Origin of the sequence: Lebetimonas sp. JS032 (assembly GCF_000523315.1) — a bacterium.
GTDB lineage: Bacteria > Campylobacterota > Campylobacteria > Campylobacterales > Nautiliaceae > Lebetimonas.
In genome coordinates, this window is sequence record NZ_ATHS01000001.1 from 323,860 (window position 1) to 381,530 (window position 57,671).

Annotated in this window: 62 protein-coding genes (2 of these 62 only partly in view); 20 read left to right on the forward strand and 42 right to left on the reverse strand. The window is 32.2% G+C overall.

Annotated elements, in window-relative coordinates; translation table 11 throughout:
* The 3 genes in view from DZ65_RS0101735 to ligA are tightly spaced (each overlapping or abutting the next) and all read right to left on the reverse strand, a layout consistent with a single transcriptional unit that may run on beyond the window.
* On the reverse strand, positions 1-750 hold the start of the coding sequence (locus DZ65_RS0101735; protein WP_024790581.1) for an AAA family ATPase. It extends 1,404 nt beyond the left edge of the window; the window shows 750 of its 2,154 coding nt (coding positions 1-750); the start codon lies at positions 748-750; its stop codon lies beyond the left edge, outside the window.
* Positions 751-1,044 (reverse strand): ATP-dependent Clp protease adaptor ClpS, encoded by a 294-nt coding sequence (locus DZ65_RS0101740; protein WP_024786976.1) that lies wholly within the window; start codon positions 1,042-1,044, stop codon positions 751-753. It lies immediately after the preceding gene.
* Positions 1,034-3,076 (reverse strand): NAD-dependent DNA ligase LigA, encoded by a 2,043-nt coding sequence (gene ligA, locus DZ65_RS0101745; protein ID WP_024791132.1) that lies wholly within the window; start codon positions 3,074-3,076, stop codon positions 1,034-1,036. The genes DZ65_RS0101740 and ligA overlap by 11 nt, the downstream gene beginning before the upstream one ends.
* A 140-nt stretch (positions 3,077-3,216) precedes the next feature.
* Between ligA and DZ65_RS0101750 the strand changes: the two genes are divergently transcribed.
* Positions 3,217-3,552: a hypothetical protein gene (locus DZ65_RS0101750; protein WP_024789209.1), complete on the forward strand. Its 336-nt coding sequence runs from the start codon at positions 3,217-3,219 to the stop codon at positions 3,550-3,552.
* A gap of 9 nt (positions 3,553-3,561) precedes the next feature.
* Here the strand turns inward: DZ65_RS0101750 and DZ65_RS0101755 are convergent, their stop codons facing one another.
* Positions 3,562-4,578: a GNAT family N-acetyltransferase gene (locus DZ65_RS0101755; protein ID WP_024791133.1), complete on the reverse strand. Its 1,017-nt coding sequence runs from the start codon at positions 4,576-4,578 to the stop codon at positions 3,562-3,564.
* Complete coding sequence (locus DZ65_RS0101760) at positions 4,568-5,743, reverse strand: amidohydrolase (protein ID WP_024791134.1); 1,176 nt, start codon at positions 5,741-5,743, stop codon at positions 4,568-4,570. The genes DZ65_RS0101755 and DZ65_RS0101760 overlap by 11 nt, the downstream gene beginning before the upstream one ends.
* Before the next feature lie 145 nt (positions 5,744-5,888).
* Here DZ65_RS0101760 and dapE point away from each other — a divergent pair, with 145 nt between their 5' ends.
* Both dapE and DZ65_RS0101770 read left to right on the forward strand, forming a co-directional pair.
* Positions 5,889-6,986, forward strand: a complete 1,098-nt coding sequence (dapE, locus tag DZ65_RS0101765; protein ID WP_024791135.1) for a succinyl-diaminopimelate desuccinylase — start codon at positions 5,889-5,891, stop codon at positions 6,984-6,986.
* The gene (locus tag DZ65_RS0101770; protein WP_035907007.1) at positions 6,977-7,201 is read left to right on the forward strand and encodes a hypothetical protein; all 225 of its coding nucleotides are present in this window, start codon (positions 6,977-6,979) and stop codon (positions 7,199-7,201) included. The genes dapE and DZ65_RS0101770 overlap by 10 nt, the downstream gene beginning before the upstream one ends.
* Here DZ65_RS0101770 and DZ65_RS0101775 read toward each other — a convergent pair.
* Both DZ65_RS0101775 and DZ65_RS0101780 read right to left on the reverse strand, forming a co-directional pair.
* Positions 7,188-7,925, reverse strand: a complete 738-nt coding sequence (locus DZ65_RS0101775) for a hypothetical protein (protein ID WP_024790586.1) — start codon at positions 7,923-7,925, stop codon at positions 7,188-7,190. The genes DZ65_RS0101770 and DZ65_RS0101775 overlap by 14 nt on opposite strands.
* Positions 7,926-7,945: 20 nt before the next feature.
* Positions 7,946-8,707 (reverse strand): ABC transporter ATP-binding protein, encoded by a 762-nt coding sequence (locus tag DZ65_RS0101780; RefSeq protein ID WP_024790587.1) that lies wholly within the window; start codon positions 8,705-8,707, stop codon positions 7,946-7,948.
* Positions 8,708-8,775: 68 nt separating this feature from the next.
* Here DZ65_RS0101780 and DZ65_RS0101785 point away from each other — a divergent pair, with 68 nt between their 5' ends.
* The 8 genes from DZ65_RS0101785 (at position 8,776) to DZ65_RS0101820 (ending at position 15,380) form a co-directional block, all read left to right on the forward strand.
* Positions 8,776-9,474, forward strand: coding sequence for a flagellin (locus DZ65_RS0101785; protein WP_024790588.1), 699 nt, complete (start codon positions 8,776-8,778; stop codon positions 9,472-9,474).
* A gap of 172 nt (positions 9,475-9,646) precedes the next feature.
* On the forward strand, positions 9,647-10,429 hold the full coding sequence (locus DZ65_RS0101790) for a transporter substrate-binding domain-containing protein (RefSeq protein ID WP_024790589.1): 783 nt from the start codon (positions 9,647-9,649) through the stop codon (positions 10,427-10,429).
* A 30-nt stretch (positions 10,430-10,459) separates the two neighbouring features.
* Entirely contained in the window at positions 10,460-11,173 is a 714-nt protein-coding gene (locus DZ65_RS0101795; RefSeq protein ID WP_024790590.1) for an amino acid ABC transporter permease, read from the forward strand.
* Positions 11,166-11,984: an amino acid ABC transporter permease gene (locus DZ65_RS0101800; protein ID WP_024790591.1), complete on the forward strand. Its 819-nt coding sequence runs from the start codon at positions 11,166-11,168 to the stop codon at positions 11,982-11,984. The genes DZ65_RS0101795 and DZ65_RS0101800 overlap by 8 nt, the downstream gene beginning before the upstream one ends.
* Before the next feature lie 8 nt (positions 11,985-11,992).
* Positions 11,993-12,736 carry an amino acid ABC transporter ATP-binding protein gene (locus tag DZ65_RS0101805; RefSeq protein ID WP_024790592.1) on the forward strand — a complete coding sequence of 248 codons (744 nt, stop codon included), beginning with the start codon at positions 11,993-11,995 and terminating at the stop codon, positions 12,734-12,736.
* A gap of 12 nt (positions 12,737-12,748) precedes the next feature.
* Positions 12,749-13,549, forward strand: coding sequence for a transporter substrate-binding domain-containing protein (locus tag DZ65_RS0101810; RefSeq protein WP_024790593.1), 801 nt, complete (start codon positions 12,749-12,751; stop codon positions 13,547-13,549).
* Positions 13,546-14,502: an amino acid ABC transporter permease gene (locus DZ65_RS0101815; protein WP_024790594.1), complete on the forward strand. Its 957-nt coding sequence runs from the start codon at positions 13,546-13,548 to the stop codon at positions 14,500-14,502. The genes DZ65_RS0101810 and DZ65_RS0101815 overlap by 4 nt, the downstream gene beginning before the upstream one ends.
* Complete coding sequence (locus DZ65_RS0101820; RefSeq protein ID WP_024790595.1) at positions 14,502-15,380, forward strand: DMT family transporter; 879 nt, start codon at positions 14,502-14,504, stop codon at positions 15,378-15,380. The genes DZ65_RS0101815 and DZ65_RS0101820 overlap by 1 nt, the downstream gene beginning before the upstream one ends.
* Here the strand turns inward: DZ65_RS0101820 and DZ65_RS0101825 are convergent.
* The 14 genes from DZ65_RS0101825 to DZ65_RS0101890 form a co-directional block, all read right to left on the reverse strand.
* Complete coding sequence (locus DZ65_RS0101825; protein ID WP_024786993.1) at positions 15,377-15,670, reverse strand: hypothetical protein; 294 nt, start codon at positions 15,668-15,670, stop codon at positions 15,377-15,379. The two genes, DZ65_RS0101820 and DZ65_RS0101825, sit on opposite strands and share 4 nt — an antisense overlap.
* Positions 15,671-15,680: 10 nt before the next feature.
* Positions 15,681-16,232 (reverse strand): DJ-1 family glyoxalase III, encoded by a 552-nt coding sequence (locus tag DZ65_RS0101830; RefSeq protein WP_024790596.1) that lies wholly within the window; start codon positions 16,230-16,232, stop codon positions 15,681-15,683.
* Positions 16,233-16,234: 2 nt separating this feature from the next.
* Positions 16,235-16,756: a Uma2 family endonuclease gene (locus DZ65_RS0101835; protein WP_024790597.1), complete on the reverse strand. Its 522-nt coding sequence runs from the start codon at positions 16,754-16,756 to the stop codon at positions 16,235-16,237.
* A 21-nt stretch (positions 16,757-16,777) separates the two neighbouring features.
* A complete protein-coding gene (locus DZ65_RS0101840) occupies positions 16,778-17,485 on the reverse strand; it encodes a hypothetical protein (RefSeq protein ID WP_024790598.1) in 708 nt (235 codons plus the stop codon).
* A gap of 16 nt (positions 17,486-17,501) precedes the next feature.
* The gene (gene hemN / locus DZ65_RS0101845; protein WP_035908013.1) at positions 17,502-18,866 is read right to left on the reverse strand and encodes an oxygen-independent coproporphyrinogen III oxidase; all 1,365 of its coding nucleotides are present in this window, start codon (positions 18,864-18,866) and stop codon (positions 17,502-17,504) included.
* A 77-nt stretch (positions 18,867-18,943) separates the two neighbouring features.
* Positions 18,944-19,819, reverse strand: coding sequence for a hydroxymethylbilane synthase (gene hemC / locus DZ65_RS0101850; protein ID WP_024790600.1), 876 nt, complete (start codon positions 19,817-19,819; stop codon positions 18,944-18,946).
* Positions 19,820-19,881: 62 nt separating this feature from the next.
* Positions 19,882-20,865: a porphobilinogen synthase gene (hemB, locus tag DZ65_RS0101855; RefSeq protein WP_024790601.1), complete on the reverse strand. Its 984-nt coding sequence runs from the start codon at positions 20,863-20,865 to the stop codon at positions 19,882-19,884.
* 56 nt (positions 20,866-20,921) lie between these two features.
* Complete coding sequence (gene hemE, locus DZ65_RS0101860; protein ID WP_024790602.1) at positions 20,922-21,947, reverse strand: uroporphyrinogen decarboxylase; 1,026 nt, start codon at positions 21,945-21,947, stop codon at positions 20,922-20,924.
* 51 nt (positions 21,948-21,998) lie between these two features.
* A complete protein-coding gene (hemA, locus tag DZ65_RS0101865) occupies positions 21,999-23,258 on the reverse strand; it encodes a glutamyl-tRNA reductase (RefSeq protein ID WP_024790603.1) in 1,260 nt (419 codons plus the stop codon).
* A 1-nt stretch (position 23,259) separates the two neighbouring features.
* Positions 23,260-25,698, reverse strand: coding sequence for a cytochrome c biogenesis protein CcsA (gene ccsA, locus DZ65_RS0101870; RefSeq protein WP_024791136.1), 2,439 nt, complete (start codon positions 25,696-25,698; stop codon positions 23,260-23,262).
* On the reverse strand, positions 25,695-26,114 hold the full coding sequence (locus tag DZ65_RS0101875; RefSeq protein ID WP_024790605.1) for a thioredoxin family protein: 420 nt from the start codon (positions 26,112-26,114) through the stop codon (positions 25,695-25,697). The genes ccsA and DZ65_RS0101875 overlap by 4 nt, the downstream gene beginning before the upstream one ends.
* Before the next feature lie 70 nt (positions 26,115-26,184).
* Positions 26,185-26,757, reverse strand: a complete 573-nt coding sequence (locus DZ65_RS0101880) for a NapC/NirT family cytochrome c (RefSeq protein WP_024790606.1) — start codon at positions 26,755-26,757, stop codon at positions 26,185-26,187.
* A gap of 56 nt (positions 26,758-26,813) precedes the next feature.
* On the reverse strand, positions 26,814-28,382 hold the full coding sequence (locus DZ65_RS0101885; protein WP_024790607.1) for a sensor histidine kinase: 1,569 nt from the start codon (positions 28,380-28,382) through the stop codon (positions 26,814-26,816).
* Positions 28,366-29,016, reverse strand: coding sequence for a response regulator transcription factor (locus DZ65_RS0101890; RefSeq protein ID WP_024790608.1), 651 nt, complete (start codon positions 29,014-29,016; stop codon positions 28,366-28,368). Before DZ65_RS0101890 ends, DZ65_RS0101885 begins: the two co-directional genes overlap by 17 nt.
* Positions 29,017-29,183: 167 nt before the next feature.
* Between DZ65_RS0101890 and napA the strand changes: the two genes are divergently transcribed.
* The 8 genes from napA (at position 29,184) to DZ65_RS0101930 (ending at position 37,541) form a co-directional block, all read left to right on the forward strand.
* Positions 29,184-32,018 (forward strand): nitrate reductase catalytic subunit NapA, encoded by a 2,835-nt coding sequence (gene napA / locus DZ65_RS0101895; protein ID WP_024790609.1) that lies wholly within the window; start codon positions 29,184-29,186, stop codon positions 32,016-32,018.
* A 9-nt stretch (positions 32,019-32,027) separates the two neighbouring features.
* The gene (gene napG, locus DZ65_RS0101900) at positions 32,028-32,843 is read left to right on the forward strand and encodes a ferredoxin-type protein NapG (RefSeq protein WP_024790610.1); all 816 of its coding nucleotides are present in this window, start codon (positions 32,028-32,030) and stop codon (positions 32,841-32,843) included.
* On the forward strand, positions 32,831-33,670 hold the full coding sequence (gene napH, locus DZ65_RS0101905) for a quinol dehydrogenase ferredoxin subunit NapH (RefSeq protein WP_024790611.1): 840 nt from the start codon (positions 32,831-32,833) through the stop codon (positions 33,668-33,670). Before napG ends, napH begins: the two co-directional genes overlap by 13 nt.
* Positions 33,651-34,151 carry a nitrate reductase cytochrome c-type subunit gene (locus tag DZ65_RS0101910; RefSeq protein ID WP_024790612.1) on the forward strand — a complete coding sequence of 167 codons (501 nt, stop codon included), beginning with the start codon at positions 33,651-33,653 and terminating at the stop codon, positions 34,149-34,151. The genes napH and DZ65_RS0101910 overlap by 20 nt, the downstream gene beginning before the upstream one ends.
* Positions 34,148-34,618: a 4Fe-4S binding protein gene (locus DZ65_RS0101915; RefSeq protein ID WP_024790613.1), complete on the forward strand. Its 471-nt coding sequence runs from the start codon at positions 34,148-34,150 to the stop codon at positions 34,616-34,618. The genes DZ65_RS0101910 and DZ65_RS0101915 overlap by 4 nt, the downstream gene beginning before the upstream one ends.
* 9 nt (positions 34,619-34,627) lie before the next feature.
* A complete protein-coding gene (locus tag DZ65_RS0101920; RefSeq protein ID WP_024790614.1) occupies positions 34,628-35,572 on the forward strand; it encodes a nitrate reductase in 945 nt (314 codons plus the stop codon).
* Positions 35,569-35,913, forward strand: a complete 345-nt coding sequence (locus tag DZ65_RS0101925; protein ID WP_024790615.1) for a chaperone NapD — start codon at positions 35,569-35,571, stop codon at positions 35,911-35,913. The genes DZ65_RS0101920 and DZ65_RS0101925 overlap by 4 nt, the downstream gene beginning before the upstream one ends.
* An 86-nt stretch (positions 35,914-35,999) precedes the next feature.
* On the forward strand, positions 36,000-37,541 hold the full coding sequence (locus DZ65_RS0101930; RefSeq protein WP_024790616.1) for a multiheme c-type cytochrome: 1,542 nt from the start codon (positions 36,000-36,002) through the stop codon (positions 37,539-37,541).
* 154 nt (positions 37,542-37,695) lie between these two features.
* On the opposite strand, the gene DZ65_RS0101935 is transcribed toward DZ65_RS0101930, so the two are convergent.
* The 17 genes from DZ65_RS0101935 to aroQ form a co-directional block, all read right to left on the reverse strand.
* Positions 37,696-37,932 (reverse strand): cytochrome c553, encoded by a 237-nt coding sequence (locus DZ65_RS0101935; RefSeq protein ID WP_024790617.1) that lies wholly within the window; start codon positions 37,930-37,932, stop codon positions 37,696-37,698.
* Positions 37,933-38,035: 103 nt separating this feature from the next.
* Positions 38,036-38,221, reverse strand: a complete 186-nt coding sequence (locus DZ65_RS0101940) for a hypothetical protein (RefSeq protein WP_024790618.1) — start codon at positions 38,219-38,221, stop codon at positions 38,036-38,038.
* Between the two features lie 18 nt (positions 38,222-38,239).
* The gene (locus tag DZ65_RS0101945) at positions 38,240-38,932 is read right to left on the reverse strand and encodes a cytochrome c biogenesis CcdA family protein (RefSeq protein WP_035908026.1); all 693 of its coding nucleotides are present in this window, start codon (positions 38,930-38,932) and stop codon (positions 38,240-38,242) included.
* The gene (locus tag DZ65_RS0101950) at positions 38,932-39,342 is read right to left on the reverse strand and encodes a DUF255 domain-containing protein (protein WP_024790620.1); all 411 of its coding nucleotides are present in this window, start codon (positions 39,340-39,342) and stop codon (positions 38,932-38,934) included. Before DZ65_RS0101950 ends, DZ65_RS0101945 begins: the two co-directional genes overlap by 1 nt.
* Positions 39,339-40,565: a protoporphyrinogen oxidase gene (gene hemG, locus DZ65_RS0101955; protein WP_024790621.1), complete on the reverse strand. Its 1,227-nt coding sequence runs from the start codon at positions 40,563-40,565 to the stop codon at positions 39,339-39,341. Before hemG ends, DZ65_RS0101950 begins: the two co-directional genes overlap by 4 nt.
* Positions 40,553-41,377, reverse strand: coding sequence for a prolipoprotein diacylglyceryl transferase (gene lgt, locus DZ65_RS0101960; protein WP_201767784.1), 825 nt, complete (start codon positions 41,375-41,377; stop codon positions 40,553-40,555). The genes hemG and lgt overlap by 13 nt, the downstream gene beginning before the upstream one ends.
* Before the next feature lie 22 nt (positions 41,378-41,399).
* Entirely contained in the window at positions 41,400-42,683 is a 1,284-nt protein-coding gene (locus DZ65_RS0101965) for a (Fe-S)-binding protein (RefSeq protein ID WP_024790623.1), read from the reverse strand.
* Between the two features lie 78 nt (positions 42,684-42,761).
* Positions 42,762-43,565: a flagellar motor switch protein FliY gene (gene fliY / locus DZ65_RS0101970; RefSeq protein WP_024790624.1), complete on the reverse strand. Its 804-nt coding sequence runs from the start codon at positions 43,563-43,565 to the stop codon at positions 42,762-42,764.
* Positions 43,558-44,631: a flagellar motor switch protein FliM gene (gene fliM, locus DZ65_RS0101975; protein ID WP_024790625.1), complete on the reverse strand. Its 1,074-nt coding sequence runs from the start codon at positions 44,629-44,631 to the stop codon at positions 43,558-43,560. The genes fliY and fliM overlap by 8 nt, the downstream gene beginning before the upstream one ends.
* A complete protein-coding gene (locus tag DZ65_RS0101980) occupies positions 44,624-45,301 on the reverse strand; it encodes an RNA polymerase sigma factor FliA (RefSeq protein WP_024790626.1) in 678 nt (225 codons plus the stop codon). The genes fliM and DZ65_RS0101980 overlap by 8 nt, the downstream gene beginning before the upstream one ends.
* A complete protein-coding gene (locus DZ65_RS0101985; RefSeq protein WP_024789251.1) occupies positions 45,294-45,632 on the reverse strand; it encodes a hypothetical protein in 339 nt (112 codons plus the stop codon). Before DZ65_RS0101985 ends, DZ65_RS0101980 begins: the two co-directional genes overlap by 8 nt.
* Before the next feature lie 9 nt (positions 45,633-45,641).
* Positions 45,642-46,508 (reverse strand): MinD/ParA family protein, encoded by an 867-nt coding sequence (locus tag DZ65_RS0101990; protein WP_024790627.1) that lies wholly within the window; start codon positions 46,506-46,508, stop codon positions 45,642-45,644.
* Positions 46,505-47,725: a flagellar biosynthesis protein FlhF gene (gene flhF / locus DZ65_RS0101995; RefSeq protein WP_024790628.1), complete on the reverse strand. Its 1,221-nt coding sequence runs from the start codon at positions 47,723-47,725 to the stop codon at positions 46,505-46,507. The genes DZ65_RS0101990 and flhF overlap by 4 nt, the downstream gene beginning before the upstream one ends.
* A gap of 1 nt (position 47,726) precedes the next feature.
* The gene (folK, locus tag DZ65_RS0102000) at positions 47,727-48,209 is read right to left on the reverse strand and encodes a 2-amino-4-hydroxy-6-hydroxymethyldihydropteridine diphosphokinase (protein WP_024790629.1); all 483 of its coding nucleotides are present in this window, start codon (positions 48,207-48,209) and stop codon (positions 47,727-47,729) included.
* A gap of 126 nt (positions 48,210-48,335) precedes the next feature.
* A complete protein-coding gene (locus tag DZ65_RS10810; RefSeq protein WP_173391318.1) occupies positions 48,336-48,500 on the reverse strand; it encodes a hypothetical protein in 165 nt (54 codons plus the stop codon).
* Between the two features lie 38 nt (positions 48,501-48,538).
* Entirely contained in the window at positions 48,539-49,555 is a 1,017-nt protein-coding gene (locus DZ65_RS0102010) for a M24 family metallopeptidase (protein WP_024790630.1), read from the reverse strand.
* Positions 49,556-49,567: 12 nt separating this feature from the next.
* On the reverse strand, positions 49,568-50,065 hold the full coding sequence (gene aroQ, locus DZ65_RS0102015) for a type II 3-dehydroquinate dehydratase (protein WP_024790631.1): 498 nt from the start codon (positions 50,063-50,065) through the stop codon (positions 49,568-49,570).
* Positions 50,066-50,140: 75 nt separating this feature from the next.
* Between aroQ and DZ65_RS0102020 the strand changes: the two genes are divergently transcribed.
* Positions 50,141-51,355 (forward strand): metal-dependent hydrolase, encoded by a 1,215-nt coding sequence (locus DZ65_RS0102020; RefSeq protein ID WP_024790632.1) that lies wholly within the window; start codon positions 50,141-50,143, stop codon positions 51,353-51,355.
* Here DZ65_RS0102020 and DZ65_RS0102025 read toward each other — a convergent pair.
* The 4 genes from DZ65_RS0102025 to cobA all read right to left on the reverse strand — a co-directional run.
* The gene (locus DZ65_RS0102025; RefSeq protein WP_024790633.1) at positions 51,345-51,968 is read right to left on the reverse strand and encodes an OmpA family protein; all 624 of its coding nucleotides are present in this window, start codon (positions 51,966-51,968) and stop codon (positions 51,345-51,347) included. The two genes, DZ65_RS0102020 and DZ65_RS0102025, sit on opposite strands and share 11 nt — an antisense overlap.
* 1 nt (position 51,969) lies before the next feature.
* The gene (locus DZ65_RS0102030) at positions 51,970-54,189 is read right to left on the reverse strand and encodes a DNA translocase FtsK (RefSeq protein WP_024790634.1); all 2,220 of its coding nucleotides are present in this window, start codon (positions 54,187-54,189) and stop codon (positions 51,970-51,972) included.
* 23 nt (positions 54,190-54,212) lie between these two features.
* Positions 54,213-56,801 (reverse strand): flagellar hook-associated protein FlgL, encoded by a 2,589-nt coding sequence (gene flgL, locus DZ65_RS0102035; RefSeq protein WP_024791137.1) that lies wholly within the window; start codon positions 56,799-56,801, stop codon positions 54,213-54,215.
* 84 nt (positions 56,802-56,885) lie between these two features.
* Positions 56,886-57,671, reverse strand: partial view of a uroporphyrinogen-III C-methyltransferase gene (gene cobA / locus DZ65_RS10530; RefSeq protein WP_024790636.1) — the 3' portion only. The gene runs 345 nt beyond the window's last position; 786 of the gene's 1,131 nt are visible here — the last part of the coding sequence; its start codon lies off the right edge, out of view; it ends in the stop codon at positions 56,886-56,888.

The following is a 57,671-nucleotide window of genomic DNA, read 5'->3' on the forward strand; positions in this document are numbered from 1 at the left end:
GTTTAAAATAAGTTTCATTCTTTTTTCAAATTCACCTCTGTATTTGGTACCCGCTATCAAACTCCCCATATCGAGAGAATAAATTTTTTTATTTTTAAGCTCTTTTGGAACCTGGTTAAAAGCTATCTTTTTGGCGAGACCTTCAACAATTGCAGTTTTACCCACTCCGGGTTCTCCTACTAAAACAGGATTATTTTTTTTACGTCTAACTAAGATTTGCATAATCCTGTTTATTTCTTTTTCCCTGCCTATTACATCATCAAATTCTTTGGCTTCTTTTACAAGTTCGGTTGTAAATTCCCCCAATACTTTTGGCTCATTCTTTTCCTCTTTTGTTTCTGTTACATATTCGACTATTTCGACTCTTTCTATTCCAAATTCTTTTAAAAGCTGATTTGCATAACTTGTTTCATCTTCAAGAAGTGCAATAAAAAAGTCGATTTCATCGGCAACGGTTTTTTTAATTCCCTGAATATGCTTTATCATTCTTTCGGTTGCTTTGTGAAAAGAAAGGGTTTCTGTGGGCGTTACAACCACAGGGGCTTTTTCAATATATCTGTCAAGATAATAATCAAGCCCCCTTCTTATATAATCAACATCAACCCCTACATCTTCAAGTAAATTTCTTATGTTTTTATCTTTCAATAAAATATAAAAAGCATGGTCTATTGTTATATATTCGTTTTGTCTTCTTTTAGCTTCATTTATTATTTCGTTAAATATATTTTTTAAATTTTCAGTTATCTGCATTTATACCTCCTCTATTTTTGCCCTCAATGGATAGCCGGATGAACGCGCAAGGGTATGAACTTTATCTACTTTCATCTGGGCTATCTCATAAGGATAAATACCCACAACAGCGCTGCCTTCCCTATCCACTTTGAGCGTAATGTTTATAGCTTCGTCTTCACTTTTATTAAAAACTGAACGTAATATTTCTATTACAAAATCAAAAGTTGTGTAATCGTCATTAAGCAATATAACTTTATAAAGTTTTGGGGTAATAATCTCCAAATCATCTTCTACCAAAACTTTAGTCGGCATTTTGCTCTCCTATCATTTTCCACATTTCATCTTCGGGAAGAAGGGTAACGCCAAGTTTTTTAGCCTTATCAAATTTACTCCCCGCATCTTCGCCGTAAATTACATAATCTGTTCTTTTGCTTACACTGCTGCTTACATGTGCCCCAAGAGATTCAAAAAGTTCTTTTATCTCATTTCTCGGTTTTTTCATAGCTCCTGTTAAAACTACTGTTTTGCCAAGAAAAGGAGATTCTTTAATCTCTTTAGCTTCGGGGCTTTTAGGCTGAATTAATTCTATAAGCTCTTCAATTTTTTCTTTATTTACTTTTACATATTCTTCAATAGATTTTACCATCTCAGGCCCAAAACCATCTATATGCATAAATTCTAAAGGGTCGTGTTTATAAAAACCGACCCCGAATTTTTCGCAAATTTTTTTGCTTGCAACTTCTCCTATATGTTCAATTCCGAGAGCATTTACAAATCTCCAGCATTCAGTCCCTTTTGTTTTTTTAATTGCGTTTATCAAATTCTCGGCTTTTTTTCTTGCAAAACCAGGGAGCCTTTCAAGTTCTTCAACTTTAAGTTTATATAAATCCCTTATATCTTTTACAAGCCCTTTTTCATATAAAAGTTTTGCTACGCTCTCTCCCAGCCCCTCTATGTCCATACAGTTTTTACTCGCAAAATAAATTATAGTATTCACAACCCTTGCCGGGCAGGAAAGATTTTGACATTTAATCAGAGCCCCTTCATCAAGTACCTCGCTTCCGCATACGGGACAATGTGTGGGTCTACTTATTTTCTTTTCATTTCCGCTTCTTTTCCATGCCAAAACTTTGGTAATTTTAGGGATAACATCCCCGCTTCTGATTACTATTACATGATCACCTATTCTGATATCCATTCTTTCAATTTCATCAAAATTATGAAGAGTGGCCCTCTCTACTATAACCCCGCCTATTTCAACAGGTTCCAAAACGGCAACCGGGGTTAAAACGCCGGTTCTTCCGACCTGAATAACAACATCTTTTAAAATTGTCTCTTTTTCAACGGCAGGAAACTTATATGCGACCATCCATCTTGGATATTTTTGGGTGTAACCTAATTTTTCAAGTAAATTAAGCTCATTCACTTTAACAACCATACCATCAAGCATTACAGGCAAATCATCCCTGATTTTAACAAATTTGTTATATTTTTTCTGAATGCATTCAATTTCGTCTTTTTTGCACTCCCCCCTTTTAGGGGGTTCCCTAAATCCGAGGGAATAAACAAAATCCATTAAATTTTTATATGTTTTAAATTTATCAAAAAACATTTTTTTATCGTTTTCATACCTGTCGTTTTCCACCTCCGTGGAATTTAATATTTCAACAGGATATCCCACACCCCAGGGTTGAAACAACAGATGTCTGCTTGCCGTAATTTTAGGGTCAAGCTGTCTTAGACTTCCTGCCGCCGCATTTCTCGGATTTGCAAAAGTGCTTTCGCCTTTTTTAACTCTCTCTTCATTTAATTTATCAAAATCCTCTTTTTTTATTAAAACTTCCCCCCGTATTTCAATAAGTCCTTTATAATTTATCTTTAAAGGTATGGAGTTTATAGTTTTTGCATTTAACGTGACATTCTCCCCGATATCACCATCGCCTCTTGTTTCTGCTCTAACCAATTCCCCGTTATTATAAACCAGATTTAAACTGGCTCCGTCAAATTTTGGTTCTATGTATAAAGTATAATACTCATCAATTAATTTATTCACCCTGTTTAACCAGTCTTTAAATTCAGATTCACTGAACACATCTTCCATAGACCACATTCTTGTTATATGTTTGGCCTTTTCAAATCCCTCAAGTACCACATCGCCGACCCTTTGTGTAGGAGAAGCCGGGTCTGTTTCATCAGGGTGCGCTTTTTCGTATTTTTCAACTTCATGGTATAATTTATCATATTCTTCATCTGTAACTAAAGGATTATCCAAAACATAATAATAATATGAATATTTTTTTAAAAGCTGGACAGCTTTTTTATATTCCTCATAATTTTTAATCATCCATCCTCTTTTTGTGTTTATTGTATCATATTTTGCATTATGTATACTGATTATATCAAAATTTATTTTAAATTTCAAGTTTCTTTAGTTTATATCACTAAACTTATAATATGCTATAATTTTTAAAAAAAAGGATTTCAATGAAAAAAATATTAGGATTTTTTTTAATTTTGATAATTTCAGGATGCACCCAGGAACAGCAAAATAAATTGGGACATTCCATTCAAAATTTTACAGGAGTAAACGGTGTTGTGGATATTTATTCCGGAGGCAGGGTCGTAATGAGATTTTTAAAAGTGGACAAACTTACAACTGCTCACGGGACTGATGACAACAAACCAAGACCTTACAGGTTCGGATACGGATATCTTGATAAAAATTTTAATTATAAAGTTGACCCCAACGAAAAGAAAAAATTATATTTTGAAATAACAAATTACGAGACATATGTTTATTACGAAAACCCTGTTGATTAAAAAACTTAATCAATTTAATTTATTTACCCTTTTTTTATCTTTTAAAATAAATTTTGTCAGTTTTTTACAATATTTAGAATAACAGACATTTAATTTCTCTTCTATTTTATGCCTGTTTTCAAACTGAAGTCTTAAATAATCCATTCCATCGTACCTATAAAAAAGTATACCGCTATAAAAAAATCCCTTTTTACTTGCAAATTCAACTATTTTTTCTACATAATGGGAATGAAGATTAATATCAAGATATATCATATCCGCTTTTATTTTTGCTTTTGAAAAAATAAAATTAAATTTTTTTTCAAAATTTTTAACCCGACTGTCTGCTCTGATAATTGCAATTTTTAATATTTTTTTTACTTTTAACTCAAGTTTCGGTTTTATTCTTTTAATTTTTGTTTTTGTAACGGTAATTTTTAATTTTTTGATTCTCTCAAGCATTATTTTTTTATAAATTTCGGGAAGATAATAATTTCTTTTTTCTTTTTTAAATAAAAGATAAGAAATCAAAACACCGCTTCTTTTTTCAAATTTAAATTCTTTTTGAGATATCCAATGAGCGACTTCCCCAAAATGAAGGGCCGTTTCAACCATTGAGTGGGATAAATTCGCCTTTTGTGAGAAAGGATGAAACATAATGGCCTCGCCGTATATTGCATAAAGTTTTATACTTTTTGCTTTTTTAATCAAATAATCAAACATCTGATTCATAATACCTCTTCCTTTAAAATCAGGGTGAACTACGGCAATACCGATTTCCGCATTGTATTTGTCATTGAGTATTAAAGAAAACTGACCTACTATTTTTCCCTGATATTCGGCAATTATAGGGATTAATCTTTTTTCATTGTATGCTTTTATCCACATATTGGCATCATAAAAACCTTTTCTATAATAAGTGTCTGCGTAATTTTTTCTAATTAATTCAACTATCCCGTTTGCATCTTCTTTTTTAAAATCCCTTATATTGACAAAAAGTTTTTCCTGTTTTACAAATAAAGGTGAAAATATATTACTAACTCTCATTTTTAAATTCTTTCACTAAATTTGCCATAACCTTTGCCCCTAACGGCAATGAATCTTCGTCTATATCAAATTTTGGATGATGTTGCGGAACACATCCTATATTTTTTTCCCTACTGCAGCATCCGAGTCTGAAAAATGCCCCCTTAACAATTTTTAAATAATTGGCAAAATCTTCCCCTCCCATTACCGGCTGTTTCAAATCAAACGGTTTTGCACCTGTTTCTTTTGCAGATTTTATGACAATATCTACCATTTTATCATCGTTTATAAGTTCGGGATTTCCAAAAAAATAATGAAACTTATAATCAGCCCCCATCGCAAAACAAATTCCCTTAATCGCATCTTCCATCATCTTTTTTATGGAATTTCTAACTTTATCGTTAAGGGTTCTAACCGTTCCGGTCATTTTCACATAATCACATATCACATTCGGAGCTTTTCCACCTTTAACAGTACCCATGGAAATAACAGCGGGATGGAGAGGATCGATTCTTCTTGAAATAATATGGTTTATTGAATTGATAGCAAGTGCACCGGTTAAAAGCACATCAACCCCTTCATGAGGTCTTGCCCCATGTGAGCTTTTCCCAAAAATTTCAATCTCAAACGTATCGGCACTTGCCATCATTTCCCCATATTTATAACCAATTTCACCTGTATTTAAATATGGATACATATGAAGCCCAAATATTGCCTTTACATTTTCCAATGCCCCGTCTCGTATCAAATCTTCACTACCTCCCTCGGTATCTTCTTCACTGTGCTGAAATATTCCTCTTATATTTATAGGGAGTTTATCTTTATGTCTGTTTAAAGCAATAAGTAATCCTGCCAAAACTGCACTGTGCCCGTCATGTCCACAGGCATGCATAATACCGTCTTTTCTTGATTTATAAGAAACATCATTTGCTTCTTGTATAGGAAGAGCGTCCATATCCGCCCTGAATGCCAAAAAAGGCCTGTTTTCATCGACAACAATATCACAAACCATTCCATAGTGGTCTTTAAAAGTTTTACATTTAATTCCTTTACTTTCTAAAATACCTTTAATATAATCACGTGTCGGTTTTTCTTTGTGTGAAAGGTCGGGATACATATGAAGGTGGCGTCTGATGTCGATTATTTTCTTTTTTAGAGAGTCAATTTCTTTTAATATTTCTTTCACACCCTCTCCTTTTAATACTGGTTTAATATATTATAACACATATTTAATAAATCTTTATATAAGTTTTATCTAAAAATTTTTAATCATTTGATTTAGTTTATTTTTTACACAAAATTTGCTATTATTAAAACAAAAAGGAAAAAAAGTGGATGTAACAGAACTATTTAAAAAACTTTTAAGTTTTAAATCAATAACTCCAAATGACGACAGTGCAATGGAGTTTATAAAAAATTATTTAAATGATTTTGAAGTGATTGAGAATGAAAAAGAGGGGGTTAAAAATCTCTTTTTATATAAAAAATTCACAGAGGGAGACCATCTATGTTTTGCAGGGCATATTGATGTAGTGCCTCCGGGTGATGGTTGGAATACAGACCCGTTTACTCCGACTGAAAAAGACGGCTATATTTTTGCAAGAGGCGCACAGGATATGAAAAGCGGTGTTGCGGCTTTTCTTTGGGCGCTTAAAAATGTCAAAAATTTTAACGGCACATTAAGCGCACTGATTACAAGCGACGAAGAAGGCGATGCCATCTGGGGCACAAAATATATGCTTGAAATATTAAAAGAAAAAAATTTAATTCCAGATTATGCTATAGTGGCTGAGCCAACCTGTGAAAAAGAATTCGGAGATGCCATAAAAATAGGAAGAAGGGGAAGTATTAACGGGGTTTTAAAAAAAACAGGGCTTCAGGGGCATGCGGCTTATCCGGAAAAATCAGTCAATCCGATTCATAAAGTCGCACAGGTGCTTCATAAAATCGCCGGGGCCGATTTAGACAGCGGAGATGAATTTTTTATTCCGAGTAAATTTGTTGTAACGGATATCAGAGCCGGTATGGAAGTTACAAACGTAACTCCGGGTAAGCTTAAAATGATGTTTAACGTAAGAAACAATACCCATACCACAAAAGAAGATGTTAAAAATTTTATTCATAAATATTTTAAAGATATGAATTACACCCTGGAGCTCAAACAAAGCGCTGAGCCTTTTATAACCGACCCTAATACAAAAGTTGTGAAAAATCTGGATAAATCCATTCAAAAAATTACAGGACTCACTCCAAAACACTCTACCGCAGGCGGAACAAGCGATGCAAGATTTTTTGCCAAAAATGGGGTAAAAACAGTAGAATTTGGAGTAAAAAACGATACAATCCATGCACCAAATGAAAGAACAGGTAAAAATGAAGTTATAAAACTATCACGTGTTTTTGAAAATGTAATCAAGGAATGGAATTGAGAAAAGTTTATGAACTTAAAAAGGGAATATTAATTAAAACAGTAGAAAACGAAATTTTAGAATTCGATGAAATAAGGGGGGATAAAGCTGTTTTTTATAACGATTTCGGAATAGAAGTAGAATATCCGGATTATCTGGATATAGATGAGATAGGAGAAATAATAGATTCAGACAGTCTGAAAAATCCGGATACACATTCCCCTACTCTTTTTTAAATTCGACATCCACAATATCTCCGAATTTTAAACCTTTTCCAACTAATTCTACTTTATAGCTCGTTACAAATTTTTCATCCGGCACATGCCAGATTTTAGTAATTTTAAAACTGCTTAATTTATTGTTAATATAAATTCTTTTAGTTTTTATCGAATTTATTTTATCAACAGGCACATAAATATAAAGTTTTTCCCTGCTTGTATCATACACTTTTGCCACCAGTCTTCCGGGTGTAAGATAATCACCCCTGTTTACATAAATTTCGTAGACATATCCGTTTGCTTTGATGTTTTTTTTATTAATTAAATCCTCTGTTTTTTTAAGATTTGCCATATCGCTGCTTAAGCTTAATTTTAAATTGATAAGCTGATTATATGTGTTTATATAATCATAAAACTTTAAATCTTTTTCTATTTGGGATTTTGTTTTAAGATCTTTATATTTTAAATAGGTTTTTTCTTTTCTTTTTAAAGCTTCTTTGGTTTTTTTTATTTCATTTTTTAACAATTTAATTTGGGTTTTTAAATTGGTTTTATTAACTTTTTCCTGATAATCGTCCAATTTTACAATTGTTTTGTTATTTACGTTTTCGGCTTCAAAATTTTTGTCTGCAAATATCACCTCCCCGCTTACACTTGCTTTTATATCAAATTCATCAAAAGGCAGAACTTTTGCATCATAAGCCAAAAGTATACTTGCTAAAAAAATAAGCATCTTTTTCATTTGTTTCCTTTTTTATTTAATTAAATTCCATCCGCCATTGTTTCGTATTTTTCACTATCACCTTCTATAAAAGCCTGTACAACCGGATTTTTTGAATTTTTAAATTCCTCTACATCGCCGAATTCAATAATCTCACCGTTAAAAAGCAATGCTATAAAATCGGCACTTTTAAAAGTTTCTTTTAAATCATGTGAAATAACAACACTGGTCATATTATGTTTTCTTGTAAGACTTTCTATCATTCTTGTAATTTTATCACTGATAATTGGATCAAGCCCGCTTGTAGGTTCATCATAAAGAATATACTTGGGCTCCATTATAATTGCTCTTGCCGTAGCCGCTCTTTTTCTCATTCCCCCGCTTAGTTCGTGTGGATATAAATATGCAACCCTTTTTGCTTCAAGTCCAACCATTTCGAGTGTTTGAAATACCTTTTTTTCTATCTCTTTTTTGGATAATTTTGTGTGTTCAACCAAAGGAAAAGCCACATTGTCAAAAATATTCATACTGTCAAAAAGTGCACCTTCCTGAAAAGTAAAACCGACCTTTTTTCTTATTTCATACAGTGTTTTTATATCCGCTTTTGCCACATCCACTCCATCTACTAAAATTTCTCCGCCTGTTGGTTTAAGAAGCCCCACTATATGCTTGATAATGGTGGATTTTCCCTGACCGGACATTCCCAAAATATATGTAATTTTCCCTTCAGCTATATCAAGGTTTATATCTTTTAATACCTCTTTTTTGCCAAATGTTTTTTTCAAATGACGAATCTCAATCATTTATATCCTTTAAAATTATTTAACATTTTATCAAAAATATGATATAATCAATTATAAAGGAGTGGGAAATGAAAGTTCAAAACCTAACACAAAACCATATAAACAACCATTTACAAAAAATTCAAAAAGATTTAGATAAAATATCCAATCCAAATGTAGAAGAAACAGTAAACAAATTTGTAAATGATGTATTCCAAAACGATATTGATTCCAATTTACAGGAAATTAATAATTATAATGAGGCGATTGGTTTTACACAAATTGCAAACGGGGCTTTAAATTCAATCAGGGATAATTTACACGATATAAAAACACTTCAGGCTGCATTAAACAATGCCGCACTCAGTAATGATAATTTAAACATAATCGATTCCCAAATTCAAAAATATACCAAAAATATAAATAATACTTTAGAAAATACAACATATAACAATAAAAATGTTTTTGGAAGTTTTCAGTTTAACGAAATTAATATAAATACTTCCATGCCAAATTTTGATGTTGACAATCTCGATGAATTTGAAAAATCATTAAACAGTGCATTTTCAAGTATCGGAGCGGCCCAAAATGCTTTGAGAGACAAAGTCAATAATCTGTCACAAAATATAGTATCAGAATCTGCAGCTAAAGCTCAAAATGAACCGGATATGGCCAAAAAAGTTATGGATATGCAAAATGAAAAAATAAAATTAAATGCCTCTGTTTTAGCGCAGGTTCATCAAAACAGTCTAAATATAGAATATATTACATCTTTATTAAGAGATTAAAATTTTTCTTTTTTTACCGTTTAATATTTTAACACACTTCTTTTTAATTACCCGGCCTTAATTATAAATACTTATATAAACAATAATTGATTAAAATATATGCAAAAAAATTTCTTTTATTTGTCATTGTTTTGTTATAATGATTTGAAAAAAAAATTCAAAGGAGCAAAAAATGAAAAAAATACTTGCCCTGTTTGTACTTTTAGGAGTAATTTTTAGCGGTTTAAATGCTGATTTACTCCAAGATGTTCAAAAAAGAGGTGTATTAAAAGCAGGAGTGAAATATGACTTTCCACCGTTTGGTTATGTAAACGAAAAAGGTCAGGTTGTAGGTTTTGATATAGATTTGGTTAAATACATTGCAAAAAAACTCGGTGTGAAACCTGTATTTACACAGGTTACTTCAAAAACAAGAATTCCAATGGTTCAAAGCGGGACTGTAGATATTGCAGCTGCCAGTATGACCCACAAAGTAAAAAGAGATTTACCGATAGATTTTACAATCAGTTATTATTTTGACGGTCAGTCAATTATGGTTAGAAAAGATTCCACAATTAAAAACTATCATGATTTAAGCGGTAAAAAAGTCGGGGTAATTCAGGGGGCTACAAGCGGAGACAATTTAAAAAGAGTAAATCCAAAAGTTAAACTTGTATATTTCCAGGAATATCCTCAGGCTGTTATGGCATTAAAAAGAGGAAAAGTCGATGCGGTTTCAACAGATTATACATGGTGTGTAACCCAGGCTAAAAATTCACACGGTGCATTCAAAGTTGTAGGCGGAACATTTACTTTCGAACCTTACGGAATGGGAGTCAGAGAAAATGAATCAAACTTCAGAGATGCGGTAAATTTTGCAATCCAAGATGCTGTAAGGGACGGAACTTATCAAAAACTTTATATAAAATGGTTCGGAACAAAACCAAACAGACTTCCTGAAGTTTGGCCTAAATAATTTCTCCCTTTTTCGGGATAAAGGTAAATAATGGGTTATGAATTTGACTGGCATGTGTTAATTGAATATAAGCAGCTGCTAATAAATGGATTAATTACTACAATAAAACTTTCGGTTTTAGGAATTTTTTTCAGCTTTATAATTGGTTCTATCGTAGGAATCGGAAGAGCTTCCAAAAGCTTTTGGCTGAGTCTTATTTCAAGTTATTATGTTGAAAGTTTCAGGAACATTCCTTTAATTGTACAAATGTTTTTTATATATTTTACTTTCACTCTTTCACAAATTTTTCCGTTTTTAAATACATGGGGGGATTTTTTACATATAAATGACGTGGATGCATTTTTTTCAGCCCTTTTAGCGCTTATTTTATATACGGGCGCTTATATAGCGGAAGTGGTAAAAGCGGGGATACGTTCCATTCCAAAAGGGCAGTTTGAAGCTGCAAGATCTCTTGGAATGAACAGATTTCAGGTAATGTGGTATGTAATATATCCTCAGGCTGTCAGAATTATCATTCCACCTCTTACAAGCCAGTTTTTAAATTTAATAAAAAATTCTTCTTTAGCTATGACAATAGGTGTGGCGGAGCTTACTTTTTCAACGCAACAAATAGATGCTGAAACTTTTAGAGGCTTTGAAGCGGCGACAGCAGTTACAATCCTTTATATTATTTTAACTTTGAGCACTTCGTTTATAATGAATCTCATAGAAATAAAATTTTCAAAAGGCGTAAAAAATGCTTAAAAACATAGAAAATTATTTCAAAACACATAAAATAGTATTTTGGATTTTCAATATTATTGTAATTGCTGCGCTGCTTAAAATTTTTCAAATGCTTGCATACCCTGAGACCCATTACGAAGAACTTTTTACAAAAGATAACTTAAGATTTCTGTTTTTTGGAAGACCTGGGGAAATTGGAGGACTTGCCTTAACTTTTATTTTGGCTATTGTTTCAATAATTTTAAGCTTTATACTTGGTTCAATTTTTGGAATCGCGAGATGGTCTAGTATTAAATTAATTAAAATACCATCGATTTTATATATTGAAATAGTAAGGGCAACCCCGCTGCTTATGGTTATATTCTGGGTATTTTTTGCAATACCGGTATTTTCAATGAGCTTTTTTCACACTCAGGCACATGTGTCACCTACCGTTGCGGCGATAATTGCATTTACCATATTTACAAGTGCTTATGTTGCCGAAATAGTAAGAGCCGGTATAAATTCCATCCCAAAAGGACAGTTTGAAGCTGCAAAATCTCTTGGAATGAATAATTTTCAGACATTTTTTTATATAATTCTACCTCAGGCATACAGAAAAATGATACCGGCGTTTGTATCACAGTTTGTTGCACTTTTTAAAGATACGTCTCTTGCTTATACAATAGGCGTAATTGAATTTTTCAGGGCTGCAACAATTATCAATAACAGACTTTATATCAGTTTTGAAGTATTTTCTTTTGTAGCGTTGGTATATTTCAGTATAGCATTCAGTATGAGTAAATTTTCTCATCATTTAGAAAAAAAAGTTGAAAAACAGCTTAACGCATAGGAGCATAGATGGATAATGACAAAATCATTCAGATGAAAGATATTGAAAAATATTATGGAAATTTCCACGCCCTAAAGGGTGTAAATTTCGACGTAAAAAAAGGAGAAGTTGTAGTAGTCTGCGGACCGAGCGGAAGCGGAAAATCTACACTTATCAGATGTATAAACAGACTAGAAGATATTGACAGCGGAAAAATAATTATTGACGGAAAAGATTTATATCACAAAAAAACAAATATAAACAAACTCCGTCAGGAAGTTGGAATGGTTTTTCAGCATTTTAATCTTTTTCCGCATTTGACAATACTCGAAAATATTACTTTGGCTCCGGTTAAAGTAAAAAAAATGCAAAAAAAAGAAGCCGAAGAACTTGCTATGAGCCTGCTTGAGAGGGTTAAAATTCCTCATCAGGCAAACAAATACCCAAGTGAACTTAGCGGAGGTCAGAAACAAAGGGTTGCAATTGCAAGGACAATTGCAATGAAGCCTAAAATTATTCTTTTTGACGAACCGACAAGTGCACTGGACCCGGAAATGATAGGTGAAGTACTTGATGTTATGAAGGAACTCGCAAAAGAAAATTATACAATTGTGTGTGTAACCCATGAAATGGGATTTGCAAGGGAAGTGAGTGACAGAATTGTATTTATGGATGCAGGCCAGATAGTAGAAGAAAATACGCCTGAAGAATTTTTCAACACCCCTCAAACAGACAGGGCAAAAAAATTCTTAAGCGAAATCTTACATCATTAAAAGGAGATAAAAATGAAAAAATTACTATTTACGGTTTTAGCTTTGGTATCAATGGTTTTTGCTGCCGATTTTAATCTTTGGCAAAAATCCACTTTAAATCAGGTTGTAAAAAAAGGAGTTCTTAGAGTCTGTCTGGAGCCGGGTTATGTTCCTTTTGAAATGAGAGACAAACACGGAAGAATAATCGGTTTTGATGTTGATGTTGCAAAAAAAATGACTAAAGATATGGGTGTAAAACTAAAACTTGTTCCGACAGCATGGGACGGCATCATTTCTGCACTTATTACCAATAAATGTGATATCATAATGTCAGGTATGACCATTACCCAAAAAAGAAACTTAAAAGTGGCATTTACAAATCCATACTTTTTAGTCGGTCAAACGCTTCTTGTAAATAAAAAACACAAAGGTGTAAAAAGTTATAAAGATTTAGATAAAAAAGGTATGGTAATTACAACCAAACTTGGTACTACTGGAGAAATTGCGGCAAGAAAATTATTTAAACACGCCACAATCAAAACATTTGATTCAGAAAGCGCAGCCGTTCAGGAAGTATTAAACAACAGAGCCGATGCATTTATATACGATAAACCTTACAATGAACTATTTATGGCGGATAAAGGAAAAGGGAAACTTATTTTTCTTAATCAGGATTTAACATATGAACCTTTAGGATTTGCAATAAATCACGGAGACCCTGATTTTCTAAACTGGTTAAACAATTTCTTAAGACAAATCAAACATGACGGAACTTATGAAAAACTGTACAACAAATGGTTTAGACATACTGATTGGTTAAAAAGCGTTCAATGAAAAAGTCAATATTAAAAAAAAAAGAAACAGGCTTACTTTTAGCCTCTCTTTTTTATGTGTTGGTAGGATATTTTTTATATAACGCTGCAAGCAAAATAAATTATACATGGAAATGGGATATGATTCCCAAATATTTTGTATATAATGCTAAAATTCCTCTTACAGCTCCATGTGACGGAAAGCTTCAGATAAAACAAAATAAAACTGTAATAATCTGCGAAAATAAAAAAATTTATCAGTTTGATATAAATGGTTATAAATTACAATTTAAAAATGGTGAATATTTATTTCAGGATGATGAATTTGCATATAAAGAAAAATTAAAACCGGGTCCTTTTATTTTAGGAATTTGGGTAACTATTAAAATTTCAATTATTTCAATGCTTTTCGCTTTTTTAATCGGACTTATAATAGCAATAATCAGACTAAGCGGCATCCCGGCACTTGATTATATAGGCAGTTTTTATGTCACTGTAATCCGCGGAACGCCTCTTTTGGTGCAGCTGTTTATTTTTTATTTTATAGTGGCAACTATTTTTGCACTTCCGAGATTTTGGGCGGGTGTAATGAGTTTATCTATTTTTTACGGGGCTTACATTGCAGAAATTTTAAGAGGCGCAATTCAGGCGGTTGATAAAGGACAACACGAAGCGGCAATGTCGCTCGGGTTTACACCGTTTCAGAAAATGTATCTGATTATTCTGCCGCAGGCCTTAAAAAAAGCACTTCCGGCTCTTATAGGTGAGCTTATCTCATTAATAAAAGACAGTTCACTTGTATCGGTTATATCCATTACAGACCTTACAAAAGTGGGAAGAGAAATTGTTGCAAACACATTTTCTCCATTCGAAGTATGGCTCACGGTAGCTGTTCTTTATTTGATGTTAACTTCAATTTTGAGTTTTATCGGACATAAACTCGAAAAAAGAATGAAAGCGCAGGGCGGAATTTAGTGGATAGAATATTTGCAAAATATTCTGATTTTTTATTAATTTTAACAGCCTTTTTCTGGGGCTCCACTTTTATTCTAATGAAAAAGACAATAGAAGATTTACCAACGTTCTCTTTTCTTTTTGCCAGATTTTTTTTGGCATTTTTATTAATGCTTTTGATTTTTTATAAAAAAATTACTTTAAAAAAAGAAGATATTCTTGCTGCTTGTATTCTGGGATTTTTGAATTTTATAGCTTATGCCGCACAGACATATTCTCTTAATTTTGTACCTTCAAATATTGTTGCCTTCATAACAGCGTTATTTGTGGTATTTACCCCGATATTTTCTTTTCTGCTGTTTAAAAGAAACATTAAAATATATTCCATCATCGGAGTTATAATTGCAGTTATAGGATTATATCTATTAACACTAAGCGGAAAACTAATTTTTAATGTTTATGAAATTTATCCTCTTTTGTGTGCAATATTTTTCGGTATGCATGTAAGCGTAACAGATGTTTTTTCTAAAAAATACAATATTTATACACTGGTAACTTTTCAATTTTTAGTTGTTGCACTGTTAAGTTTAGTATTTGTACCGTTTGAATCTCACAAGATAAAAATCACACCCCTTGTGATTTTCGCACTTTTTATTACTTCGTTTTTTGCAACGGTATTTGCTTTTTTCGTTCAAACTTATGCCCAAAAATACACATCTCCGACAAAAACAGCGGTTATTTTCGCTTTAGAGCCGGTTACGGCTGCATTTTTTGGAATTATGTATGGAGAAAAATTAACCTTATTTCAAATATCAGGTGGTTTTTTAGTCATTTTTGCAACAATCATAAGTGAAATAGGAGATAAAATAATTAAGTTATTTAACCCCAAAAATTATTAATAAATTCTTGGGGCGATTTTTATTTCAAACAGATTTCTTTTTATATATAAATTACCGCTCATCGGATCATATTCAATCTCTTCAGGAATAAATTCATTTACTTCTTCTTTTAAATCAAAATAAATTTTCCTCTCAAAAAACCTCTCTATTACGACTTTTGAATCAAAAAATTTTCTCTCATTTCCAAAAACATATTCAATTAATGCGTCAAATTCTCTGTATTCATCAAATTCACGTATTTTTCCATGCCAGCTTTCAAGAAAATAATCCAATGCTTCAATTCCCCTCATTTTAAACTCCTTAACAAAAATCAGCCAATAATCCTGCCTTTAACTGATTATAAACTTCCTCACCTGCAAATTTTTTAACAATTTCAAGACCAAAACACATAGCTGTTCCAGGACCTTTACTTGTCAAAACATTTTTATCCTCTACAACTTTAGCATTACTTACATATCCTTCTTTTCTTATATTTCCTTCCCATCCGGGATATGCTGTGTATCTCTCTTTTAAAACTCCGGCGGTTTTAAGTGCATACGGACCTGCACATATAGCACCCACATATTTTCCTTTTTCATCCATTTCTTTTAAAAGTTTTTGAACACTCTCATCATTTGCCAGATTAATTGCACCCGGAAGTCCGCCCGGTAATACGATTAAATCCAGCTCATCTGCATTTATAAGTTCTATTTTTGTATCTGGAATTACCCTTATATTATGGGCTCCGTAAATCACATCCCCGCCGACACCGGCAACAATTACATCAAGCCCCCCTCTTCTCATTACGTCAATAAGTGAGGTTGCTTCAATTTCTTCAAACCCGTTAGCCAAAGGAACACATATTTTTGCCATTTTTACCCCCTTTTTTTAAATATTTTACCAAAATCAATCTCTATATCACAAATATCAAACTTAAATTTTTTATCTCCTTCATAAACTTTATCAAATTTTGAATTCTTTAGCTTAAATATTCTTACCTTTTCAAAATCTGGATAAACCAAAATATAATATTCAACTTTTTCTCTTTCATAAAGTTTAAATTTAATCTCCTCATCTTTATTTGCTGTTGAATCAGAAACAATTTCTACTACAATTTTTGGAGCTGTTTTTGGATATTTTTCTATTTCTTCGCAATAAATTGCAATATCCGGCCTTACAACTGTTTTTTCATCAATAATCCAGTCAAGCTCTGGATAACTCTCACACTCACACTTTTCTAATCCATTATTAAAATATTGAACTAACCTGCTCATTAACAATTGATGCTTACTTACAGGACTTGGTGCCATTGCAAAAGGATATCCTTCAATTAATTCCCAGTCACCTTTCCAGTTTTTATAATCAAAGTATGTATAGGTCGGGGGATTAAAGCTCATATTAAGCCTTTTTTTATATTATTATACCAAATTTTTAATACTAACTCTTAAAAAGGGATACTCATCAACTTTTTTATAAATTATTCCAAACGTCCCTTTAAGTTCCGGAAGTTTTTTAATTTCTTTAACCTCTCCGTCAACCTCAACTTTAAAAGATTTAATTCTGTTTGCAATAATAAACTGATGAGAGCATAAAAGTTCATTAGCCCTTATAACAAAATTGTCATCGCACGCATAAACCACACTTCCGTCAAAACTTGGAAGCCCGTCAATTTCTTCTAAATTATATTCAAAAGTTTTTTCGGTTTCTACAATTTCAGCTAAAATAAGGTCGCTTGGTTTAAAAAACTCAGGAAGTTCTATTCCACTAATTTTAAACCCTCCAAAATCTCTAAGAATTGCTAAAAAATTTTTTATATTTTCATATTTTGGATGCAATAAAACATCTCTACCCACAATTATTTCACCTATTTCAAGTTTTTTCAAATCATATTCATCAAAATTACTTTCACTCATTAAATACCCGTCATCCATATCGTCAAAATAATTTTTTACCCTTTCAGGCACTTTTTCATAGGTAAAATGTTTGGCAATTAAAGCAATAACCGCTTCTTCAGCCATCGGTTCATAAGTTATTGAATCTTTATATTTTACCGGATGCAAAAAAATATCCACATCTATTTTTTTTAAAGGCAGATTTCCTATTGAAATTTTTAATTTTTTATCCATTTTCTTCTCTCCTAATTTATACAGATTTTGAAAATACTTTTTGATTTTTCATTTTTTTAAAATATTCATCAAAAGGCAGCACTATATTTCTAATAAGCAGACTCCCCGTCCTGCTGACTTTTATTTTATTCTTGTCAATTTCAACAAGTCCCCCGTTCACAAATTCCTGCAGTTCATTTATTTCATTTTTAAATTTATCAAAAAAATTAATACCAAATTTTTCTTCAAATCTTTTTATATCAAAGCTGAAATTTGCCATCATTTCCATTATTATATATTTTCTGATTTTATCCTCTTCATTTAATATTACACCCTTGAATGTCGGGAGTTTTCCTTCATCAATTGCTTTTTCATAATTTTTCAAATCTTTATAATTTTGGAAATATGCATTTTCACTTTCACTGATGGAAGTAAGGCCGACTCCTATTAAATCAGCCCCGCCTTTTGTGGTATATCCCTGAAAATTTCTGTGAAGTTCTCCTTTTTCAATAGCTTTAAACAGTTCATCCTCAGGCTTTGCAAAATGGTCCATCCCAACCATTATATATCCGTTATTTTCAAAAAAATCTATTACATATTTGAAAATTTTTAGTTTTTCTTCAGGGGCCGGAAGGGTAGTTTCGTCTATCTTTCTCATACCTTTTTTTAGCCATGGAACGTGAGCATAATTAAACACTGCAACTCTGTCAGGATTTAACTTAATAACGAGTTCAAGCGTTTTCTTAAATGTTTCTAAGCTTTGATAAGGAAGGCCGTAAATTAAATCGATATTTATCGATTTTATTCCTGCACCCCTTGCAATGTCAACTGCTTCTTTGGTTATTTCAAAAGGCTGAATTCTGTTTACCGCTTTTTGAGTCGCCTCATTAAAATCCTGAACTCCGAAGCTGATTCTGTTTACCCCGAATTTTTTCATAACATCCATATGAGATTTAGAAAAAAATCTTGGGTCAATTTCCACACTTATTTCTGCATCACTCTCAAAATTTTTAAAATATTTATAAATCAGTTTATAAACTTCTTCTAATTCATCAGGGGTGAAAAATGTGGGTGTTCCCCCTCCAAAATGAAGCTGTCTGACAATTCTGCCTGTATCAAGATATTCACTTAATATTTCAAGCTCTTTATTTAAATATTCAATATATCTTTTTCTTTTGTCTGCTTTTGAAGTATATACAACATTGCATCCGCAAAAATAACAGGCGCTCCTGCAAAACGGCAGATGAAAATAAAGACTTACAGGTTTATCACTTTTAAATTCATTTATAATATCTTCAGGCTTTAAATCCTTAAACTCAACCGCTGTCGGATATGATGTATATCTCGGTGCGTGTCTTGAATATTTGGAGAGTTTTTCAAAATCTATTTTTTCATTTATCATTTTTTACCTTTTCACTTGGAACTTGGCTATTTGGCATCTTGGCAACTTATCACAACTCACTACTCACTACTCACTATTTATTTAAATTCCCCTGCAAACTCTTTCCCTGCATTTTCCCATTTGTCAAAGGCAATAACAACCTCTTTTTTTATTAACTTACCATTTCTTTCAAGAATTCCTTTTATTTTAATGGAATCATCAGGCATTATTTTTGCATTTACTCCCACAGGTGCATGGCATCCCATATTCAAAGTATCGACAAAATCCCTTTCTATACTGACTTCCACAAATGTTCTTAAATCATGGAGCGGCTTAACGGCTGCGATTACTTTTTCATCATTTACAGTTTCAATTCCAAGTGCCCCCTGCCCCATTGCCGGAATAATTAAATCTGTATCAATAATTTCTAAATATTTAACAGATTTTTTAAGCCCGAGTCTTTTGATTCCGGCATGAGCCAAAATTATTCCGTCATATTCACCGTTTTTTAATTTATTGATTCTTGTATCAACATTTCCTCTTAAATCACTGATTATTAAATCATCTCTGAAAGCTTTAATCTGCATAGCACGTCTAATTGAACTGGTTCCTACAACCGCATTAAAAGGTAAATCAGCAAGTGTTTCAAATGTTTCACTTAAAAAAACATCTTCAACTGCTTCTCTTTTAGGAACGGCGGCAAGAGTAAAATGTTCCCTGTCATACTCGGTTGGAAAATCTTTAAGAGAATGTACAGCAATCTGGGCTTCTCCTCTTAAAAGGGCTTCTTCAACCTCTTTAATAAAAAGTCCTTTTCCTCCAATTTCAGTTAAAGGCTTATCTAAAATTTTATCCCCTGTAGTGGTCACAATTTTTAAACTTACCTCATGACCCAGATTTTCAAGCCTTTTCTTTACCCATTCAGCCTGCCAAAGAGCCAGCTTACTACCTCTGGTTGCAATTATTAATTTCATTTACATCCTTTAATTTTTTTGCAAATTATACAATTTTTTAATTTTATATTCTTCATCTTCCATTATCCATTTAATATTTTAGCCGCATCTTTACTGTGATAACTTATAATCATATCGGCCCCTGCTCGTTTAAATCCGGTTAAAATTTCCATCATTAATGCTTCATAATCCATCCAACCGTTCATACTTGCCGCTTTTACCATGGAATATTCTCCGCTCACATTATAAACACAAAGAGGTTTCAGTGTATTTTCTTTAACCGTTTTTATAATATCCATAAAGCTAAGAGCCGGTTTTACCATTAGAATATCAGCACCCTGAGCTTCATCTATTAAGCTTTCAAGCAGAGCCTCCCTTGCGTTTGCCGTATCCATTTGATATGTTTTTCTATTTTTTGGAAGATATTCGTTTGCGACAGGTGCACTCTCGGCCGCATCCCTGAACGGTCCGTAAAATGCGCTTGCAAATTTGGTTGAATAACTCATAATCGGAATATGTGAAAAACCGTTATTATCAAGAGCATCTCTTAAAGTAATAACAATATCATCCATCATACCGCTCGGTGCTATCATATCTGCACCCGCCTTGGCATGAATTAGTGCCTGTTTTGCGCTGATTTCAAGAGTCGCCTCGTTATCAACAGTTTTTAGTTTCGGGTTAATTATTCCACAGTGCCCGTGATCTGTAAATTCACAAAAACATAAATCTGTAATAATGGCTATTTTATTTCCAAACATTTCTTTGGCTTTTCTTACACTTCTTGCAATCAGCCCTTCTTCGCTTAAAGCATCGCTTCCGCATGAATCTTTTAGTTTTGGGATTCCAAACAAAATTACGGCTTTTATTCCAAGGTTTATACACTCATTTATTTCATCCAAAAAAGCATTTTCCCCGTTTTGATAAATTCCCGGCATTGAAGGAATTTCATTTTTACCATCAAGCCCCTCTTTTATAAAAACAGGCATAATTAAATCATTTTTTGTAATATAGTTTTCCCTTACCAAATCCCTGATATTAGCATTAAGTCTTAATCTTCTTAAATTCATTTATTCTCCTTTTTCACTGTACATTTTATTTTTCTTAATCCTTATTCCTAAATCCTTCATCCTCTTTTTAACGTAATTTCTTTACATAAATCCACAAAATATTTAGCATTATCCACAGGCACATCCGGTAAAATTCCGTGCCCCAAATTGAATATATGCCTGTGTCCTTGCATTGTATTAGCAATTTTTTCAACAGCCTCTTTTGTTGCACTTTTTGAATAAAGACGCGTCGGCTCCATATTTCCCTGGAGCGTATAATTGTCTTTAAAAATACCTAACACGTAATCTATAGGAGTGTTCCAGTCAACCCCCAATACATCAAAATCCCCGTCCATATCACCCATATATAAACCTACACCTTTAGAAAACAAAATAACGGGTATATTTAGATATTTTTCTTTTAATTCTTTTGAAATTGTTTTCATATAATTCCAGGAAAATTCAAAAAATTTATCCCTCTCAAGCGCACCGCCCCAGCTGTCAAAAACCATTACGGCGTTCGCTCCGGATTCAATCTGATTTGAAAGATATTCAATTAATTCTCTGGTGTTAAAAGCTAATAGTCTATGAAGCATCATAGGATTTGTATAAACCATTCTTTTTATTTTTGCATATTGTTTACTTCCTTTTCCTTCCACCATATATGTGGCAATTGTCCAGGGACTCCCGCAAAATCCAATTAAAGCTTTTTCTTTACTGAGTTCACTTCTTATTATTTTTACCGCTTCATACACATAAGATATTTTTTTATCCGCATTAGAATCAAGTCTGTCTATGTCTTCTTCAGAATCTATAGTTTTGTCAAAAACGGGACCAACACCTTTTTCGAATCTTAGAGGTAAACCCATTTCCATTGGAAGATTAAGTATATCGCTAAATAAAATAGCAGCGTCCACATCAAGCCTTTTTACAGGCTGGATGGTAACTTCAGCGGCAATTTCAGGATTTTTTGTCATATCCAAAAAATTACCTACTTTTTTTCTTATTTCCATATATTCAGGCAAATACCTGCCGGCCTGTCTCATCATCCAAACTGGTGTATATGAAGTTTCTTTTCCAAAACATGCATCAATAAAAATCATCTTATTCCTTTCATTATTTTTCACTACTCACTAGTCACCACCCACAAATCACTATTTAAGTATTCCCTTATCCATATGATAATCACATTTGTTTATATCTAAAAATTCACCTTTTATTCCGAAAAGTCTTTTTATTGCCGAAACCAAAATATCTGCTTCCGGAGAATCTGCCATTTTTCTAAGAGTGATATTAGGATTATGTAAAAATCTTTTAAAAGCGTTATGTAAAACTTTTTCTATCTCTTTTTCGTATTCTTCAGGCACATATTTTTTCTTTATAGCATTATTCAAGGCCAAATCGGCACATTCTTTTGATTTGGTCTGCAAGAATTTTATAACCGGTTCAATTGATACTGACTGAAGATATTTATAAAATTCAACAACGCATTTTTCTATTAAATCATTTGCAAAAACAAGTTCTTTTTTTCTTTTTTTCAAATTTTTTTCTGATATATTTTTCAAATCATCGACTTTAATTATTTCTATGGCTTCATTTTCTATTGTTTCTATATCGCAGGGAATTGCCAAATCAAACCAGATTCTTAAATAATTGGTATTTTTTATATATTCTTTTTTTATAATTGGATCTTTTGATGAAGTAGCTGAAAAAAGAAGCCTGTAGTTGTTTATAAGTTTTGGCAGTTTTTCCAAAGGGTGTACATCTATATTTACATCTTCCCCCAATTCCTCTTTAAGGACAAATGCGTTTTCAATTGTTCTATTTACCAAAATTATATTAACGCCTTCTTTTATCAAATTTTTGCATACAATTTTGGAGGTATCACCCACTCCCACAACAACAGCGGAATAACCGCTTAAATTATCGAGTCTGTCTTTTGCTTTTTTTACGGCAATAGATGCCACAGAAATAGGTTCTTCTGAAATTTGTGTCTGATTTCTGACTTTTTTTGCACATTTAAAAGAAAAATGAATAAGTCTTGTCAAATCCTGCGTCATATAATGTTTTTCATAAGCTTTTAAAAAAGCTTCCTTAAGCTGCCCGGTAATCTGGGCTTCGCCTACAACCATCGAATCCAGACTTGCAGCAACCCTGAAAGTATGCCTTATGGCATCTCTACCTTCATAAATTTCGGCACTGGTAAATTCTTCTTTTGTAATTACCTTTGAAAAAGCTTTTTCAAACAGCTCATTCAAATCTCTTTTTTGATCAAAAAAGACTTCGAATCTGTTACAGGTGCTGAGAATCATAACTTCTTTAAAATCTGTAAAATCTTCCAGTGTCAAATTGGAAAGTCTTCCCCTTAAGCCTATATCAGAATTTCTGTAATTAAAACTTATTATAAAATACATTTTAAGTCTTTGGCGAATATTCGTTTTTTTCTATTTTAAGCGGCTTGTTTATTTTTTGATACAGCTCCATTCCAAGCCCTAAAATCACCACTGCAAACCAGGCACCCATTCCGGCAAAAATAATATTAATCCACCCGTATCCGTTTACCACTTCCTGACCATAACTGTGAAGTCCCTGGGCAATATAGAAATTTACTCCGAAATATGTCATTAAAATAAAGAAAAAGCTCAAAAACGCCAATAATGAAAAAATAAATTCACCTCTGAGTTTTGGCATCATTTTAGCATGAATAACAAGTGCGTAAACAACCATTGAGATTAAACTCCATGTTTCTTTCGGATCCCAGCTCCAATATCTTCCCCAGCTTTCATTTGCCCAGACAGCGCCAAGAAATGTTCCGACACTGAGCAAAGCCAAACCTATATATAAAGCGATATAAATGATATTATTGAATTCCTTAATTTGTTTTTTAAGTTTTTCTTTGTTAATAGCAAACAAAACAAGATTAAGAAGACCCAGCATCGCTCCGACTGCTAGAAATCCGTAACTAGAGGTAATCACCGCCACATGAACCAAAAGCCAGTATGATTTTAATACCGGAACAAGATTTGTAATTTGAGGATCTATATTATTTAAATGCGCAACCATCATAAACATACCTGCTACAAAAAGGCCGGCACCAAGTGCGAGCATTGATTTTCTAAAGAAAACAAGTGATGCAAAAGCGGCGCCCCATGCGATAAATATAATTGATTCATATGCATCAGACCAGGGGGCATGCCCTGCTACATACCATCTAAGCCCCATATTAAATGTATGAAGTAAAAGAGCCAGTGCACCCAAAGTCACAAAAATAAGTTCGGTTTTCTGATATTTTTTAAGTCTTAAAACTTCAATAAATCCTAAAATTATAATAATGAGCCCAAGTGTTGAATAAATTCCTATAAGCATAGGAAAAATTTGTAAATGATTGTATTTAATTTCCCATTCTATTCTGTTTTTGGAAGGAAGTATATCGGGTGTATATGTTTTTTGAAATTCATATATTTCATTAGAAGCTTTTTTTACTCCGTTTAAATTAAATTCTTTTATATTCTTTACCAGCGAATTAAAGCTGTTTAAATAAGCCCTGGCACTGAAAGGATCCATCATCCCCTTTGTTACACTCTCTTCTATCTGATAAGGCGAAAACCAGGTATTATTCATTTTTTTTGAATTCGGTGTTGGAAAAATTTTAAAAATCTGGGCAGTGTAAACCATAAAGGATACATAAACCCTTTCGTTTATTTTTATCCATTCCCTGTCTAACTGTGTTTTTTGAATATCTGGTGTATCAAAAGCCTTATTCACCTCTTTTGTAAATTTAAAATTCCCGTTAGGTAAAAAGAAATCTATATAAGGAGCGTATTTACCTTTTATATGCAAGAGTTTTCTTATTTTAGGATGACCTATATAAATAAGGGGCAGTTTTTGAAACTTTTCTGGAAACGCCAGCATTCCCATAACTAGCTGATTATAATCCATTCCCATTAATTTATATTTTCTTGCAATTTTATGGGCTATATCCAAATCCAGCGTATCCATAGGCTCAATTCTTCCGCTTTTTTGCACCAAAATTCTCTCCCATACAGGTTCAACGGATTTGGATTTTTGTATATAAGAATCAATATCAAAAGCATTCGCCGAGTGGGGAAATGCTAAAAATAACAGCAATGAAAAAAGACCCCCTGTTTTTAATTTTTTAACGGTGATTTGAAATCTGCTTTTTTTATAAAGCATACTTATTAAAAAGCCTATTGCCATTAACAGATAACCAAAATATGTCATATACATTCCGGGGTCGTGATTGACTGAAAGTATACTTCCGCCTCCGTCCGGATCATAACTTGCCTGATAAAACCTATATCCTTTATAAACTAAAATATGATTCATATAAATATGATAATGAAATTTTTTATTACCATCTATTATTGTTACATAACTGTCATAACTGCTAGGCTGCATACTTCCCGGATAATGCTTTAAAACAAATTTATCAAGTCTTACGGTAAATCCCAGTTTTTTTACATAAATATCCGTAGGTTTAGCCCTGTTTTTAATAACGGTTATTTGATTTGCACTTTGCCCGTTTCTTAAATGTAGATTTCCCTCATATCCGAAATATCTTGTAATCCCGGCTCCGAGTAAAATAACAATTACCGAGAGATGAAGAAGGAATATAGGAGTCTTTTTATAAGTTTTATATCTGAACATTACCCCTGTTAAATTAATTCCAAGAAGCCACATAATAAGTTCAAACCATTTGGTCCCGTAAACATACTGCCAGGCTTCAAGATCCGTTTTCAAAAAGGTTGCAGCCCCCATCGCAACTATAAATATCAAAGAAAGAACCACCGCTAATTCAATAGAAAAGAAAAAATTGTATATTTTTTTTATCATTTACCAGCCTTATATTTTTGATTTACATACTGAAGAATTTTTAAAAACGTTTGAGGAGGTCTCGCGCCTATCATCCTGTAATAAAGTTCCCCGTTTGGTTTGATAAATAATATTGTAGGGGTTGAACCTGTAAAATAATTTTGAACTATCAAAGGCAAATTATCCTGATCCGCCAGATAAAACACCGGAACAAAATTTTTATTAATAAAACCGGCCACTTTATCATTTGTATAAACATTTGCAGCAAGATACCTGCATGGGGGGCAGTTTGTAAGTGATACATCAACCATAATCAGTTTATGCTCTTGGGAGGCAACATTTTTTGCCGCATTAAAACCCATTGCCCAATTGACTTTTCCGCTCCATTCAAACGCAAAAGCAAAAACAGCAACAATTAAAAACAACCATTTTTTCATTTAATTTCCTTTTTTTCTGTATTGTAACAAAAAAATTATATGAATACTGATTAAGTATATAAAAAAGAAATTATTCCGATTTCTCGGAAGATAAATTTTCTAAAAGATTAGGATGGGCAAAATTAGGCATTGTATAATCGTTATGGCATTTTACACAGCTGACTTTTTTGCCATTTTCCTTAACATTCCAATAATAAATTTTATGAATTTTTTGAATATTATCATCAAGTCCGACAACGTGGTTTTTATCTTTTAGCTCTTCTATTCCCTTATGACAGTGAAGACATGCATTATCATATACATAATGATGCATTTCCCAAAAATTTTCTTTAAAATCAACTTTTTTAATTAATCCAAAATGTGCCATTGCATCTCTTGTACCGCTAATTCCTTTTGTAACCAAATAAGAAATTATACTTGCATGAGAGAGGTGACAATCAGTACAGTGATGAGCTGAAAATCCATAAGGGTTATTTCCTCCATGCACACTGAATTCAAAACTGCTAACTTCCGGTTTCATTTCATGACAGCTTGCACAAAACTGAGGTGTTCCTGTAACATCCACCATCACCGCTGCAAAATAAGAAATTCCAATTCCGATAATAGCACCTATTATTAATGCGCCGATTGTAGCTTTTTTCATTGATTTCCTTTTTTTTATTGATATTATATATAAATTTCGTGCTTAAAAAGTGCTTTTTAAATTTTTATAACAAAAACCGCTCCGTTATTTGAATTATAAGCATTCAAATTACCGTTAAAATGTTTTGTAATAATAATTTTACTCATATAAAGCCCTATACCCGTTCCCTGGGACTGAAATTTGGTTGTAAAATAAGGTTCAAAAATTTTATCCATTATATCTTTTCTTATACCCCCCGCATTATCCTCTATTTCTAAATTATCATCTATTTTAATCCAAATCTTTTTATTTTTTATATTCCTTTCATTCAAAACGTCTATTGCATTATTTAAAATATTCATAATTACCTGTAAAAATTCATTTTTAAATCCTATAATGTTTTTTTCTTTTTTTTCAATTAATTCCACATCGATATTGTAATTTTTAAGTCTTCCTTCCAATAAAAACAGAACTTCTTTAACAGATTCATTAACATTAAATTCTTTTCTTTCTTTATCTTCTTTAAAAAAGTTCCTGAAATCGTCTATCGTTTTAGACATGTATTCTATCTGTTTAATTGCCTTATTTTTAAAATTTTGGATATATTTTTCATCTATTTTATTTTTTTTATATGCTATTTCAATATTTTGAATAAGCAGCGAAAGATGTGTTAAAGGGTGCCTCCACTGATGCGCAATATTTCCAAGCATCTCTCCCAAAGCCGCAAGTTTGGACTGTTGCATTAAAAGCTGCTCATTCTCTTTTACTTTTGCCACTTCTTTATTTATTTTTTTATCAAGTTCGTTATAATAATTGTATAAAGGTCTTGAAAAGAATATTCCGAGAGGAACTGCGACAAAAACAGATAAAATCATCATAACAATTGCCAGTTTTTTGGAGATTTCACTTGTTTCACGAATTAATTTCTTGTTCTGTAAAAAAATAACGTTATATTTGTCATTAAAATTCAGCACATAAATATCATTACTTATAAACCCCTGGGATTTTTTCATTAAATCTACAACAGGGTATCCGTATATGTCATATATATATTTGGCATTTGTAAAATCGCTGTAATAGATTTTTCCTTTTTTATCTATAACTATAATGTTAAACATATCGTTATATTTTTCAAAAATATTTTTATATTTATAAACAATATTTAAAACTTTATTTTTAAGAGGCACCGAAATATTAAAAACAACATTATGATTTTTTATATTTTCTTTTAAAATCAAAGTTTTTAATTTCGGTTTTTGTGATTGATTTATTGAACACACTATAGAATTATTTTTTTTACAATAAATATTTTTATTGTTTTGTATAAGAGAAATTTTATATATATTGTCATCACTTGAAAGGATAAGTTTAAAAATCCCAAAAAGCAGATTTTCATTAATATTAAATTCACTTGAAATTAATGGACTTTTTGATATTGCAACAGCCTTATTTACAGCTTTTTGTTTTTTTATTTTATAGTCTTTTACCAAATTTTTGACATATAAAATAACATTCTGCTGAAAATTTTCATTTTCTATGTTTGTAAAAAAATATATACTTATATATATAACAACAATAATTATCAAAAAGGCAAATAAAGCAAAGGCTATTGTTAAATCAAACTTAAATTCACTGTTTTTTTTCAATTTTATATCCGCATCCTCTTACATTTTTAATAAAATTTTCTTTTAATTTGCTCCTTAATTTTTTAACCTGTGTTCTTAAAGTATTCTCACAAATAACTTTTTCTTCCCAGACATAATCTTTAATTGTTTCGGAATCTACAACATTATTAATATTTTTAACCAAAATTTCTAAGAAATATTTTTCATTGGGGGTAAGTTCCACTTCTTTACCATTATAAAAAAGTTTTAATTTTTTTATATCAAATGAATAATTTGCTGTAATTTTTATCCTGTCCGTTTTTTTGAAAACAAGCCTTTTGATTCTCACTTCAAGCTCTTTTAAATCAAAAGGTTTTTTTATATAATCGGCAGCACCGATATTAAAGGCTTTTTCAATATGTTCTACATCTGAATAAGCGGTTATAAAAATCACCGGTGTTGAAGAAGAATAATTTTTTAATTCCTTATAAAATTCATATCCGTTCATTTTGGGCATATTTATATCCAATAAATATATATCATAATGCTCGGGATAAATCTTTTCAAGTGCCCCTTTGGGAGTTGAATAATAATCGACCTTACTACCATTCATTTCAAAATATTCTTTTATACTCTCACCTATAAATTCATCATCTTCAACCAATAATATTTTCATTTTTTTCCTTCTTTAAAAATTTATTTAATTTTATCATAAAAAGTGCCTATAAAGTGCCGTAAATGTGCCTATAAAGTGCCTTAAAATTAAATTTATTATAAAAATATAAAACATTTTTATCAATAAGTTGTATCATTTTAGTGTTAAAAAGCGAAAAAGGAGTGCTTATGTCAATGACAAGAAGAGATTTTTTAAAAACAACTGCCGCAGTGGCAGCGGCTAGTGCAGCTGGAATTACTGTTCCGGAAGAATTAAAAGCACAGGCCGAAACAAGTGAAGAAGGATGGCAATGGGATAAAGCCGTATGCCGTTTCTGTGGAACCGGATGCGGTATTATGGTTGCTACAAAAGGAGGAAAAATCGTTGCTGTAAAAGGTGACCCTGAAGCTCCAGTAAACAGGGGTATTAACTGTATTAAAGGTTATTTTAATGCAAAAATTATGTATGGTGCAGACAGACTAACTCAGCCGCTACTAAGGCTTGATGAAAATGGAAATTTCAGCAAAAATGCCCCGTTTAGACCGGTCAGCTGGAAAAGGGCATTTGATGAAATGGAAAAACAATTCAAAAAATATTACAATAAATACGGACCAACAAGTGTAGGAATTTTCGGTTCCGGTCAATATACAATTGAAGAAGGATATGTATCAAGTAAATTGGTAAAAGGTGGATGGAGAAGTAATAATCTTGATCCTAATGCAAGACACTGTATGGCAAGTGCCGTTGTCGGATTTTATCAAACATTCGGTATTGACGAACCGGCAGGATGTTATGATGATATAGAACTTACCGACACAGTAATAACCTGGGGTGCAAATATGGCCGAAATGCATCCGATTCTTTGGAGTAGAGTTAGTGATGCGAAATTAAACAATCCTGATAAATATAAAGTAGTTAATCTTTCTACTTACAGAAACAGATGTTCAAATCTTGCAGATATGGAAATAATTTTTAGACCTAATACAGATTTAGCAATTATGAACTATATAGGTAGAGAAATTCTCCATAGAAATGCAGTAAATTGGGATTTTGTAAAAAAATACACAATCTTTGCAACAGGAACGGTTGATACCGGTTATGGTATGAGAGAACCAAGTGTTGCTCAAAAATTAGACTATTCAAACAAAGAAATGCAAACAATTAAAAAACAGGCTGCAAAAGTGGTAACTGATGAAGAAGCAGTGGCACTTAGCGCAATAGGTAAATGGAAAGCCGGTGATATAATGGAAATGAAACACAGAAAAGGACATGCACCGTTTTTCCATTGGGAAATAACTTTTGATGAATTTAAAAAAGCGGTTGAACCTTATACACTTGATTATGTGGCAAGTGTTGCAAAAGGAGACCCTGACGAAAGCATTGAAAGTTTTAAAGCAAAACTAAAAAAATTAGCTGATTTATATATTGACCCAAACAGAAAAGTAGTATCTTTCTGGACAATGGGATTCAATCAACATGTAAGAGGTAGCTGGATTAACGAAATTGTGTATATGGTTCATTTACTTCTTGGAAAACAATCAATTCCAGGAAGCGGAGCATTTTCTCTAACCGGTCAGCCAAGTGCATGTGGTACAGCTAGAGAAGTTGGAACATTTGCCCACAGACTCCCAGCAGACTTACTTGTAGCAAATCCAAAACACAGAAAAATAACTGAAAAATTATGGAAAATTCCAGAAGGGACAATTAATCCAAAAGTAGGTTTCCATTTCGTAAAAATGATGAGAGAACTTGAATCTGGTAACCTTAAATGGTCATGGACTATGGTATGTAATCCTTGGCAAGATACTGCAAACGCAAACCATTGGATAAAAGCGGCAAGAACTATGGATAACTTTATTATCGTATCAGACAGTTATCCTGGAGTATCTGCAAGAGTGGCAGATTTAGTATTGCCTAGTGCTATGATTTATGAAAAATGGGGGGCTTACGGTAATGCAGAAAGAAGAACACAACACTGGAGACAACAGGTTGTAGCTCCGGGAATAGCAATGCCAGATTTATGGCAAATGACAGAATTTGCAAAAAGATTTAAATTAAAAGAAGTATGGCACAAATGGAAACTTCCAGATGGAACTGTTTTACCAGACATATTAGAAGAAGCTAAAAGAATGGGATATTCTCCAGATGATACATTATTTGATGTATTGTTCAACAGAGAAGAATACCGCAAAAACTTCCCATGGCCAGACCCAATTGCTAAAAATCCTCAAACAGGAAAACTTCATCCAAACACTGAAGCAGCAAATGACGGTAGAGAAATTATCGGAACTGACGGTAAACCGTTTAATGGATACGGTTTCTTTATTCAAAAAGCAATGTGGGAAGAATATAGATTATTCGGTATGGGAAGAGGTCACGACTTAGCTGATTTTGACACATATCAAAAAGTAAGAGGTCTAAGATGGCCGGTTGTTAACGGAAAAGAGACAAAATGGAGATTTAACACTGAATATGACCCATATGCAAGAAAATTTGCAAAACCTGGTGAAAAATTTGCATTTTACGGACCACTATTAAAAACAATTAAAAGAGGTAACTTACAACACCCTATTGCTTCTATGGGTAAAGTTCATTTACCGAATAAAGCAAAAATTTTCTTCAGACCGTTTATGGTTCACCCGGAAGATCCTAAATATGATACTGAAGGTTATAAATTCTGGTTATGTACTGGAAGAGTTCTAGAACAATGGCACACTGGGACTATGACTATGAGGGTTCCTGAATTATATAGAGCAATGCCAGAAGCACTCTGTTATATGAATCCAAAAGATGCCAAAGCTCTAGGTTTACAAAGATTTGATTTGGTTGTAATTGAAAGCAGACGTGGAAAAGTAAAAGCAAGAATTGAAACAAGAGGTAGAAACAAACCTCCAAGAGGCCTTGTGATGCTTCCTTGGTTTGATGAAAAAATATTAATCAATAAAGTTTGTTTAGATGCAACTTGTCCTATGAGTAAAGAGACTGACTATAAAAAAGCAGCAGTTAAAATATATAAAGCATAAAGGCAAAAATTGGATAGAAGGCACTTTTTAACTCAAATGGCTCAGGCAGCAGCTGCGTCTGCTGTCGCTGGAGTTGTTGTTGGAGCATTTGTTGAAGAAGACAAAGCAAAACCTTTAACCCTGAGGCCGCCTGGGGCATTGGAAGAGAGAGATTTTATAAAAACATGCATAAGATGCGGCCAATGCGTTGAAGCATGTAAAAACAGAGAAAATAAAATGATAGTAAATGGAGAGGAAATTGATACCTTAAAATTGGCAAGCCCCGGAGACAATGCTCCAATCGGTACACCTTTTTTTATAGCAAGGACGGGTCCGTGTTTTATGTGTGATGATATTCCTTGCATGCATGCATGCCCAACAGGTGCATTAACACCGGAAAAATGTAAAAACGATAAAGGTGAAGTAGCAATAGATTATGCAAAAATGGGAGTTGCAGTAATAGATTCTAGCAGTTGTATTGCATTCTGGGGACTTCAATGTACCGCATGTTACAGGGCATGTCCGGAAATGGATAAAGCTATTACAATTGAATGGAAACAAAATAAAAGAACAGGTGAACATGCATACAGAATTCCTGTTGTTCACGAAGAATATTGCACAGGTTGCGGAATGTGCGAAAGAGCATGTGTTACTGAAAAAGCAGCCATTAAAATATTCCCAAGAGAAGTTTTTCTTGGGAAAGCGGGAGACAGATACGTCAAAGGATGGAGCAAAAAAGACCAACAAAGAGTTAAAAACGCATCAACAAAAACAACGACAAAAACACCTTGGAGTGAAAAAAATCCATTAAATAACTTAAATCAAGGTATAAAATGGAATCAATAATTAAAAATAAATATCTAATTTTACGACGTATATCCCAGCTTACAATTTTATTTTTATATTTTGGCGCTAATACATACGGATGGAAAATACTTGTTGGAAATTTAAGTTTATCTAAAATTTTTGGCAAAATTCCTTTAACTGACCCTTATGCATTTTTACAAATGCTTTTTGCAGGTGCTATGATAAGTACAAATATGATTGTTGGAGTTATTATTATTACTCTTTTTTACGGACTTATTGGAGGAAGAGCATTTTGCAGCTGGGTATGCCCGGTAAATATGATAACAGATTTGGCCGCATGGCTTAGAAGAAAAACACATCACGAAAAAGATAATCTAATCAGTGCTATGAAAATTAAAAATTTCAGATACTGGTTTGCCGGAATTTTATTAATCGTATCTATGCTAAGCGGTGCAGCGGCATTTGAATTTATCTCTCCTATCGGTATTTTTACAAGAGGTGTTGCATTTTCTCTTGGATTTGGATGGGTATGGCTGATAGCCATATTTTTATTTGATGCTTTTGTTTTAAAAAACGGTTGGTGCGGACATGTATGCCCCTTAGGAGCTACTTATTCCATAATAGGTGTTAAAAGCTTAATCAGGGTTAAACACAATAAAGATAACTGTACCAATTGCGGAAACTGTTTAACGATATGTCCTGAACCTCAGGTTCTTGCACCTGTAATTGGTAAAAAAAGCGATTTCATTTCAGGAATTGAGTGTTCAAACTGCGGAAGATGCATTGAAGTGTGCAAAGATAATGCACTAAAATTTTCTATTAGAAATTACATAAAAGGAGAAAAAAATGAAAAAACTCATAATTAGTTCTTTAGTTGCTGTGGCTGTATTTACAGGATGTCAAAATGCAAATACACAAAAAAACACAGCATCTGAAAAAACAGTAAAAATTACAGGTATAAGAAAAACATCATTAAATTCAGGAAGTGAAAATTTACCTGTTGTAAAATACAATAATCAGGCACCGGTTCCAGGACAGGTAAAACTTTATAAAAAATCTTTTATAACAGCACCTCCTATGATACCTCACAGCGTTAGCGGAATGGTGCCAATTACTATCAAAAGAAATATGTGTTTAAACTGTCATATGCCAGCACCTGCAAAAGCCATGGGAATTATCCCTATGCCAAAAGATCATTTTGTTGATAATTTTGATGGTGACAAACATGTTCAAAAAGTCGCAGGAAGCAGATATAACTGTACGCAATGTCACGTTCCTCAGGCAAAAGTAAATCCTGTCGTTGAAAACAAATTTGAAAGTTTAAAACCAAGTGCAGGAATAAAATGATAAATAGATCGAAAAGAAATTTTTTCAGGAGAATTTCTTCTCCTAAATCTTTTATTTATCCCCCTTATTATGAAAAAAAAGAAGATTTTTTAACCTGTATAGAATGTGATGAAAAAGCATGCGTTAACTCCTGTCCTGAAAAAATTATAGAATTAAATAACGACATTCCTGTTTTAAATTTTGCATTTAACGGATGTACCTTTTGCGATGAATGTGCGAGAGCATGCGGAAAAGTTTTAAAATTAGAGTATAAAAAGGATAAAATAAACGCACAGTTTTTAATAAATTATAAAAAATGTCTTGCCTGGAACAATATAATATGTTATTCCTGTCAAGATATTTGTGAAAAAAATGCCATAATTTATAAAGAAATGTTTAATCCCGTAATAGATTTGAAAAAATGCAACGGATGCGGTTTTTGCATAGGTGTCTGTCCAAACGATTCAATAGAAATCATTATTAAATAAAGGATAAAAATGAAAAAATTAATAATTTTATTGTTTATGATTATAAATCTGTTTGGATATGAAAAAATTGTTTATCCAAGCTATATTTCAAAACTTACATTTAATCAAAACTATTTAATATCAGGACTTGAAAACGGTGAAATAATTGTTAAAAATTTTAAAACATTAAAGGATATAGATAAAATTACGCTGCCTAAAATTCATGATTTCATGGGTGAACTTATCCCTATGCCGATATATTCACTCGATATTTCTCCGGATAATAAGAATTTACTGATTTTGGCGCAAGGGGAAAAAGGCATAAAAATTATTTATTTATATAATTTTAAAAACAAAAAATTAACAAAAATATTTTCTACAAAAGAGAATTTAATAGAAGCAAAATACATAACAAATAATAAAATATTGATTGCAACACTGGCAGATGAAGCAATTTTATTTAATTTAAATACCAAAAAAGAAACTTATCATAAACAGATAGGAAATTATGTATTTTCAACTTTTAAATTAAACAATAATAAATCTTTGGCTGCATTTGGAGATGAAAGCGGTATTGTAACAATTATTGATGTGAAAAATGCGAGGATAATTAAAACTATAGGGGGATTTAACAAAGCAAAAACATTAAGTGTTGATTTTCAAAAATATTTAATATTAAACGCAAGTGAAGACAGAAGGGTAAGTATTTATAATTTAAAATATGATAATTTTCCTATTGAAAATAAAGTAAAATTTTTACCGTATGCTGCAGGAATTTCTCCAAATTTAAAATATTATGCCATTCAATATGATGAAAATAACGATATTGCACTGTTTGATATGAACAATAAACTTATAAAAATATTAAAAGGACACACAATGGCTTTAAACGGATTAAAATATATAAACAATAATGAAATTATAAGTTTCTCACCCGCAGAAGTTATAATTTGGAAATTAAAGGAGAATAAATGAATATATCAAGCATAATAGTCAAAACAAAACCTGAACATTATGATGCGGTTTATATGAATTTGATGGAAAGTGATTTATGTGATGTGCATTTCGGTGAAAAAGAAAAAGGAATAATAATAGTAACTGTTGAAGGCGAAAGCGTGGAAGAAGAAATATCTAAAGTAACAAGTATAGAAAATATGCCTTTTATAATAAGTGCTAATATGCATATGAGTTATAATGAAGAAGAGTTGGACAAATTAAGAAAAAATATTGACATTAATCAAACTGTAAAAGAGCTTAATACAGAAAAAAAAGCCGAAGAAATAAATTATAAAGGAAGTTTGAAAAATAAATATTAATTTAATAAAAAGTTAATTTTGGCACTTTTTGGACACTTTTTTATAATACAATACTGAAGAGTAAAAATAAACTCAAAGGAGACAAAATGAAAAAGGCACTTTCAGCCGGAGTTAGCATTGCAGCGCTAACAACAGTAGCATTTGCTGCAAACAGTTTGGATTCTAATCCAAATTATGTAAAACTTAAAAATTTCAAACCAAATCCTGCAGTGACAAATCAACAGTGTTTAATGTGTCATAAAGCTCAAGATCCTGGAATCGTAGCCGACTGGCAACATTCAAAACACGCGAAAATGGGTGTCGGATGTGTGCAATGCCACGTTGTACCAAAAAATTATCCAACAGCATTTAAAGCTCACCCATTCCAAGGAAAAAACTGGACAGTTCAAATTGCGGTATCTTCTGTGACATGTGCAAAATGTCACGCCAAAGAAGTTAAAGAATTTTTAAATTCAGGACATGCGAGAGCGGCAGCTCAATGGTTAGCAGCCAATATGAGCAAACACGGATTTTTGATGAATAAACTTGCATACAACTATGAATATATGAAAGGAAAACATCCTTCATTAAACGGTTACAGTGCAGCAAAAATGGCTGCGGGAATCAGAAAAGACAATTCTGTATTTACTTCAAATCAAAATAATCCAAGACAGGCTGATTTAGGCGTTGCAAACATATGTATTCAATGCCACGGAACAACTATTAAATTAGATAAAGAAGGAAGACCTGATCCAGCAACTTGGCCAAATGATGGTATGGCTTCACTTTATCCTGACGGAGGTGTTGGAAACTGTGTAGCATGCCACAGCAGACATACATTCTCAGCAGCAGAAGCGAGACAACCGGCAGCTTGCGAAAACTGTCACTTAGGACCTGACCATCCGGATAAAGAAATATTTGATTCAAGTGTTCATGGCCATATTTTTGAAACAAATCATCAATTTTATAATTTTAAAACAGGAGAACAAATTCCTGGCAAAACTTTAAGAGCACCAACATGTTTTACATGTCATATGAGTTCAATCAACGGGCTTAAAGCAACTCACAATGTATCATTAAGACTTAAATGGAACCTATGGGCACCAAAAAGTTTCTTAAGAACTGGTGGTACAGAAAGCGCAGGATGGGCATTCTGGAACGGTGGAGGAAAAATTATACCTGGAAAAACAATATTAAGAGGTAATCCAAAAGCCGGTAACCCTGAAGGACCAGAAGCAGCAAGAGCTCAAATGAAACAAGTATGTGCAACCTGCCACGAAGCCACATTTATAAATAACTACTTCCAAAGAGTAGATGCCCAAGTTAAAAATTACAATAATTATTTCAATGCAGCAAATAAAATGTTAAAAGAACTTAAAGCTAAAGGACTTATCAAATCTGATGTATGGAGCGATCCATTCTTTAAATTATATTATTATCTATGGCACCATGAAGGTAGAAGAATGAGACAAGGTGCGGCAATGGGAAGCCCAGATTATGCTCATTGGCATGGTGTTTTCCAAGTAATGCAAGATATCAGAGAAATGCAAGATATTTACAACTACAGAATGAGAATGCTTAAAAAATACGGAAGCGCTAAAAAAGTTCTTGAAAACGAACCTCCAATGCCAGTTGTTACTCACGAATAATTTTTCTGCCCTTTTTGGGCATTGTTTTCAATAATACAATTTAAAGTGCCTGGCACTTATTATTGCCAACCATAAAAATATAAAGTTTTATTTATTAAATTATTTTATATTAATTTTCCAAAACAAATAAAATATTTGTTTTGGAATTTCTATTTTATTTTTTACCAAATTCTTTAGCAACTCTTTTAATATCGGCTTCTTTTAAACCTTTTGCAACATTAACCATCATAGGATTACCTTTTCCGGCTTTAAATTCTTTCATTTTTGCTTCGATTTGAGCCGGTGTTAAAGTATCAAGTTTTTTAGCCATACCGCCGTTATGACACATTGCACAGTTATCACCTGCAAATAAAAATCCGGCTAATCCTATAAATGCGAATAATTTTTTCATATTAACCCTTTATTTTTAATAATAGGTTGAAATTATATTTAATAATTATTAAATTAATGTTACTTTTGGATAAATTTTTAAAATATATCTTAATATTTTTTAATTAGTAGGTAATTTCATTTTTTCTATCAATTTTATATATTACCACAATCATCAAAATAATACCCGTTAGTTCTATCAAAACCGCAGGCGCCACTACTCCTACAGCTCCCAAAAGGGTTCCTATTATACATAAAAACATCCCGAGTAAAAAAGTTTTATCACTCCAATATTCTTTTACAGCATCCATTGTTTCTCCTTATTTAACTTATCTAATTCCTTTATAAATAAAATAAATACCTACTAATATTAACAAAATTCCGCTTGCTTTTTCAATTAAACCCATATAATTTTTTGCTTTTTGTATAAATCTGATACTCCAAACGGTAAAAATAGCCATAAGTAAAAACGGAAGAGCAAGCCCGAGAGAATAAACAATCATCATAGAAACACTTTTTGCCGGGTCGGTTGCCGCCATTCCAACAATTGTGCCAAATATTGGGCCAATACATGGTGTCCATCCAAATGCAAAGGAAACCCCAAGTAAAAAACTTCCTGCATTTTGCAGATTTAATCTTTTTTCATACTGAAAAATTTTAAATTTAATAAATCCTCCTATATTAAACCCGAAAATAATTATTACAATTCCTGCAATTACATTTAACCATTTATTCGCAAATATATTGCCTATTAAATTTGCCGCCGCTGCACCTATTAAAACAAACACCAAAGCAAAACCCAAAATAAACAAAAAGGAATTAATTAAAATTTTAAGTCTTTCTTTTTTATTTAAATTCCTCTGTTCAATTTCTTTTGCACTTATTCCTGTTATATAAAAAAAATAAATCGGCACAAGAGGCAATACACAGGGAGAAAAAAATGAAAGAACACCTGCAATAAAACTTACGATAAATGGCATCTTGTCAAAATAATCAAACAGAGAATAAACCATATTTTCCATTATTTGCCTTTTTGATATTTTTCGTTATACTGTTTTAAAACTTCAAGAAAAACTTTAGCCGGTCTTGAACCGAAAATTCTGTAATAAAGCTTATCATCCGGTGTAATCAACAATACATTGGGAGCCGCACCCGTAAAATAAATTGAAAACTCAATGGGAACCCTGTCTGTATCGGCATAAATAAATATAGGTATAAAATTTTTGTTTATATAATCAATTACAGGTTTGTATTTATATACAATATTTGCCATATACCAGCATGGAGGACAATGATGAACGGAAATATCGACCATTAGAAGTTTATGCTCCTTTTTAGCCAACTCAAATGCATTCTTATAATTTTTTACCCAATGAATTCCATCTGCAAAAATAGAAGTCAAAAATAAAAAAATCAAAAACAATTTTTTCATTTCTTTAACCTTTCAGCAAGTTCATAGGAATTTTTAATACAGTCGTTAAAACTGATGCCATTATAAGCATTGCCTGTTAAATAAATATTAAATTTTTCTGCTTCGGTGAATATATCTTTAACTAATTTCTGATGACCAAGGGAATAATTTGGAATTGCGTTTTTATGAAGCTTTAACCACGTTATTTTCGGATTAGCATTTTTGATAATTTCATATATATCATCAAGCGCTGTTTTAATTATTTCTTCTTTATTTAAATCTTTAATTTCAGAATACCTGGCTCCGCCCAGCATTGCCCTGATTCCGTTTCTGTTTGGAAAAATATATTTGTCCATCAATATACCGAGTGTTTTATTTTTTATAGTTAAAATACCGAAAGATTTAGGTGTAACACTCTCAAAATCAAGTCCGACAATAGCAACAGGGTTATAAGGGATTTTTTTTAACAAATCTGAAAGTTTTTCATATTTTTTTAAAATTTCTGATGCCGAATAAGCCTCCGTAGCTATTACAATTTTATCAAAATCTTTCAGTTCATCTACATCTTTTATTTCTTTAATTACAAAATTTGCTTTTGTTTTTTCTTTTAGTTTATTAATAAATTCACTCATTCCGTATTCAAATGAATGAAGTTCCCCCGTAGGTTCCCCTCCCCTTTTTAATTTAATCATACCTTTAAAAAGAGAACCGTATTCACATTCAACTTTTTTCAGTTTGGGAAAAGCGGCATTCATAGAAGTCATTTCAGGAGTAGAGGCGTATATGCCGGCCAGCATAGGTATCATCATTTTTCTATAAAATTCTTTGCCGAGTCTTCTGATTGCAAATTCTTTTACACTCTCTTCCCTGTCACATACGGGTTTTATAAAAAATTCTTTCAAAATCCTGATTTTCCCTTTCAGGCTCATTATATCACTTGTTAAAAATTCAATAGGTTTTGAAGGAAGTTTAATCAGTTTATCATCATAAATATATCTGATTTTTGCATTTTCATCGGCTTTTATAGGTTTTATGCCTATTTTTTCACATAATTCAAGCGTTTTGGGAGAATTATTTAAAAACCCGTTTACACCTTCTTCAAAAAGATAATTCCCAACTTTTTGCGTATAGGCTTTTCCGCCCCATTTATCTTTTTCAAAAACAGTTATTTCATAATCATTCTGAAGATAATATGCAAGGCTTAACCCGCTTATACCTCCCCCCACAATTGCTAATTTTTGCATTTTTTTCTCCTGTAATAAAAAATTATAAAACCAATTATAACCAAAAAAGAGCTTAAAATCTGTCCCATCGTTATATGGCCGACAATAAATCCAAGCTGAGGGTCCGGCTGGCGCCAAAATTCACACAGACTTCTGAAAACGCCATATGTAATTAAATACAAAGCTATCAATTCCCCTTTGCATTTGTAAAATTTTTTGTAAAACCAATAAATAATTATAAAACTAACCAGTCCTTCAAAAAAAGCCTCATATAAACCGATAGGATGCCTTAAAGCACCGTCTATATAAACCCCCCAGGGAACATCGGTAATCCTGCCGACTATTCTTTCGTTTAAAAAATTGCCGAGTCTTCCGAAAATATATGCAAGCGGAACGGCGAGAGCCACAACATCAACCAATTTCCATAAATCAACTTTTTTAACTTTTACAAAAATCAAAGTGGCGAGAACAAATCCTATTACCGCCCCGTGATAACTCATTCCTGCAATTCCCACAAATTTTCCGCCCTCAAAAGGATTAAACATCTCCCAGGGATGAAGGAGATAATAACTGTTATCTCCTGGCATATAAAATAAAACATATCCGAATCTCGCACCCAAAATAATTCCTATTTCAGCCCATATAAAATATTCGTCTATTATCTTTTTACTAAAACCCATTTTTTCGCCGAATTTAATCCCCAAATAATAACCCAAAACAAGTGCTGTTATATACATAATTGCATACCAGTGAATATGAAAAGGGCCTATATTAAGGGCAACAGGATTTATATGAGAGTAGATATGCTGCCAGAAATTTATTAAATTATTCATTTTCCATTCTTTTCACTACTCACTACTCACTATTTTCACCGTTTTCTATTGACTTGGCAATAAGTTCGATAGGATGCATAAATTTTTTATTATCCCCCACTTTATCAAGATGCTCGGTTATCTGCATTCTGCAAGCACTGCATTCAGCACTTACAATTTCAGCGTCTACCTTTTTAATCATTTCGGCTTTTTTCAACCCTTCTTTTCTTGCCAGATGAAATTTTTCACTCTGAATTGTAATACCGCCAAATCCGCAGCACATATCAGGATTTTCCATTTCATTTATCTGATAATTTTGACTTATAAGAGCTCTCGGTTCTTTTCTTATATTAAACACCTTACCGAAATGACACGCATCATGATATGTGATTTTTTCTTTTTCTTTTGGAAGTTTTGCAAGCCTTTCTTTTAAATCGGTATATTTATAAAACCATTCGGTGGTTCCAAAAATTTTGGATTTTATTTTTTTATGCCTTTCCAGCCACTCCGGCATATGGTATGTTATAAATTCTTCATAATCTTTTTTTAACATTGCTGTACAGGTGGCTTCCGGGACAATAATGGCATCAACCTCATCAATGAAAGTTTCAAAATATGTAATATTATATTCTACAAGTTCTTTTACTGTTTTAAAATCACCCGTAAAATAAGCCGGTGCCCCGCAGCAAAGCTGCTTTTTAGGGATAAAAATATCAACATTCAAAAATTTAAGCACTTTTATCAGGGCATCGCCAACCTCGGTATAATTGTAATTGGCCATACATCCGATAAATATAGCAACTTTTTTTTGAGGATTTTGTGCTTTTATCCTTTCTGGATATTTTTTTAAAAAAGGTTTTTTCTTAAAATAAGGGAGTAATCTTCCTTTATGTAAAAGAGGTATGGAAAAGCGGGAGCGCATTGCGTTTTTTTCCTGCTCAATCTTAAACCCGCATGTCTGAAAATAAAAACCGAGCCTGCTTACCAAATCATAAGCCCATCTGTTTTTCAAAAGATAAAAAAATGCTCTTTTAAACCAGGCTATTCCAAATTTTTCGGCAATTTCGGCTCTAATATTTTCTATCATAAAATCGGTGGGAATAGAATTAGGACATATTTCCACACACTGGTTACACAAAAAACAGCTTTCAAAAATATCTTTTGCATTTTTATCAAGCTCAATTTCTCTTTCTTCCACACCCTTCAAGAGATCCAAAAAACCCCTAGGAGATGTGGCTTCGTCAGGATTTATTCCATGAATAGTACATCCCGGAATACACTTTCCACATTTTATACACATATCCGAAAATTCACTGAATTTAAACACCGCGTACCTTTTTTAACAGCAAAATATCAAAACAAAACTATTTTGTCAATTTTCACAACTCACTACTCACCATTTTCACTATTTCTTAAGAGTATTGAGTCTCTCTTCTTTTGTCCCTATAGAAGTAATCTGAATTCCGAAGTTTCCGTCAACGATTACAACTTCTCCTTCACCTATTTTTTTATCCTCTATCAAAATTTCAAGCGGTTCGTTTGCAAGCTGGTTAAGTTCAACGATTGAGCCTATATCCATAGAAACAACATCTTTTAAAAGCATAACCTTTGTTCCAATCCTCACACGAAGCTGTAATTTTACATCTAAAAGCATTTCCAAATTTTTAACCTCTGGAAGAGGCTTGGTTTTATCTGTCTCTTTTTTTTCTTCAATATGTGTTTTTTTACCTCTGATAAGAGCATATATTTTATCATCCAAAAGAATATGACACTCTTTTTTTATATCTTTTATAGAACAATTTAAAACGATGTCATCTGCATAATCAAATTTTTCTTTTTCCTGATTAAAAGTAACATCTTTAATCTGAAATTTTAATTTAGGCAGATTTTCCTGTGCTTCAAGTGTTGTTGAAAGTGATCCGAATATATTGGATACAATTTCTTTTATAGCATCCAAATCGTCTTCATTCATTTCACTTTTCGCCTCTCCCTCACCTGCAAGCATTAAATCTCCGAGAATTGTGGCAATTTCCGGAGGTATAATAACTGCCAATTCACCTTCTTTGGACTGCAGAGTTATTTTTGCATAAGGAGGCTCAATATCTACTTTATGTTTTTCTTCTTTCAAAATTACATCAGGAGCTATTCCTATTAACCCCTCCACCACAGATTTTATTTCATTTATCAAAATATCTATAAAATTATTCATTTTTCTCCCCTGATGTTATATTTTCTATTTTTTCTTTTCTCATTTGTTCAAGTTTTTCCAAAATCTCTTTTACCTCATCATGCTCGGTTTTTAAAATGTGTTTGATTTTGATACTTCTTCTGTATCTGCTGACCCCAAAATCTGCAATAAATTTTTCTCTGCCGTCCACTTTAACAACAACTGTATCATTGGCCGGCCTGTTTAGCTTTATTATATCACCGACTTCCAAATCAATAATTTCCTTCATACTCATATAAGCATATCCGAGTATTGCCTCGAGCTCTATTTTTGCCCCTCTTATAAGAGCTCTCAGTTCCGTATTTCTACTTTTTCTGCCTGTTGTCCCGCTTAGCATTAAATCTCTGTTTGCGAGTTTTGGAAGAAGGGATTCAATAGAAATAACAGGATAACAAATATTCATCATTCCGCTTGTATGACCGATGACAATTTCCATAACAATCATAACAACAATTTCATTCTGGGCAACAATCTGAACAACATTGGGACTTGATTCTTTTGCTTCTATTACCGGAAAAAGTTCCATTATAGGCGACCAGGCCTCTTTCATATTTTGTGTAATAACCCTTAAAATCTGATCAAGCAGACTGAGTTCTATATCAGTAAATTCCCTGTTAGATTCATAAGAAGAACCGCCCCCTCCGAGTAACCTGTCTATCATAGGGAAAACAATTGAAGGGTTAATTTCAATTACACCTTTTCCGTCAAGCGGTTTTAAAGAAAAAACGTTAAACGACGTCGGACTTGGCAGTGACATTAAAAATTCACCATAAGTCATCTGGTCGACAGAATGAAGCTGGATTTCAACAATACTTCTCATAAGTGCGGAAATATCACTTGCAAGATTTCTGGCCATTTTGTCATGTATCGCTCTTAAAGAACGGAGCTGCTCTTTACTGACCCTGTTTGGCCTTTTAAAATCATATAAAGTAATTTGGCGCTGTTCTAGTATATCAGGAGCTTTTTCAAGCTCCTCAGGTGCCACGTTTTCTTCCTGAACAACTTCTAAAAGCGCATCAATTTCTTCCTGCGATAATAATTCAGCCATTTAATTTTTTCCTTATTTTTCTTATAACATGCGAGTGTATCTGGGAAATTCTGCTTTCGGATACATTTAATATATCACTTATTTCTCTTAATGAAAGCTCTTCAAAATAATAAAGTTGAATCACAAGCTGTTCTTTTTCGCCCAACTCTTTTAAAACTTTCTTAATTATATCAATTAATTCTTCCTCTTCAACTTTTTTAGAAATATTTTCAAAATAATTTAGCTGCTCTTCAATTGGCATTACATTATATATTTCTCCCGCTTTTTTTGCTTTTTTTATTTTTTCTATACTTTCGTTTAAAACTTCGGCCAAATATTCGTCACTTGGGGCAGTTCCGAATCTGGACATATAATTCTCCGTAATTTTATCAATTTCTTTTACAAGTTTTCTCTCAGCCCTGCTTATGGTATCAAGACTTCTTAAAAAATCGAGCATTGCCCCGTAAACCCTTTTTTGTGCATATCCCCAAAAATTATCATTCATTTTAGGGTCATATCTTTTTGATAATTTCACAAGTTCTTCAAGCCCGATTGAAACCAGATCATTAAAATCAATACTGCCTGGCAGTCTTTCTTTAAGTCTTGCCGCCATTGCCTTTACCGCGGGCATATAATTAACCGCCAGAGAATCCCTGTATTCTTTTAATGTCTGTTCGTAAGGATTACACATGTTTCTTCTTTAGAATTTTTAGTTCTTCTTCTTCAAATTTTTTTAAAAATTTATAATTTTCATAAATAATATCCTCTTTTTTTTCAAGTTCTTTTATCTGGGAATTAACAATTTTTTCTATTTCGTTTTTATTAAAAATAATATATTTTGAAAGCATTGTATATTTGATAAAAAAAGAAACACTTGCCAAAGAAAGAATATAAAAAGCAGATGTTGTGATAATCACAAACCAAAAAAAATTATATACATCAAAATTTTTCAATATTCCGAATATTACAGCAATAAAAAAACCGCTTACAGTAGAAAAATAGATAAAATTTTCCGCTTTCATTTATTTCCTTTAAAACTGAGAAAATATCTTTTTAAAAAATCTTCCGATTCCTTTATTTTCAGTTTTAAGCACTTTTCGTTCCGAAATTTTTGCCAGTTTTTTTGCAATATTATATATCTGTTCGCTGGAAAACGAATAAGGCTCCTGCTTTGTAAAAAGAGCCCTGTTTATAGAACAGTTGGTAATTATTTTATCTTTTTTTAAATATCCTATCATTTGAAGTCTTAAATCTTTTTTTAAATTATGTTTGGCCACATTGTTTATTTTTGAAAATATATTAATTGCTTCTTTTTCGCTGTTAACCTCATTTAAAAACATAAAAATTTTATCTTTTTTTTCACTTATCAGTTTTATCATGGCATATGCATCGGTAATGGCGGCAGGCTCAGGCACCGTAACTACAATAATATCATCGCTTGCCTCAAGGAACATTTGAACTTTTTTATCTATTCCCGCACCCGTATCAATAATAAAAAAATCGTAACCATTTAATATTTCAAATTCAGAGAAAAATTTACTGAGGGTAACTTCATCTGCAAAATCCATTATTTCTTCACCACTTTTTCCCGGGATTAAAATAAAATCCTTTTCAATTTCAACAATAATATCTTTTAAGGAGCATTCATTTTTAAGTACATTATATATGTTTTTATCACTTTTAACTTTTAATATTACATCCAGATTAGCTAAGCCTATATCAGCATCAAAAAGAGCAACTTTAAACCCCAATTTATGCAGGGCATAACCCAAATTTGCTGTAATTGTACTTTTCCCCACACCTCCTTTTCCACTGGTTATCGCTATAAAATGAACATTTGAGGGTTTGGTATTTCTTTCTTGAACCAGTTCTTTGAGTTTATCGGCTTGAGTTTTCAATTAAACTCCTTATTTAAAATACCTTTAAGCAAATAATCGGCCCCGGCCTGTGTTAAATCGTCCGGAACTTCCTGTCCTGTCGAAAAATAACTGACAGGTTTTTTTGTTTCAATTAAAAGAGAAAAAATATTTCCATAATTTTTTGTTTCATCAAGTTTGGTGAAAACAAGTGTATCGATAGGCAAAATTGAAAAATTTTTATAAATATCCAGTAAATCATCATATTTAGTTACAGCTGAAAGAACCAAATTTATATTAATTTCGGCAAACGTATCCACTTTTAAAAAATTTGATAATTTTTCAATTTTTTCTTTATCATGCTGGCTGCTTCCTACCGTGTCAATTAATATATATTCATTATGCCGCAGACTTTCAAGAGCCAGTGAAAAATCGCTCGGGTCCACCACTGTTTCTATAGGAAGTCTCATCATTTTTGCATAAGTCATTAATTGCTCAACCGCTCCTATTCTGTATGTATCTAATGTTATTATCCCAACTTTATGGCGTTTGGAAAGTTTGTAAGCAAATCTGGCAGCCAGTTTTGCAATGGTTGTGGTTTTACCAACCCCGGTAGGCCCCACAAACATCATAATTTTTTTATGTGGAGGAGTTATTTCCCTTTCCATTCTTACAGGTATCATTTTTTTAAGAAGTGTATAAAAATATCTTTTTATCGTTTGGGAATTTTTTCTCATTTTTAAAGGCATATATTTTATTGTAAGTTTCATTATTTCGTCCAAATGTTTTTCATTAATTCCACTTGCACGTGAAAGTGCGTATATTTCACTGAATTCGGGAGGCAACTGTAATTCACTTTTATTTGCAATTTTCCACATACTCGCCTGTAAAAATTTTAATGTGTCACTTATTTTTGTAACCTGTTTTTTAAGTTCAATTATTTCGTCATTTTTTTTTGGCGTTAAATTCGGCTGATTTATAATTTCTTTATTTTCTTTTTTTGAGATAGAAGATATTTCTTTTGCCGCACTTGAAAGTTTTAACATAACCTCTTGTGCATGTTCTTTATCACTCATCGGTTTTCTGGGCCTGATATTGGATTCTTCAACAGCTACAACAATTTCATACAGACCCGGGCTTGTAAGGGTTTTTTTCTTAATTTCTTTGCTTGAAACAATTACAGCGTCATCCCCCACCTCTTCTTTTACTTTTTTCAAAGCCTCGGTATAACTTTCAGCCGTATATGTTTTTAACTTCAATTTAATCCTTTAAAATAAGTGGAATTAACACCGAATCCCTTTTTTTGAAAAAAGGATGCGGTAAAATTAATTTTTTTGTATTAATTTTTATTTCATTAAATATAATTATATCCAAATCCAACGTTCTTGGTGCATTTTTAAATGCTCTAACTCTTCCGAATTTTTTTTCCACATATAACAAAAAATTTAAAAGCTCAATTGGAGAAAAATTTGTTTTTATTATCATAATGGTATTATAAAAATCATTTTGAGCCAAATATCCAAAAGGGGGGTTTTTATAAATTATTGAAGTTTTTATAATATCTATTTTGGGATGGTTTGATAAAAACAGATAAAGTTTTTTGAATCTTCTTATGCAGTTTCCGATATTACAGCCAATTCCAATTAAAGCAATGTTTTTTTTATTGCTTTTTTTATAACTGTCCGGATAAAATGTAGTTTTTATAATTTTTCTGTTGTCATTAAATTTAAACCTTACATTCATTCTTAATTTTCCATTTTTAATTTTTCATTATCCACCGTGGCCGCTTTTGATAGCCGGGTGAATTTAATTCGCTTTGCTCATTTGCGCTCATTTTCCATTCTCCATTTTACATTTTTCATTTTTAACTTATCTTGGCATTCCCCTCCCTACAATATATCCGTATATTCTTCTTATTATTCTTTTGATGACAGGAGTAAAATCTCCTTTTTTTATAGCTCTTTTTATTGCGTTAATATCGCCTAAATATTTAGCTGTTTTATAAAGAATACTTCTAATTTTACCAATGCTCATTTCCCCCTCCTTTTTTAATACAATCCACTATTTATAATTTACACATTTTCGCTTAACACCTTGGTTTTACCGTTAAAATCAATCATAACCATGTCCTCTATTCTTACACCAAATTCATTTGGCAGATATATGCCCGGCTCTATTGTAAAAACCATACCTTCTTGAATAATTATATCATTTCTTGAATTAACAAAAGGCCATTCGTGAATATCAAGCCCTACCCCATGCCCAAGGGAATGGACAAAATATTTCCCGTATCCGGAATTTTCTATAACTTTTCTGGCTATTTTATCAAGAGCGGAAATTTTTTCGCCTATTTTTACGGCTTTAATAGCTTTTTCCTGAGCTTTTAGAACAATATCATATATTTTTTGCATTTTTTGGTTTTTAAATTTTTGAAATTTACCCATCGATATATTCTTATTTATTGAAACGGTTCTTGTTCTGTCAGAACAATATCTTTTATATTTGATTCCCGCATCAAGTAAAAGCAAATCATTTTTTTTAAGTTTTTTATTTGTAAGTTTTGCATGGGGTTTTGCGGCATTTTCATTAATTGCCACTATCGGAGCAAAACTGAGTTCTCTTTTCCCCCTACAGGTTAGTTTTTCTTTAAATCTGTATGAAAGTTCATATTCATCAATACCGCTTTCAATTGCTTTAGAAAATTCATCAAAAGCTTTTGCACCAAGTTTCACCGCTTTTTTAATTATTTCAAGTTCATTTTGTTTTTTTATCATTCTCTTTTTATGTGAATAATTTTTATCATTTTTAAGTTTCACAGCCGCTGATAAATAATCATATTCCTCTTTTGACCAGTTAAGCGGGTCTATAATTAGTTTTTTAACCCTTTTTTTAAGAATAATTTCTCTTGCTTTTTTTATTAAATTTCTCTCTTCAATAACTTCGGCTTTTGCTTTTTTGGCCTCAAGGGTATATCTCCCGTCTGTTATTAAATATTTTTCTCCGTCAACTGAAAGTAAAATGCAGTTATCGTTTGAATAACCGCATTCATAATAAATTTCATTTTCTTTATTTAATATAAAATTTTCCATTTTTACCACTCACTACTCACCACTTTCACCATTCACTCTTTTTTGCGCTTCTTTTGCCATTTTAATTTCATTTAAAATCTGCATCATTGCAAGCAAGCCTAAATGATAACTAAAAGGTCCGAACCCGCTTACCGTTCCGGCTGCAACATCCGAAATAAGGGATTTTTTTCTAAAATCTTCTCTTGATTGAATGTTGCTCATATGAACCTCAATCACAGGTATAGGAATATTTCTAAGAGCACTGACAGCATCTCTTATTGCAACAGAATAATGAGTTAAAGCGGCGGGATTAATTATAATCCCGTCTGTTTTATCACTAACAGATTCCTGAATTGAATCCACAATATCACCTTCGTGATTTGATTGATAAAATTCAATTTCAAATCCGTTTTGTTTGGCTACAACCTCCATATTTTTATTGATGTCTTCAAGTTTCATAGGCCCGTAAATATTTACTTCCCTGATTCCCAACATATTCATATTTGGTCCGTGTATTACTTTAATTTTCATAAAATCTCCTTTTTTATTGTAATTATATTAAAATTTGGCATATAATTTGCTTTAACTTAATAAAAAGGAACAATTTTGCTTAAACTTAAAGCTGATTATGTATTAACTTTTAATGAAAAAAATGAAATTCTTTTAAATGCCGAAGTATTGTTTGAGAAAAAAATAATAAAAGTCGGATATAATTTAGATGAAACTCCCGCTGTTTATTTAGGTAAAAATTCGGTTTTAATGCCTGCACTTATCAACAATCATACCCATTTAGAATTTTCTTCAAACAAAACCACACTAAAATATGGAGATTTTATTACCTGGCTAAATTCTGTCATTCAAAACAGAGAAAATCTTTTTACAGGATGCAATTCCAAATGTTATAAAGATTCAATAAATGAAATGAAAAAAAGCGGAATATGTGCTTTCGGGGAAATAAGTTCAAGTGGAAACGATTTAAAATATTTAACCAAACAACCATTAAAAGTTGTTTATTTCAATGAAATTATAGGTTCAAACCCTGCTGTTGCGGATATACTGTATCAAGATTTTTTAGCACGCCTTGAAAACAGCAGAGAATATGAAAACGAGAAATTTAAAACAGGCATTTCTGTTCACTCCCCCTATTCAGTCCATCCTGTTTTAATGGATAAAGTTATAGATATTGCTAAAAAAGAAGAAATGGTCATGCAAACCCATTTTATGGAAAGCAAGGCAGAAAGACTTTGGCTTGATCAGGCCAAAGGGGAATTCAAACTTTTTTTCGAGCAGAATTTTAAACTCTCACATCCGCTGATAAAACCGATTGAATTTATACAAAAATTTAAAGATACCAAAACAACTTTTATACACTGTGTTCATGCCAATGAAAAAGAATTAGAAGAAATAAGCAATATAAAAGGATTTATATCACATTGCCCCATATCAAACAGACTTTTAAATACCGGATTACTTAATTTGGAAAATGTTAAAAACAAATTAATAGATTATTCGGTTGCAACAGACGGAAAAAGCTCAAATTATTCACTTAACCTTTTTAAAGAAATTAGAGCCGCCCTGCTTATGCAAGTTGAACTTCATCCAAAATATCTTGCAAAAGATTTATTAAAAGCGGTAACAATTAATGCGGCGAAATCTTTGGGACTTAATAACGGCAGTATTGAACCAACAAAAGATGCGGATTTAATAAGTTTCAAATTACCTGAGAGGGTTAATGATATTGATAATTTGTTTCTTCAAATTATTTTACATACAAATGAAGTGGATTATTTATACATAAACGGAGAGGAAATTAATTTGTAATATTTATAATTTCCACTCTTCTGTTTAATGCCCTGTTTGTTGAAGTTGTATTTGGAACTAAAGGATAATCTTCTCCACATCCTTTTACAACAATCATTTTAGGGTTTACACCGAATTTTATCAATAATTCAGCCACAGCCTTTGCTCTTCTCAAAGACAATTTTTTATTATACTCTTTTGAACCAATATTATCAGTATGTCCGGCAACTTCAATTTTTTTAATCTTAGAATTGGATTTTATAGCAAGGGCGATTTTTTGAATATCTTTATAATATATTTTTTTTACATCTGCCTTGTCAAAATCAAAATTAATTCTTAATGTTGCAATTATAGGACATCCATTATGGTCAACTGCCAGTCCTTTCGGTGTGTTGGGGCATTTGTCAAATTTATCTATAACACCGTCTCCGTCGGAATCTTTTACATTTTCACTTTTATACACAACTTTTTCTTTACATACAGTTTTTACTTTTTTTAAAGCAGTTTCATTTTTATCTTTCCATCCCGCCACTTTTTGATTACCGGCCAAATCAACAACATTTGTTGCCAACGGTTTATCTGCACATCCTGCGAATAAAAACACCAAGCTTCCCAAAATAATTAATCTTTTCATATTATCTCCCTTTTAAAATTTCTCTTTGTCCTTTACTGTTAGGTTTGGAGAGTATCCCCATTTTTTCCATCTGTTCAATTAAATTAGCTGCTCTATTATACCCAATATTTAGTCTTCTTTGAAGATAACTTATGCTTGTTCTTTTTTCTTTTAATACTATTTCTTTCGCTTCATCAAATAATTCATCCAGATCATCGATATTTTCAAGCATTTCACTCTCTTCGTCAAGGGTATTCAAAAAGCTTACGTCATATTCAGGCTCTCTTTGTTTTTTTAAGAATTCCACAACTTTTTCAATTTCCTCTTCACTGGCAAAAGGGGCATGAAGTCTTATTAAGCCTGTAATTCCCGGAGGCGTAAAAAGCATATCCCCACGCCCTAATAAACTTTCAGCGCCAAATTGGTCAAGAATAACCTTGCTGTCAATTTTCTGCCCTACTTTAAAGCTGATTCTGCTTGGCAAATTTGCTTTAATAAGCCCTGTTACAACATCTACACTCGGGCGCTGGGTAGCAACTATCAAATGTATTCCGCTCGCCCTTGCCATTTGTGCGAGTCTGGCAATGGAATATTCCACATCTTTTCCGCTTGTCATCATTAAATCGGCTAATTCATCTATAATTATAACAATATACGGCAGTTTTTCTTTTACTTTTTGATTAAACCCCTCAATATTTTTAACCCTCATTTTAGCCATCAGCTTATAGCGTCTTTCCATTTCCTTCACCATAGCGTTAAGAGCCACTATAGCTTTTTTAGATTCCGTAATTACAGGCGTCAGTAAATGCGGAATATCGTTATAAATGGAAAATTCAAGCATTTTCGGGTCAATCATTACAAATTTAAGCTCATCGGGAGAGTTTCTGTATAAAAGGGATAAAATCATAGCGTTAATTCCCACACTTTTACCGCTGCCGGTCGTTCCTGCTATCAATAAATGCGGAAGTCTTTTTAAATCGGTTACAAAAGGTTCCCCTACTATATCCTTGCCCAAAGCTATGGTCAGAGGGGATTTTGCCCTTTTAAATATAGAACTTTCAAGAATTTCCCTTAAATAAATTGTCTGCATTTTATCATTTGGTATTTCAATCCCCACCACATCTTTCCCGGGAATTGGAGCCTGAATCCTGATTGACTGGGCTTTAAGCGCCATAGCCAAATCATCCTGCAAAGCCAAAATTTTACTTACTTTTATATGCGGAAGAGGCTTAAATTCAAATGTGGTAACCACAGGTCCGACATAATATCTTACAACATCGCCTTCTATTTTAAACTGTTTAAGCTTTTCAATCAATATTTTAATTTTTTTATCAATTTCTGCTTCGTTTATTACTTTTTTCTCATTTTTAGGTTTTGCCAAAAAATCCATTGGAGGAAATTTCCAGTTTTTAGGCAAATCCCTTTTACCCGTTTCAATCTGGGAGAGCAATTTTTTGGTATCTTCTAAAACTTCAACTTTAGTTACATTTTTCTCTTTTTCATTTTCTTTTTTACTTTCAATCTCTTCACTTGGCTTCTTGGCTTCTTGGCTACTACTTGCTTCATTTTCAATTATCTCTTTTTCCTCTTCAAAATCATTTTCTTCATCCAAAAGCCCATTCTCAATTTTTATCTCATTTTCAATTTCTTCACTTGAAACTTGGTCCTTGGTACTTGGTTCTTGCTTCTTGGCAACTTGGCTACTATTTTCTTCTTCATTGTCCATTATACATTTTCCACCATAGCCGTTTTTCAAACGGCCAGGTGAGCTTGATTCGCTTTGCTCATTTGCACTCATTTTCACATTTTCACTATTTTTATCATTTTCCATTAAGTTTAATATTTTATCTTCAAAAATCAAAAACACTCCCCAGGCAAACATTACCAATATTAAAATCCAAATGCCAAATATCCCTATGTATTTTTGCAAAGAAAAAATAAACAGTTTTGCAATTATCCCTTTATCAAAAATTTCATATTGTATTAAAAGTAAAGCAAAAAAAATAAAAATTCCTCCTAAAATTTTTAGAGAAAAATCAAAATCAAACTTTTCTTTATAAAAAGCATATAAAACATAAATTAACAAAAGAGGAAAAATATAGGCTATATATCCAAAAAGCACTAAATTGGTTTTTCCAAGAAACGAACCGAATTTACCTACATATGAAAAAGAAGGAAAAATTGTAGAAAGAAAAAAATAAACAAAAAACGCAAATAACAATAAATATAAACTTTTTCGCAAAACCAGCCTTTTTAAACGCAATTTTACCTTAAATAATTAAGTAGCGTCAAATCATTAACCTTTGCAATAGAGGCAAGCAGTGCCTGATATGAAGTTTTAAGTGAATTTAGCCTCATTGTAGCTTCGCCTATGTCGGTATCTATATTTTTTGATTGAAGCGTTTTAGTATGAATCGTTAATGCATCGACTCTTTCGATACTCATATCAAATTCATTGCTTACAGCACCTATTTTTGCATGAAGCTTTCTTACATGATCACTCAAATGATCAATCTCTTCAATTGCACCCTGAATTCCAAAATTTCTGGGATTATCCGAATTTCCGTCCGGATAATTAGTTCCGTTTTTTACGGCATTAATTGCATTTTGCAACATACCGAAAAAATCCACTTTTGCGCTATCTATTGTAATTGCGTCATTGGCCTGAAAAGAAACATTGTTATTTTCATCAAAAATAGAAATATCAATTTTTGAAGGATTGTTATTTAAATCCTTTACATAAAAATGGCCGTTTTCCATACCGCTTTTGACTTCTTTTTTTGCATTGTCAAGTGCAGTGAAATAATCACTTTCATCATTATTAGCCGGAACATTTCCGCTTGTAATCATTGAAATAACATCACCGAGCTGTCTGAATGTAAATCCTTTTACTCTTTTTTCTTTTTGACATATTTTACAGTTATTAGGGTCGGTTTGTGAATAGGTGGTTATAATATCGTGTGCCGGTGTTTTATTGCCCTGGGAATCGAAAATATCGTATTTACTGCCGTTTATTTCAAAATAACTCAAATGCCCGTCGCTGTCTTCACTGTCTTGAAGAACTATTTTTGCTGTATTAAAATCTCCGTTTTTATCTCTAAACCTAATTTCAAGCGTTTGTGGCATTTCATCAGTTCCCATAACATCCGTTAAACTTGTATCATCAGTAGCAATTCCTTGGGCATCAGGATTTTCAATTTTATAAATAACCCCGTCTTTTATATATGTTTTATAATCTTTTATAATTTGAGTTTTATTACCTTCTATTAAATTACCGTTTTTCCCCATAAATAACTTATCAAAATTAACTGCGTCTTTACTTCTGAATGCCTGAAGTTTGTTTCCGCTGCTGTCATCTGCCTCTATTGAAACAGAAAATTTGGAGGTGTCATTTTTATTTGTTAAAGAATTATCTGTTATTATCAATTCCCCTTTTTCTATTTTTACGTCAACATCTCCAAAATTACTTTTTATTTTGTCTATTAAATCGTGCATAGTGGTAGTTGATGTAATATTTAAAGTAGCATTTACACTGTTTCCGTTTGTATCTGTCCCTCTTAATGTCAAATGGTCTATTGTCTGAATAGACCCATCACCGCTTCTAATTGCTTTTGAGCCTATTATATTTTGAATTAAATCAGAAGGTAAAGCGTCTCTAGAATTATCAATCAATCTAAAAATACTTCCAAATTTAAAAATTCTGTTATCAAAATAAGCGTTGTTTGCTTTTATTGTATCAAGATTTCTGATTGAATTAAAATTACTTTTTTGAAATTCGACAATATAATCCCCATTTTTAACCACATCTTCAAGTGAATTTTCATCCCTGTCGCTTGCAACCATATAAAAATCCGTAATTAATTTTCCGCTATTTACGTCTTTTATCTGAATTTCACCCATTTTATTGATGCTTACATCAACTTTTTTAGTAGTTTGGGTATTTCCGTAAAGTTCCCCTATTTTTTCCAAAAGTGTAGAAACCTTTTCGCTGTTTTTTAATGCAATTTTTGAATTTATCGTTTCACCCTGCGGATTTTTCCCTTTTATATAAAAATAACTTGTTCCGTCAGAATATGTTTTTGTAGCCGAATCATAATTATCCTCTACACCGCTTAGCATTCTAATTTCGCTATCTGCACTAACGGGGATATTTTGGGCAACACTGTCAGAATCGGGTATTTGATTATGCTCTTTTATATGTTTGTCAATATAAAGTTTTCCGTCACTTCCTCTTACTACAAACTGGGGATTGGCTTTCATTTTGTCAAACTGGGGAATATTTAAGCTTAAATGTTTATTATAATCATTATCCCTTCCTAAAAACAGGCTCTTTCCGTCAATATTATACTCCCTCTCGACGCCCGCACCCAAAAATGCCTTCACACTTTCGCCGTTTCCCTGATATTTTAATTCGTCATTAACAGGCTTTGTATTAAACATACTGCCGCTGAAGATATATTTTCCGTCAATTGAGGTGTTTGCCAAATCCTTTAAATGATTAAGCTCTCCTTCAAGTTCATCTGCTATTGCTTCACGGCTTGTTTTGTCATTTGTATCGTTTGCCGCATTTAACAGTTTTGTTTTAAACGAATCGAGTGTTGTTACAATATCGTTCATTGTAGTGTCTGTTTCATTTGCAAATGTCTTGGCAAAATTGGCGGAATTTTTAATCTGGGTAAATGTGTTAAGTCTCTCCTGAAATTTTAAATCATTTACAAAAACAGTTGGATTGTCATCCATATTTTGAATTTTTTTACCGGTTGATAATTCCGTAGTGGTTTTATTAAGCTCACTTAATGTTCTTTGCTGATTAATTAAAAAATTATTATACATTGTAAACTGGGTAACTCTCATTTTTAACCTTCCAAGGTCTCATTTTTTTTATATTATCAAGCAATCTTTATTCCATATCGGCAAAAAAGATGTAAGTTTAAACCCTTAGAATACAATAACGGCCGGTTTTTCTATTTCTTTTGCTTTTTTAACAAGATTTTCAAGGGTTGTTTTTACAACCTGTTTTTTAAGCGAATTTATTATTGCAACTTTTTTTAACGGGTCTATTCCAATCTCAAGAGCTTTTTTTTGAATGTGTCTCGAACGGCTTAGACCCATTAAAACCACTATTCTTAAATTATCTTTTCTAAGTTCCTCAATCCACTCAAGATTTATTCTTTTTCCTCTTAAATGAGCTGACACTATTAAAACAGTATCTTTTTTTCCTCTGATTGTTAGCGGAATTCCTGCAAAAGTGGGAGCTGATATTGCACTGCTCAGACCCTCTACCACTTCAACATTTATACCTTCTTTAGTAATTGCTTCTAATTCTTCAGCACCTCTACCGTAAATAAAAGGATGACCCGATTTTAATCTTCCTACTATTTTTCCATTTTTAGCGTACTTTAAAATAAATTCGTTTATTTCTTCTTGTTTTCTTGAGTGTTTTCCTTTAATTTTTCCTACATAGATTTTTTCGCAAGCTTTAGGCAGTAAGTCCAAAATTTCAGGATTTATTAAATGGTCATACAAAGCCACATCAAGTGTTTTTAAAGTGTTATAGGCTCTGATGGTCAGTAAATCTGTATCGCCGCTTCCGCATCCTATTAAAAATACTTTTGAAGTTTCGTTTTTTATTGTTTCATAATCTTTACTTCTGTCTATTTCAAAACTATCGGGTAAAATCCTCTCAACCCTGTCTCTTATTACCTGAGTCAGTCTCGGACTTTT

Bases quoted from the DNA above. Each gene is read 5' to 3' on its own strand.
- DZ65_RS0101740 (WP_024786976.1), bottom strand. From the start codon at position 1,044: ATGCCGACTAAAGTTTTGGTAGAAGATGATTTGGAGATTATTACCCCA.
- ligA (WP_024791132.1), bottom strand. From the start codon at position 3,076: ATGATTAAAAATTATGAGGAATATAAAAAAGCTGTCCAGCTTTTAAAA.
- DZ65_RS0101750 (WP_024789209.1), top strand. From the start codon at position 3,217: ATGAAAAAAATATTAGGATTTTTTTTAATTTTGATAATTTCAGGATGC.
- DZ65_RS0101755 (WP_024791133.1), bottom strand. From the start codon at position 4,578: ATGAGAGTTAGTAATATATTTTCACCTTTATTTGTAAAACAGGAAAAA.
- DZ65_RS0101770 (WP_035907007.1), top strand. From the start codon at position 6,977: ATGGAATTGAGAAAAGTTTATGAACTTAAAAAGGGAATATTAATTAAA.
- DZ65_RS0101775 (WP_024790586.1), bottom strand. From the start codon at position 7,925: ATGAAAAAGATGCTTATTTTTTTAGCAAGTATACTTTTGGCTTATGAT.
- DZ65_RS0101780 (WP_024790587.1), bottom strand. From the start codon at position 8,707: ATGATTGAGATTCGTCATTTGAAAAAAACATTTGGCAAAAAAGAGGTA.
- DZ65_RS0101785 (WP_024790588.1), top strand. From the start codon at position 8,776: ATGAAAGTTCAAAACCTAACACAAAACCATATAAACAACCATTTACAA.
- DZ65_RS0101790 (WP_024790589.1), top strand. From the start codon at position 9,647: ATGAAAAAAATACTTGCCCTGTTTGTACTTTTAGGAGTAATTTTTAGC.
- DZ65_RS0101795 (WP_024790590.1), top strand. From the start codon at position 10,460: ATGGGTTATGAATTTGACTGGCATGTGTTAATTGAATATAAGCAGCTG.
- DZ65_RS0101800 (WP_024790591.1), top strand. From the start codon at position 11,166: ATGCTTAAAAACATAGAAAATTATTTCAAAACACATAAAATAGTATTT.
- DZ65_RS0101805 (WP_024790592.1), top strand. From the start codon at position 11,993: ATGGATAATGACAAAATCATTCAGATGAAAGATATTGAAAAATATTAT.
- DZ65_RS0101810 (WP_024790593.1), top strand. From the start codon at position 12,749: ATGAAAAAATTACTATTTACGGTTTTAGCTTTGGTATCAATGGTTTTT.
- DZ65_RS0101815 (WP_024790594.1), top strand. From the start codon at position 13,546: ATGAAAAAGTCAATATTAAAAAAAAAAGAAACAGGCTTACTTTTAGCC.
- DZ65_RS0101825 (WP_024786993.1), bottom strand. From the start codon at position 15,670: ATGAGGGGAATTGAAGCATTGGATTATTTTCTTGAAAGCTGGCATGGA.
- DZ65_RS0101830 (WP_024790596.1), bottom strand. From the start codon at position 16,232: ATGGCAAAAATATGTGTTCCTTTGGCTAACGGGTTTGAAGAAATTGAA.
- DZ65_RS0101835 (WP_024790597.1), bottom strand. From the start codon at position 16,756: ATGAGCTTTAATCCCCCGACCTATACATACTTTGATTATAAAAACTGG.
- DZ65_RS0101840 (WP_024790598.1), bottom strand. From the start codon at position 17,485: ATGGATAAAAAATTAAAAATTTCAATAGGAAATCTGCCTTTAAAAAAA.
- hemN (WP_035908013.1), bottom strand. From the start codon at position 18,866: ATGATAAATGAAAAAATAGATTTTGAAAAACTCTCCAAATATTCAAGA.
- hemC (WP_024790600.1), bottom strand. From the start codon at position 19,819: ATGAAATTAATAATTGCAACCAGAGGTAGTAAGCTGGCTCTTTGGCAG.
- hemB (WP_024790601.1), bottom strand. From the start codon at position 20,865: ATGAATTTAAGAAGATTAAGACTTAATGCTAATATCAGGGATTTGGTA.
- hemE (WP_024790602.1), bottom strand. From the start codon at position 21,947: ATGATTTTTATTGATGCATGTTTTGGAAAAGAAACTTCATATACACCA.
- hemA (WP_024790603.1), bottom strand. From the start codon at position 23,258: ATGTATTTTATAATAAGTTTTAATTACAGAAATTCTGATATAGGCTTA.
- ccsA (WP_024791136.1), bottom strand. From the start codon at position 25,698: ATGATAAAAAAAATATACAATTTTTTCTTTTCTATTGAATTAGCGGTG.
- DZ65_RS0101875 (WP_024790605.1), bottom strand. From the start codon at position 26,114: ATGAAAAAATGGTTGTTTTTAATTGTTGCTGTTTTTGCTTTTGCGTTT.
- DZ65_RS0101880 (WP_024790606.1), bottom strand. From the start codon at position 26,757: ATGAAAAAAGCTACAATCGGCGCATTAATAATAGGTGCTATTATCGGA.
- DZ65_RS0101890 (WP_024790608.1), bottom strand. From the start codon at position 29,016: ATGAAAATATTATTGGTTGAAGATGATGAATTTATAGGTGAGAGTATA.
- napA (WP_024790609.1), top strand. From the start codon at position 29,184: ATGTCAATGACAAGAAGAGATTTTTTAAAAACAACTGCCGCAGTGGCA.
- napH (WP_024790611.1), top strand. From the start codon at position 32,831: ATGGAATCAATAATTAAAAATAAATATCTAATTTTACGACGTATATCC.
- DZ65_RS0101910 (WP_024790612.1), top strand. From the start codon at position 33,651: ATGAAAAAACTCATAATTAGTTCTTTAGTTGCTGTGGCTGTATTTACA.
- DZ65_RS0101915 (WP_024790613.1), top strand. From the start codon at position 34,148: ATGATAAATAGATCGAAAAGAAATTTTTTCAGGAGAATTTCTTCTCCT.
- DZ65_RS0101920 (WP_024790614.1), top strand. From the start codon at position 34,628: ATGAAAAAATTAATAATTTTATTGTTTATGATTATAAATCTGTTTGGA.
- DZ65_RS0101925 (WP_024790615.1), top strand. From the start codon at position 35,569: ATGAATATATCAAGCATAATAGTCAAAACAAAACCTGAACATTATGAT.
- DZ65_RS0101930 (WP_024790616.1), top strand. From the start codon at position 36,000: ATGAAAAAGGCACTTTCAGCCGGAGTTAGCATTGCAGCGCTAACAACA.
- DZ65_RS0101935 (WP_024790617.1), bottom strand. From the start codon at position 37,932: ATGAAAAAATTATTCGCATTTATAGGATTAGCCGGATTTTTATTTGCA.
- DZ65_RS0101940 (WP_024790618.1), bottom strand. From the start codon at position 38,221: ATGGATGCTGTAAAAGAATATTGGAGTGATAAAACTTTTTTACTCGGG.
- DZ65_RS0101945 (WP_035908026.1), bottom strand. From the start codon at position 38,932: ATGGAAAATATGGTTTATTCTCTGTTTGATTATTTTGACAAGATGCCA.
- DZ65_RS0101950 (WP_024790620.1), bottom strand. From the start codon at position 39,342: ATGAAAAAATTGTTTTTGATTTTTTTATTTTTGACTTCTATTTTTGCA.
- hemG (WP_024790621.1), bottom strand. From the start codon at position 40,565: ATGCAAAAATTAGCAATTGTGGGGGGAGGTATAAGCGGGTTAAGCCTT.
- lgt (WP_201767784.1), bottom strand. From the start codon at position 41,377: ATGAATAATTTAATAAATTTCTGGCAGCATATCTACTCTCATATAAAT.
- fliY (WP_024790624.1), bottom strand. From the start codon at position 43,565: ATGAATAATTTTATAGATATTTTGATAAATGAAATAAAATCTGTGGTG.
- fliM (WP_024790625.1), bottom strand. From the start codon at position 44,631: ATGGCTGAATTATTATCGCAGGAAGAAATTGATGCGCTTTTAGAAGTT.
- DZ65_RS0101980 (WP_024790626.1), bottom strand. From the start codon at position 45,301: ATGTGTAATCCTTACGAACAGACATTAAAAGAATACAGGGATTCTCTG.
- DZ65_RS0101985 (WP_024789251.1), bottom strand. From the start codon at position 45,632: ATGAAAGCGGAAAATTTTATCTATTTTTCTACTGTAAGCGGTTTTTTT.
- folK (WP_024790629.1), bottom strand. From the start codon at position 48,209: ATGAATGTAAGGTTTAAATTTAATGACAACAGAAAAATTATAAAAACT.
- DZ65_RS10810 (WP_173391318.1), bottom strand. From the start codon at position 48,500: ATGAGCATTGGTAAAATTAGAAGTATTCTTTATAAAACAGCTAAATAT.
- DZ65_RS0102010 (WP_024790630.1), bottom strand. From the start codon at position 49,555: ATGGAAAATTTTATATTAAATAAAGAAAATGAAATTTATTATGAATGC.
- aroQ (WP_024790631.1), bottom strand. From the start codon at position 50,065: ATGAAAATTAAAGTAATACACGGACCAAATATGAATATGTTGGGAATC.
- DZ65_RS0102025 (WP_024790633.1), bottom strand. From the start codon at position 51,968: ATGAAAAGATTAATTATTTTGGGAAGCTTGGTGTTTTTATTCGCAGGA.
- flgL (WP_024791137.1), bottom strand. From the start codon at position 56,801: ATGAGAGTTACCCAGTTTACAATGTATAATAATTTTTTAATTAATCAG.